Annotated in this window: 61 protein-coding genes and 1 pseudogene (2 of these 62 running past the window's edge); 42 read left to right on the top strand and 20 right to left on the bottom strand. The window is 49.6% G+C overall.

What is annotated here, in order from left to right:
* The 6 genes from DESRU_RS12105 to DESRU_RS12080 form a co-directional block, all read right to left on the bottom strand.
* Positions 1-102: the 5' end (the start) of an NADH-quinone oxidoreductase subunit NuoE family protein gene (locus DESRU_RS12105; protein ID WP_013842393.1), read on the bottom strand. 381 nt of this gene lie to the left of the window's left edge; 102 of the gene's 483 nt are visible here — the first part of the coding sequence; the start codon lies at positions 100-102; its stop codon lies beyond the left edge, outside the window.
* A gap of 276 nt (positions 103-378) precedes the next feature.
* Positions 379-582, bottom strand: coding sequence for a hypothetical protein (locus DESRU_RS12100; RefSeq protein ID WP_013842392.1), 204 nt, complete (start codon positions 580-582; stop codon positions 379-381).
* Between the two features lie 313 nt (positions 583-895).
* Positions 896-1,369, bottom strand: coding sequence for a phosphatase (locus tag DESRU_RS12095; protein ID WP_238446438.1), 474 nt, complete (start codon positions 1,367-1,369; stop codon positions 896-898).
* 73 nt (positions 1,370-1,442) lie between these two features.
* On the bottom strand, positions 1,443-3,416 hold the full coding sequence (locus DESRU_RS12090; RefSeq protein WP_013842391.1) for a [FeFe] hydrogenase, group A: 1,974 nt from the start codon (positions 3,414-3,416) through the stop codon (positions 1,443-1,445).
* 30 nt (positions 3,417-3,446) lie between these two features.
* On the bottom strand, positions 3,447-5,327 hold the full coding sequence (locus DESRU_RS12085; protein WP_013842390.1) for an NADH-quinone oxidoreductase subunit NuoF: 1,881 nt from the start codon (positions 5,325-5,327) through the stop codon (positions 3,447-3,449).
* A gap of 13 nt (positions 5,328-5,340) precedes the next feature.
* Complete coding sequence (locus DESRU_RS12080) at positions 5,341-5,829, bottom strand: NADH-quinone oxidoreductase subunit NuoE family protein (protein ID WP_013842389.1); 489 nt, start codon at positions 5,827-5,829, stop codon at positions 5,341-5,343.
* Positions 5,830-6,448: 619 nt separating this feature from the next.
* Here DESRU_RS12080 and nadE point away from each other — a divergent pair.
* From nadE to DESRU_RS11935, 29 genes are all read left to right on the top strand, one after another.
* Complete coding sequence (nadE, locus tag DESRU_RS12075) at positions 6,449-7,177, top strand: NAD(+) synthase (RefSeq protein ID WP_013842388.1); 729 nt, start codon at positions 6,449-6,451, stop codon at positions 7,175-7,177.
* Positions 7,178-7,291: 114 nt separating this feature from the next.
* A complete protein-coding gene (locus DESRU_RS12070) occupies positions 7,292-8,023 on the top strand; it encodes a YebC/PmpR family DNA-binding transcriptional regulator (protein ID WP_013842387.1) in 732 nt (243 codons plus the stop codon).
* Positions 8,024-8,264: 241 nt separating this feature from the next.
* Entirely contained in the window at positions 8,265-8,882 is a 618-nt protein-coding gene (locus tag DESRU_RS12065) for a hypothetical protein (RefSeq protein WP_013842386.1), read from the top strand.
* A 78-nt stretch (positions 8,883-8,960) separates the two neighbouring features.
* Positions 8,961-9,449 carry a crossover junction endodeoxyribonuclease RuvC gene (gene ruvC / locus DESRU_RS12060; RefSeq protein WP_013842385.1) on the top strand — a complete coding sequence of 163 codons (489 nt, stop codon included), beginning with the start codon at positions 8,961-8,963 and terminating at the stop codon, positions 9,447-9,449.
* The gene (gene ruvA, locus DESRU_RS12055) at positions 9,450-10,058 is read left to right on the top strand and encodes a Holliday junction branch migration protein RuvA (protein WP_013842384.1); all 609 of its coding nucleotides are present in this window, start codon (positions 9,450-9,452) and stop codon (positions 10,056-10,058) included.
* A gap of 12 nt (positions 10,059-10,070) precedes the next feature.
* Positions 10,071-11,102 carry a Holliday junction branch migration DNA helicase RuvB gene (gene ruvB / locus DESRU_RS12050; RefSeq protein ID WP_013842383.1) on the top strand — a complete coding sequence of 344 codons (1,032 nt, stop codon included), beginning with the start codon at positions 10,071-10,073 and terminating at the stop codon, positions 11,100-11,102.
* A gap of 57 nt (positions 11,103-11,159) precedes the next feature.
* Positions 11,160-11,660, top strand: a complete 501-nt coding sequence (locus DESRU_RS12045) for a hypothetical protein (protein WP_013842382.1) — start codon at positions 11,160-11,162, stop codon at positions 11,658-11,660.
* Between the two features lie 71 nt (positions 11,661-11,731).
* Positions 11,732-12,298, top strand: a complete 567-nt coding sequence (locus DESRU_RS12040) for an epoxyqueuosine reductase QueH (RefSeq protein WP_013842381.1) — start codon at positions 11,732-11,734, stop codon at positions 12,296-12,298.
* The gene (locus DESRU_RS12035; RefSeq protein WP_013842380.1) at positions 12,298-12,525 is read left to right on the top strand and encodes a DUF2905 domain-containing protein; all 228 of its coding nucleotides are present in this window, start codon (positions 12,298-12,300) and stop codon (positions 12,523-12,525) included. The genes DESRU_RS12040 and DESRU_RS12035 overlap by 1 nt, the downstream gene beginning before the upstream one ends.
* A gap of 102 nt (positions 12,526-12,627) precedes the next feature.
* Positions 12,628-13,653, top strand: coding sequence for a tRNA preQ1(34) S-adenosylmethionine ribosyltransferase-isomerase QueA (gene queA / locus DESRU_RS12030; RefSeq protein ID WP_013842379.1), 1,026 nt, complete (start codon positions 12,628-12,630; stop codon positions 13,651-13,653).
* A gap of 9 nt (positions 13,654-13,662) precedes the next feature.
* Positions 13,663-14,775: a tRNA guanosine(34) transglycosylase Tgt gene (tgt, locus tag DESRU_RS12025; protein ID WP_013842378.1), complete on the top strand. Its 1,113-nt coding sequence runs from the start codon at positions 13,663-13,665 to the stop codon at positions 14,773-14,775.
* Positions 14,776-14,847: 72 nt separating this feature from the next.
* Entirely contained in the window at positions 14,848-15,135 is a 288-nt protein-coding gene (gene yajC / locus DESRU_RS12020) for a preprotein translocase subunit YajC (RefSeq protein WP_013842377.1), read from the top strand.
* 210 nt (positions 15,136-15,345) lie between these two features.
* Entirely contained in the window at positions 15,346-16,008 is a 663-nt protein-coding gene (locus DESRU_RS12015) for an HD domain-containing protein (RefSeq protein WP_013842376.1), read from the top strand.
* 89 nt (positions 16,009-16,097) lie between these two features.
* Positions 16,098-17,330 carry a protein translocase subunit SecD gene (gene secD / locus DESRU_RS12010; RefSeq protein WP_013842375.1) on the top strand — a complete coding sequence of 411 codons (1,233 nt, stop codon included), beginning with the start codon at positions 16,098-16,100 and terminating at the stop codon, positions 17,328-17,330.
* 13 nt (positions 17,331-17,343) lie between these two features.
* A complete protein-coding gene (gene secF / locus DESRU_RS12005; protein ID WP_013842374.1) occupies positions 17,344-18,219 on the top strand; it encodes a protein translocase subunit SecF in 876 nt (291 codons plus the stop codon).
* Between the two features lie 131 nt (positions 18,220-18,350).
* Entirely contained in the window at positions 18,351-18,653 is a 303-nt protein-coding gene (locus tag DESRU_RS12000; RefSeq protein WP_013842373.1) for an ACT domain-containing protein, read from the top strand.
* A gap of 29 nt (positions 18,654-18,682) precedes the next feature.
* Positions 18,683-20,041, top strand: a complete 1,359-nt coding sequence (locus DESRU_RS11995) for a PFL family protein (protein ID WP_013842372.1) — start codon at positions 18,683-18,685, stop codon at positions 20,039-20,041.
* A 173-nt stretch (positions 20,042-20,214) separates the two neighbouring features.
* Complete coding sequence (locus tag DESRU_RS11990) at positions 20,215-21,144, top strand: RluA family pseudouridine synthase (protein ID WP_013842371.1); 930 nt, start codon at positions 20,215-20,217, stop codon at positions 21,142-21,144.
* Between the two features lie 383 nt (positions 21,145-21,527).
* Entirely contained in the window at positions 21,528-22,658 is a 1,131-nt protein-coding gene (locus DESRU_RS11985) for a hydrogenase small subunit (protein WP_013842370.1), read from the top strand.
* Positions 22,659-22,662: 4 nt separating this feature from the next.
* The gene (locus tag DESRU_RS11980) at positions 22,663-24,072 is read left to right on the top strand and encodes a nickel-dependent hydrogenase large subunit (protein WP_013842369.1); all 1,410 of its coding nucleotides are present in this window, start codon (positions 22,663-22,665) and stop codon (positions 24,070-24,072) included.
* 22 nt (positions 24,073-24,094) lie between these two features.
* The gene (locus DESRU_RS11975; RefSeq protein WP_013842368.1) at positions 24,095-24,679 is read left to right on the top strand and encodes a cytochrome b/b6 domain-containing protein; all 585 of its coding nucleotides are present in this window, start codon (positions 24,095-24,097) and stop codon (positions 24,677-24,679) included.
* 33 nt (positions 24,680-24,712) lie between these two features.
* Positions 24,713-25,213 carry a hydrogenase maturation protease gene (locus DESRU_RS19895; RefSeq protein WP_013842367.1) on the top strand — a complete coding sequence of 167 codons (501 nt, stop codon included), beginning with the start codon at positions 24,713-24,715 and terminating at the stop codon, positions 25,211-25,213.
* A 16-nt stretch (positions 25,214-25,229) separates the two neighbouring features.
* Positions 25,230-27,527, top strand: a complete 2,298-nt coding sequence (gene hypF, locus DESRU_RS11965; protein ID WP_187290568.1) for a carbamoyltransferase HypF — start codon at positions 25,230-25,232, stop codon at positions 27,525-27,527.
* Positions 27,506-27,742 (top strand): HypC/HybG/HupF family hydrogenase formation chaperone, encoded by a 237-nt coding sequence (locus tag DESRU_RS11960; protein WP_013842365.1) that lies wholly within the window; start codon positions 27,506-27,508, stop codon positions 27,740-27,742. Before hypF ends, DESRU_RS11960 begins: the two co-directional genes overlap by 22 nt.
* An 8-nt stretch (positions 27,743-27,750) precedes the next feature.
* Complete coding sequence (gene hypD, locus DESRU_RS11955; protein ID WP_013842364.1) at positions 27,751-28,842, top strand: hydrogenase formation protein HypD; 1,092 nt, start codon at positions 27,751-27,753, stop codon at positions 28,840-28,842.
* 31 nt (positions 28,843-28,873) lie between these two features.
* Positions 28,874-29,863, top strand: a complete 990-nt coding sequence (gene hypE, locus DESRU_RS11950) for a hydrogenase expression/formation protein HypE (RefSeq protein WP_238446284.1) — start codon at positions 28,874-28,876, stop codon at positions 29,861-29,863.
* A 29-nt stretch (positions 29,864-29,892) separates the two neighbouring features.
* Positions 29,893-30,303 (top strand): hydrogenase maturation nickel metallochaperone HypA/HybF, encoded by a 411-nt coding sequence (locus DESRU_RS11945; protein WP_013842362.1) that lies wholly within the window; start codon positions 29,893-29,895, stop codon positions 30,301-30,303.
* On the top strand, positions 30,263-30,931 hold the full coding sequence (hypB, locus tag DESRU_RS11940; RefSeq protein ID WP_013842361.1) for a hydrogenase nickel incorporation protein HypB: 669 nt from the start codon (positions 30,263-30,265) through the stop codon (positions 30,929-30,931). Before DESRU_RS11945 ends, hypB begins: the two co-directional genes overlap by 41 nt.
* Positions 30,932-31,213: 282 nt before the next feature.
* Positions 31,214-31,507 (top strand): DUF5665 domain-containing protein, encoded by a 294-nt coding sequence (locus tag DESRU_RS11935; protein ID WP_013842360.1) that lies wholly within the window; start codon positions 31,214-31,216, stop codon positions 31,505-31,507.
* On the opposite strand, the gene DESRU_RS11930 is transcribed toward DESRU_RS11935, so the two are convergent.
* Positions 31,504-31,959: a DUF441 domain-containing protein gene (locus DESRU_RS11930; RefSeq protein ID WP_013842359.1), complete on the bottom strand. Its 456-nt coding sequence runs from the start codon at positions 31,957-31,959 to the stop codon at positions 31,504-31,506. The genes DESRU_RS11935 and DESRU_RS11930 overlap by 4 nt on opposite strands.
* A 139-nt stretch (positions 31,960-32,098) precedes the next feature.
* Between DESRU_RS11930 and DESRU_RS11925 the strand changes: the two genes are divergently transcribed.
* The gene (locus tag DESRU_RS11925; RefSeq protein ID WP_013842358.1) at positions 32,099-33,520 is read left to right on the top strand and encodes an FMN-binding glutamate synthase family protein; all 1,422 of its coding nucleotides are present in this window, start codon (positions 32,099-32,101) and stop codon (positions 33,518-33,520) included.
* 10 nt (positions 33,521-33,530) lie between these two features.
* Here DESRU_RS11925 and DESRU_RS11920 read toward each other — a convergent pair whose 3' ends face one another.
* The 5 genes from DESRU_RS11920 to DESRU_RS11900 are packed head-to-tail and all read right to left on the bottom strand — an operon-like array spanning position 33,531 to position 38,824.
* Complete coding sequence (locus tag DESRU_RS11920; RefSeq protein ID WP_013842357.1) at positions 33,531-33,761, bottom strand: hypothetical protein; 231 nt, start codon at positions 33,759-33,761, stop codon at positions 33,531-33,533.
* A gap of 7 nt (positions 33,762-33,768) precedes the next feature.
* Entirely contained in the window at positions 33,769-34,977 is a 1,209-nt protein-coding gene (locus DESRU_RS11915) for a Ger(x)C family spore germination protein (protein ID WP_013842356.1), read from the bottom strand.
* Positions 34,974-36,614: a spore germination protein gene (locus tag DESRU_RS11910; protein ID WP_013842355.1), complete on the bottom strand. Its 1,641-nt coding sequence runs from the start codon at positions 36,612-36,614 to the stop codon at positions 34,974-34,976. The genes DESRU_RS11915 and DESRU_RS11910 overlap by 4 nt, the downstream gene beginning before the upstream one ends.
* A 4-nt stretch (positions 36,615-36,618) precedes the next feature.
* A complete protein-coding gene (locus tag DESRU_RS11905; protein WP_013842354.1) occupies positions 36,619-37,719 on the bottom strand; it encodes a GerAB/ArcD/ProY family transporter in 1,101 nt (366 codons plus the stop codon).
* A complete protein-coding gene (locus DESRU_RS11900) occupies positions 37,709-38,824 on the bottom strand; it encodes a GerAB/ArcD/ProY family transporter (protein ID WP_013842353.1) in 1,116 nt (371 codons plus the stop codon). The genes DESRU_RS11905 and DESRU_RS11900 overlap by 11 nt, the downstream gene beginning before the upstream one ends.
* Positions 38,825-39,118: 294 nt before the next feature.
* Between DESRU_RS11900 and DESRU_RS11895 the strand changes: the two genes are divergently transcribed.
* On the top strand, positions 39,119-40,018 hold the full coding sequence (locus tag DESRU_RS11895; protein ID WP_013842352.1) for a GGDEF domain-containing protein: 900 nt from the start codon (positions 39,119-39,121) through the stop codon (positions 40,016-40,018).
* 50 nt (positions 40,019-40,068) lie between these two features.
* Here DESRU_RS11895 and DESRU_RS11890 read toward each other — a convergent pair whose 3' ends face one another.
* Entirely contained in the window at positions 40,069-40,458 is a 390-nt protein-coding gene (locus tag DESRU_RS11890) for an iron chaperone (RefSeq protein WP_013842351.1), read from the bottom strand.
* Between the two features lie 75 nt (positions 40,459-40,533).
* Positions 40,534-40,722, bottom strand: a complete 189-nt coding sequence (locus tag DESRU_RS21650) for a hypothetical protein (RefSeq protein WP_337998892.1) — start codon at positions 40,720-40,722, stop codon at positions 40,534-40,536.
* Positions 40,723-40,873: 151 nt separating this feature from the next.
* On the opposite strand from DESRU_RS21650, the pseudogene DESRU_RS21125 reads away from it, so the two are divergent.
* From DESRU_RS21125 to DESRU_RS11880, 4 genes and pseudogenes are all read left to right on the top strand, one after another.
* A pseudogene (locus DESRU_RS21125) lies at positions 40,874-41,137 on the top strand (MFS transporter); the annotation flags it as partial.
* Positions 41,119-41,457 (top strand): MFS transporter, encoded by a 339-nt coding sequence (locus DESRU_RS21120; RefSeq protein ID WP_207635941.1) that lies wholly within the window; start codon positions 41,119-41,121, stop codon positions 41,455-41,457. The pseudogene DESRU_RS21125 and the gene DESRU_RS21120, both read left to right, overlap by 19 nt.
* Positions 41,458-41,674: 217 nt before the next feature.
* A complete protein-coding gene (locus DESRU_RS21285; RefSeq protein WP_081462011.1) occupies positions 41,675-41,779 on the top strand; it encodes a DUF4368 domain-containing protein in 105 nt (34 codons plus the stop codon).
* Positions 41,772-42,131 (top strand): cupin domain-containing protein, encoded by a 360-nt coding sequence (locus DESRU_RS11880; protein ID WP_013842350.1) that lies wholly within the window; start codon positions 41,772-41,774, stop codon positions 42,129-42,131. Before DESRU_RS21285 ends, DESRU_RS11880 begins: the two co-directional genes overlap by 8 nt.
* A gap of 118 nt (positions 42,132-42,249) precedes the next feature.
* Here DESRU_RS11880 and DESRU_RS11875 read toward each other — a convergent pair whose 3' ends face one another.
* Positions 42,250-42,783, bottom strand: a complete 534-nt coding sequence (locus tag DESRU_RS11875; protein WP_187290567.1) for a hypothetical protein — start codon at positions 42,781-42,783, stop codon at positions 42,250-42,252.
* A 129-nt stretch (positions 42,784-42,912) separates the two neighbouring features.
* Between DESRU_RS11875 and DESRU_RS11870 the strand changes: the two genes are divergently transcribed.
* Positions 42,913-43,164: a helix-turn-helix domain-containing protein gene (locus DESRU_RS11870; protein ID WP_013842348.1), complete on the top strand. Its 252-nt coding sequence runs from the start codon at positions 42,913-42,915 to the stop codon at positions 43,162-43,164.
* Between the two features lie 279 nt (positions 43,165-43,443).
* Here the strand turns inward: DESRU_RS11870 and DESRU_RS11865 are convergent, their stop codons facing one another.
* From DESRU_RS11865 to DESRU_RS11845, 5 genes are all read right to left on the bottom strand, one after another.
* Positions 43,444-45,177, bottom strand: a complete 1,734-nt coding sequence (locus DESRU_RS11865; protein WP_013842347.1) for an ABC transporter ATP-binding protein — start codon at positions 45,175-45,177, stop codon at positions 43,444-43,446.
* Between the two features lie 13 nt (positions 45,178-45,190).
* Positions 45,191-46,933: an ABC transporter ATP-binding protein gene (locus DESRU_RS11860; protein WP_013842346.1), complete on the bottom strand. Its 1,743-nt coding sequence runs from the start codon at positions 46,931-46,933 to the stop codon at positions 45,191-45,193.
* 53 nt (positions 46,934-46,986) lie between these two features.
* Complete coding sequence (locus tag DESRU_RS11855; RefSeq protein ID WP_013842345.1) at positions 46,987-47,607, bottom strand: TetR/AcrR family transcriptional regulator; 621 nt, start codon at positions 47,605-47,607, stop codon at positions 46,987-46,989.
* 280 nt (positions 47,608-47,887) lie between these two features.
* The gene (gene comA, locus DESRU_RS11850) at positions 47,888-48,697 is read right to left on the bottom strand and encodes a phosphosulfolactate synthase (protein WP_013842344.1); all 810 of its coding nucleotides are present in this window, start codon (positions 48,695-48,697) and stop codon (positions 47,888-47,890) included.
* 124 nt (positions 48,698-48,821) lie between these two features.
* Positions 48,822-50,273 (bottom strand): MFS transporter, encoded by a 1,452-nt coding sequence (locus DESRU_RS11845; protein ID WP_013842343.1) that lies wholly within the window; start codon positions 50,271-50,273, stop codon positions 48,822-48,824.
* 120 nt (positions 50,274-50,393) lie between these two features.
* Between DESRU_RS11845 and DESRU_RS11840 the strand changes: the two genes are divergently transcribed.
* From DESRU_RS11840 to carB, 6 genes are all read left to right on the top strand, one after another.
* Positions 50,394-50,669, top strand: a complete 276-nt coding sequence (locus DESRU_RS11840; protein ID WP_013842342.1) for a YqhV family protein — start codon at positions 50,394-50,396, stop codon at positions 50,667-50,669.
* A 417-nt stretch (positions 50,670-51,086) separates the two neighbouring features.
* Positions 51,087-51,641 (top strand): bifunctional pyr operon transcriptional regulator/uracil phosphoribosyltransferase PyrR, encoded by a 555-nt coding sequence (gene pyrR, locus DESRU_RS11835; RefSeq protein ID WP_013842341.1) that lies wholly within the window; start codon positions 51,087-51,089, stop codon positions 51,639-51,641.
* A 169-nt stretch (positions 51,642-51,810) separates the two neighbouring features.
* Positions 51,811-52,749: an aspartate carbamoyltransferase catalytic subunit gene (locus DESRU_RS11830; RefSeq protein ID WP_013842340.1), complete on the top strand. Its 939-nt coding sequence runs from the start codon at positions 51,811-51,813 to the stop codon at positions 52,747-52,749.
* Entirely contained in the window at positions 52,733-54,019 is a 1,287-nt protein-coding gene (locus DESRU_RS11825) for a dihydroorotase (protein ID WP_013842339.1), read from the top strand. Before DESRU_RS11830 ends, DESRU_RS11825 begins: the two co-directional genes overlap by 17 nt.
* A 77-nt stretch (positions 54,020-54,096) precedes the next feature.
* Complete coding sequence (carA, locus tag DESRU_RS11820) at positions 54,097-55,212, top strand: glutamine-hydrolyzing carbamoyl-phosphate synthase small subunit (protein WP_013842338.1); 1,116 nt, start codon at positions 54,097-54,099, stop codon at positions 55,210-55,212.
* Positions 55,190-57,671, top strand: the 5' portion of a protein-coding gene (gene carB / locus DESRU_RS11815; RefSeq protein WP_013842337.1) for a carbamoyl-phosphate synthase large subunit. The gene runs 764 nt beyond the window's last position; the window shows 2,482 of its 3,246 coding nt (coding positions 1-2,482); its start codon is at positions 55,190-55,192; the stop codon falls past the right edge of the window. The genes carA and carB overlap by 23 nt, the downstream gene beginning before the upstream one ends.

Below are 57,671 nucleotides of genomic sequence, written 5' to 3'. Positions count from 1 at the left end.
CATAACCACAATCAGGCCGTTAGGATTGCACCGGTATTGGGCGAAGATTTCGTCCAGTTTCTGAGTATTGGATTCGCAACTGCATTGACAATCTGCAGCCATGCAAGGGTTCCTCCTTTCGTCGGAAGCGCATTATTGAACATGCGTCTTGAAGATAGCGGTACTTCTTGTGTCTTGCAAACCAGTGGCATCTCTAAAAAAATTTTTTGCCACCATAATAAAACCCCTTTTTGTCTTAAGCAGTAAGCTTTTTTAGTACCACCACCTTTCATAAAAATAACTGATTTCCAGACCGTGTGAAGCAGAGGGTCTAAAGGGTTCAAACAAGAAACACTGGAAACCAGTGCTTGTGGCATGGAAATCCGTTATAAATGGGTTTTAAGATATGCAAATCAGTTGACCATAATGGTCAAAATAAGGATTTAATTGTTGGTAAGGCCGGGTTTCAATAAAAATAAGCTGCTCATAGCTGTCGATGCAGGGTTCGAATTTGGCTACAGAAGATTTTTCTAAAGGGAGGAGAGAGTATTTGGCAAGGGTTTTAATGGTCATTTTCCCGTTGACTAACTCTTGAATAATCAACCGTTACACCTCCATTTCATTTATTTTATGACTTTTCTTAACATAAAACCGTCCAGAATACGACAGAATTGCAATTATTGTATATTGAATTTGACTAATTAAAACATTATAAATATTCAAACAATTACAACTACATTAATTCTAACTTAGAACATTCGCGAGCGTCAAGTATTTTTGACCGGAATTTTCTATATAATATTTTGACCATATTTCGCTGTCATTAGAATATGAATAAATCCACTGGCGGGGAAGCGATAAGAAAGGATAATCGCCCCCAAAAGAACTGCAATGCGAAGAAAAAAGGTCATGGTGGTTAAAAATATTCCACCATGACCTTTTTTCCTTTTTCCTTGAGTAAATCCACAAGTTCCCGGGCGAAACGGCTCTTCACCACCGTCTTGGCCGGGAGGCTCAAACTTCGCTGTGATTTATTAACGGCCATGCCGATGAGAAAAGAGATGGATTCGGCTTCCAGTAAAGAAGAGGATAACATTTTCGCGTCCCAGGTGGCAGGGGGTTCCTGGGATTCATGGGTTCCTAAAAGAATCTCCAGCACCTGGCTCAGGATCAGTGTTCCGTCTGTAATCAGGCACAGACCCGGCACGGAGTCCGCATCGGGAGTTTCTTTCTGGAGAGAAAGGACGCTGGAAACCATATTCGCCGCACTGGAGCCGCAAATAATCTTTTTCCCCGGTTCTTCCAGGAACATGGATACCATCCGCCGGTCATCTTCCGGATACTTGGCGGGCCCAATTAACAAAGTAAGATGCTTTTCGCTCATATTCATCACCAAAATTATTTTATCATAAAAAAACAGGCGCTAGCCAGGCCAGCGCCTTAAATATATATTTTATTTTAAACTAGGAGCAACAACTGCACTGGCCGCCGCACTTGGATTTAACGGTGTCTAAAACATTATCGGCAGTGACATGCAGAATTTCACCATTCAATTGGATGGAGACTCCTTCGCCGCAGCCTTCCAGGAAAAATACGCCTTTTAATTTGACCGGCAGTTCAGCCAGTTTTTCAACCACAGCCAAGGCGCCGTTCTTCATGCAGCTTTCACGGAGGCAGACGGCAATTTCCGGGCCTTCGCTGTCTTTGATAACAATCTCATTTCCGGAAATACGTTTTTTAGCATGGTAATGGGTGTGGAGGTCGTGGTGCGTATCGTGGTTGCAGCACCCGCCCCAGTATTTCTGGAATATTTTATCCAGATCTTCGTTGTCCTGGGCTTTATGAAGAACCATCTTGGAGTCAATGTTGTAAATCTCATCGGACCTGCACTGACGGGCTTTCCGATCGTTTTGAGCAGGCTGTCCGCCGCCGCCCACACAACCGGCCGGGCAGGCCATCACTTCAACGGCATGAACTTCCAGTTCGCCGGATTGGATTTTCTTAATCAGTTCCTCCGCAGCGGCCAGACCGTTCACAATAGCCAGGGTTAACTTGGTATCGCCTACATTTAAGTCGGCAATCTTGGTATCGTCCAGGCCCCGGGTAAACTCAACGTCAATGCGTCCCTCGGCATTGAGCAGTTTTCCGGCCACATAACGGACAACCGATTCCATAACGCCACCGGTGGTTCCAAAGAGAACGCCGGAACCGGTGGTTTGTTCCATGGGCTGGTCAAAAATACCCTCTTCCAGGTTATCAAAGAGAATACCGGCTTCTTTAAAGAGCTGGGCGGCTTCTACGGTGGTTAAAACAGCATCCACATCATAAACGCCGTCGGTCATAAATTCCGGACGCTTGGCCTCGTACTTTTTGGCGGTACAGGGCATGATGGAGACCACAAACATCTCTTCCGGAGTAATCCCCAGGTCCTTGGCGTACTTCTTCTTCAGAACAGAGCCGAACATCTGCTGGGGAGAGCGGCAGGTGGACAAGTTCTCCAGCAGTTCCGGGTGGAATTCCTCGGCGTATTTTACCCAGCCGGGGCAGCAAGAGGTAAAGAGGGGCAATTTCCCGCCGCTGGTCAGGCGGCCCAAAAATTCGTTGGACTCTTCAACGGTAGTCATGTCTGCGGTAAATACTGTATCAAAGACTTTGTCAAAACCGGATTTCCGCAGGGCCGTAACAATCTTGCCGGTTACATCTACCGAGCCCAGGCCGAACATTTCGCCCAGAGCGGCCCGGGGAGCCGGTGCGATCTGGCAAACAACGGTTTTCTTAGGATCCCGGATGGCAGCCCAGACTTCTGCTATCGAGCTGTTGCTGGACAGGGCGCCACAAGGGCAAACAGCAATACACTGACCGCAGTTAATGCAGGCGGAATCCGCCAGAGACTGGTCCATGGCGGCAATGATCTGCGTACGGGAACCACGGTTTTTAAAGTCCCACACGCCAATTCCCTGTTTTTCCTTACAAACCCGTACGCATAAACCGCACAGAATACATTTGTTGGGGTCCCGAACCACGGATAAGCTGGAGGTGTCCAAGGGAACCTGTTCCGTACGGCTGGGATAACGCAGTCTTTTAATATTATAATCATTGGAGTAGGTTTGCAGCTTGCAGGAACCGCTGGCATCGCAGGTGGTGCACTCGCGGTCGTGATTGGCCAGCAGCAGTTCCAGAACCATTTTGCGCACTTTGTTTACCCGCTCGGAGTGGGTAAATACAACCATACCGTCCGCAGGGGCGGTAGAGCAGGAGGCCTGAATGCCCATGCGTTCAATTTCCACAACGCATAGCCTACAGGCACCAACGACCGTTAATTCAGGATGATAGCACAGGGTAGGAATATCAAAACCGGCTTTACGGGCAACTTCAAGAATATTTTTTTCATCAGTAAATTCCAATATCTGTCCGTTAATGGTTATTTTTCCACTCATCTTGTCACTCCCTTTCTCCATAATGGGCTACTACCGGACACCGATGGAGCCAAACTTGCACTTCTCTGCACAGGTACCGCACTTGATGCAAAGCTCCACATTAATCACATGGGGTTGTTTCTTTTCACCGGTAATGGCACCGGTGGGGCAAACCCTGGAGCAGAGAGTACAGCCTTTGCATTTTTCAGGATCGATGTAGTATTCTTTCAATGCTTGACAAGCACCGGCAGGACACTTCTTATCCCGAACATGGGCTACATATTCATCCCGGAAGTAACGTAGAGTGGTAAGAACCGGGTTAGGAGCAGTCTTACCAAGACCACAGAGTGAGCCGTCCTTCACATTCTGGGCCAATTCCTCCAGGAGCACGAGGTCTTGTTCAGTGCCCTTTCCTTCTGTAATCTTGGTTAGCATGGCCAGCATTTGTTTGGTACCTTCGCGGCAGGGAACACACTTGCCGCAGGATTCGTTTTGCACAAAGCCCATAAAGAATTTGGCGGTTTCCACCATACAGGTATCATCGCCCATAACAACCAGACCGCCGGAGCCAATCATGGCGCCAACCTTTAGGAGCTCGTCATAATCCAGGGGTAAATCCAGTTTTTCTTCCGTGAGACAGCCACCGGAAGGACCGCCGATTTGTACCGATTTATATTTTTTGCCTTCCCGCAAGCCGCCGCCGATATCAAATACGATTTCCCGCAGGGTCATGCCCATGGGAACCTCCACCAGACCGGTATTTTCAACTTGACCGGCCAGGGCAAAGGTTTTAGTGCCGGCACTGGTAGCGGTGCCGAATCCTTTAAACCAGGTGGCGCCGTTCAGAATAATAGCAGGAAGGTTGGCGAGGGTTTCCACGTTATTAATTACGGTGGGGCATGCCCAGAGACCCTTTACCGCCGGGAAAGGAGGACGGGGACGAGGCATACCGCGCTCACCTTCGATGGAAGCAATCAAGGCCGTTTCCTCGCCGCACACAAAAGCGCCGGCGCCTTCTTTAACGTTAATCTTAAAATTAAAGTCAGTGCCCAAAATATTTTTGCCTAAAACCCCAAGGGCCTCGGCATCCACAATGGCTTTGCGTATCCGTTTGATGGCCAGAGGATACTCGGCACGGGCATAAATATAACCTTCATCGGCGCCAATGGCGAAACCGGCAATCATCATGCCTTCCAGGACGGAGTGAGGATTGCCTTCCATGACGGAGCGATCCATAAAGGCGCCCGGGTCACCTTCGTCGCCGTTACAGATGATGTATTTCTTAGGACCGGGCTGGACTGCGGCAAAGGACCATTTACGTCCGGTGGGGAAACCGCCGCCGCCACGACCGCGCAAGCCGGAATCCAGTACTTCCTTAATAACCTCTTCATTGGTCATACCGGTTAAAATTTTGGCAATGGCCTGATAACCGCCATGAGCAATATAGTCGTTTATATCATCGGGATTAATCCGGCCGCAGTCCTTCAGGGTTACGCGAACCTGACGCTTATAGAACGGATTTTCATCTTGGGTTTTTACTTTTTCGCCGGTATTGGGGTCGGAATACAATAGGCGTTCAATAATGGTATTGGCGGCCACGGTGGACTCAACAATTTCTTCGCAATCGGTTTCTTTTACTTTAACATAAAGGAGTCCGGAAGGTTCAAAGCGAACCAGAGGACCCATCTGGCAGAAACCATGACAGCCGCTGATGTTGACGCCAATGCCTTCGTGAGAGACTTCTTTGACTAAATCAATTTCGGCCAGTAAACCCTTTTCGGCAATGAGCTTCTTTAAACTTTCATAAACCTTTAACGAACCGTTGGCCACGCAACCGGTACCCGCACAGACCAAGATGCGCATTTTTTGATCAGCCAGGGCGGTTTTCGCTTTTTGCTGCAGGTTCAAAAGATCTTTACGTGATTTTAGCATCTGTGGTCCCCCCTTAGTTCTCACTGGCAGTGGGTGCCAATTTTTTAATTACTTCTAAAATTGCATCCGGAGTCATTTGACCGTGTACTTCTTCGTCAGCCACAACCACCGGAGCCAAACCACATGCCCCTAAGCAGGAGACGGTTTCTATTGTAAAAGTTAAATCATCGGTTGTCGGTTTGTCAGGGGTAAGGCACAATTCTTTGCGTACAGCCATCATGATGGGTTCTGAGCCCCGTACGTGACAGGCCGTGCCGTCACAGACACGGATAACATATTTTCCTTTGGGAATGAGGGAGAATTGAGCATAAAAGGTAGCCACACCCAACACGGTGGCAGGGGAGATCCCCATGGCTGAAGCAATATAGGTTAAGATTTCTTTGGGCAGGTAACCGTATTCTGTCTGAGTTTCCTGCAAAATAGCGATAAGATGAGACACTTTTCCTTCATGGGAATCAATAATTTGTTGTAACTTTAAAAATTTTATATCTCTGTTTTCCATCATAAACCCCCCTTTGGTGTGGGAAAAGCCCACTAAAAAACGTGGTTCAACCAATTGTCTAATTAAATATCCTCACCTGTTGTCTTTATAGAAAAATCAAACCACCACCTCTTTAATTTTTTATAAGGTAAGGACAAACGGTTTCATCAAATGTTGAATTAAATCAGCTTAGATATGTAAATTTTGTGATGAAAAAGTATTACAAAAAATTGAACATTTATTGTACAATAAAGATGCGCTGAGTTAAAACTTCCTTAAATTAAGCCATTCCTGGGGTGATGTTTATAAAACCAAATAAAATAAGGGCTTGCAACAATTTCGAAAGCCAAGTTTGACATAATTTTTTATATAAGTGAAACATTCTGAATATATTATAGGCATGGTGATGTTTGGTTGTCAATTAAAGAATGTCATTTAACAAAACAAACCCGTCTAATAAGTTAAACAAATAGATTGAACAATCTAATAATAATAACAAGAAATAATACAGAAACAATTCAGTCAATATTGAAAATTTTGAAATAAAAGATGCGTCAGGATCATTCTTTTTAATGGTTTGCGCCTTAAGATTCGGTATGTTATGATGAATTTATCAAAAATCCGGGGGGGTTTGTCTATTGTGATGGACTACTTAGCAGACAAACTGACACAGTGGATAAAGGCTGAAATCCAAAAGGCCGGTGCCCTTGGGGCTGTGGTTGGCTTAAGTGGAGGAATTGATTCCGCTGTGACTGCTGCATTATGCAAAAGAGCTTTTCCTGATCATGTCCTGGGTGTAATCATGCCCTGTTTTAGCAATCCTCAGGATGCCAAAGACGCCAGACTGGTTGCCGAAACACTGGGTGTCCCGATAGAAACCGTCAACCTGGATGAACCCTTTAAATGGTTTGTTCATCGTTTTACAGGTCAAGATTACGATGTACACTGTTGTGATATGTCCATTGTCAATATAAAGCCAAGGCTAAGAATGATAACACTTTACCATTTGGCGGCTAGACACAATTATCTGGTTGTGGGAACCGGCAACAGAGCCGAACTGGTAGTGGGTCATTTTACGAAATACGGCGATGGAGGCGTTGATCTTCTGCCCATTGCCAACCTGGTTAAATGCCAGGTGAAAGAACTGGCGGAGGAACTGGGGATTCCCCGACGCATTATTGATAAAGCCCCTTCGGCGGGACTGTGGTTTGATCACTGTGACGAGAAAGAAATGGGTGTAACCTATAAGGATCTGGATCATTACATTTTAACCGAGGAAGGTCCCGAGGAGGTTAAAGAAATTATTCAGAACCTGGAAAGGAAAAGGGAGCACAAAAAATTCCTTCCCCCCATTCCCCCGGTTTTTTAAAAGGGATCGCTTGTCTTTAGAAAAGCTGGTACACTGCCGTGTAACCAAGCTTTTTTTCGGCAGTTAAAAATTAATTTATTAGCAAGTTTCTTTTAAGGAGAGAGATCATACAGTATGTCCGGACATTCCAAATGGTCAACCATTAAACGTAAAAAAGCGAAAATAGATGCCCAAAGGGGTAAGCTTTTTACCCGGCTTTCCAAGGAGATTATTATTGCCGCCAGAAACGGCGGGCCGGACCCTGCGGGGAACAGGAGACTGAAAACCGCTGTGGAGAAGGCCAGAGAAGCCAATATTCCCAACGACAACATTCAGCGGGCCATCCAAAAGGGCGCCGGAGGAGGCGAAGGGGCTAATTTCGAGGAATTTGCCTATGAGGGATATGGTCCCGGAGGCGTGGCGGTCTTAATTTATGTCGCAACCGACAATCGAAACCGCACGGCCGCAGAGGTTCGGCATATCCTTTCCAAACAGGGGGGCAACCTTGGGGAGTCCGGTTGTGTCAACTGGATGTTTAAGGAAAAAGGAATTCTGATTTTGGATCGTTCTCAAATCAAGATGAGCGAAGACGATCTGATGCTGGCAGCTTTGGAGGCCGGTGCCGAAGATATTAAAACCGAAGAGGACAGTTTTGAGATCACCACTGCACCGGAGGATTTTGAAAAAGTTTGTGAGGCTTTGAAACAGCAGGGGATCCCCCTGGCCGACGCGGAATTATCCATGGTTGCTCAAACCATGGTCAAGCTGCAGGGCGACGAGGCGGAAAAAATGGTCAAAATCATTGATCTGCTGGAAGACAACGACGATGTCCAGGCGGTATATACTAATTTTGAGATGGAAGAATAACTTTTAAAGCCGGGTTTCCGGCTTTTACCTTTTTATAATACAATAGAACAGGAGCTTTACAGATTCCACGATTTTTAAATCTTTATATACCCTCTAAATCTCCGTGTAAATCCGTAGAATCCGTTAAATCGGTGTTCTATTGCTTAAATTAGGATAGGACTCAAGGTAAGTTTTCTTTTCCGGGAATGTATAGGGAATGGGAGCAAGTGGCAATACTAACCAACTAGGAGGGGTGGTTGGTATGCTGAAAAAAATACTCTGGATGGGTTTGGGGGCTTTGCTGGTTGTAGCCCTGGTGACTGTGTTTATGGTTGGCGGCAAGATGGATGCCAAGGATGCGCAGGCCCGCTGGGCCATATTAGAGGTATTTGCTCAGCAGGCAGGGCCGGCCCTTTCTCCAAACATCATCATCCGTGAAGAAAATGTTTATCTCTGCGGCGATATTGAAGAGGTGGGAAGGAAAACCGCCGGGATGGCGAAATTAACAACGGAGAAAGAGTTAAAGGAATATTACGGCTCCAGGGATTTTACCCTGCAGATAAATAAGGATGAAATTGTAGCCCAGAAAAGAGTGAAAGATTTTTGTACTTATCATAAAAACTTCAGGCATTTCGGTGCCTATCAGGATAAACTGGCCGTTTATCAAGGACCTTTGGGGTATAATCAGAAATTACTAAAGGTAGAAGAGTCCTTTCCTTTGAACAGTCTGTCAGAAGATTTTCAAGTAAAACTCCAGCAGTCCATGGATTTTTGGCATATGACGCCCAAAACCCAGACCAATCTAAGAGATGAATTGGAATTTGCCAGTGAGGATGCCATGAATGCCGTGCTGGAAAACTTGGATGAAATGCAGGAGTAATTGAATTATTTTTAAAAGCACAAACAACAGAACAGAGGTTTGTAGTATAATATTCCCAGTATGATGATGGAGGTAACGATGATTATACTGGGTATTGACCCGGGTACGGCCATTACCGGCGTTGGTTTGGTGGAGTACAAGGGCAACCGTTATACACCGGTTGCTTGTGAATGTCTGCGGACAAGTCCCCAACTGACGCTGGATTTGCGCTTAAAAAGATTGTATACGGAAATAACCCGCATTATTGAGCAATATCAGCCCCGGTATATGGCTGTGGAAGAATTGTTTTTTAATAAAAATGCGAAAACCGCCCTTGCCGTTGGACATGCCCGGGGCATTGCCCTGTTGGCCGGAGCCAATTACGGCCTGCCTGTGGCGGAGTATACGCCGCTGCAGGTTAAGCAAGCGGTTACCGGATATGGTAAAGCAGATAAACAGCAGGTGCAATTTATGGTCAAAACCCTTCTTTCTTTAAAGGAAGTTCCCAAACCGGATGATGTGGCCGACGCCCTGGCAGTGGCTATCTGTCACGCTCATTGGAGTTCAGCCCCGGGAGGTCTTAGGTAAATGCTTGCATATATTCGCGGAAAACTGGCGACCGTGGCCATGGGATGGGTGGTGGTGGAAGTGCAGGGGATCGGTTACCGCCTACATATTCCAGCCATGACCCCCTTGCCGGGAATCGGTCAGGAGGTAAAATTTCATACCCATATGGTGGTGCGGGAGGATGGCCTGCAAGTTTATGGATTCTCCCGGGAGGACCAGATGGAATGTTTTTTAGCCCTCCTGGATGTGGCCGGAGTGGGTCCCAAGGTAGCTCTGGCCGTGGTTTCTTTTCTTCAACCGGAGGCTTTACGATTAGCTGTGGCCGGCGGCGATGTTAATCCGTTAGTTAAAGTACCGGGGGTTGGCAAAAAGACCGCCCAGCGCATTCTGCTGGAGTTGAAGGATAAGCTGAAAGGTCCTTTTGAAGGAAACGATCTTTCGGAATCCGCTGGACCGGTCTCCGGGCAGACGGCAGCAGCGGAAGAGGATGCGGTGGCAGCCCTTTTATCCCTGGGTTACGGTCAGGCGGAAGCCAGGCAGGCGGTGGATAAGGCCTGTAAAAAAACTGCCCCTGGGGATGTTTCCCATATTATTAAATACGCCCTTAAAGAACTGGCCCCGGCCAAGTAACCGGAGGTAAGCATGACGGAAAGAATCATATCCCCCGGGATGCAAATGGAAGACAATGAACTGGAAGCGGGATTACGTCCCAGAAAATTAAATGAATATATCGGTCAGCAGAAAGCCAAAGAGACCATTTCGCTTTTTGTGGAAGCAGCCAGGCAACGGGGAGAAGCCCTGGACCACGTGCTGTTGTTCGGCCCTCCGGGACTGGGAAAGACCACCCTCAGCAATATCATTGCCAACGAGATGGGAGTGAGCATCCGCACCACATCGGGCCCTGCCATTGAAAGGCAAGGGGACCTGGCGGCCATACTCACCAATTTAGCCCAGGGAGATGTTCTTTTTATTGATGAAATCCATCGTCTCAGCCGGGCGGTGGAAGAAATTTTATATCCGGCCATGGAAGATTTTGCCCTGGATATTGTACTGGGCAAGGGGCCCGGCGCCCGTTCCATCCGGCTGGACCTGCCCAAATTTACCCTGATTGGCGCCACCACCCGGGCAGGGATGCTGGCTTCACCTCTCCGGGACCGCTTTGGTATTATCAGCCGCCTGGAGTTTTATACGGTGGAGGAACTCACCGTCATTGTGCAAAGGGCGGCCCGGATCTTAAACGTAGCCATTGACCAGGCAGGAGCAGAGGAAATTGCCCGCCGTTCCCGGGGTACGCCCAGGGTGGCCAACCGTCTGTTAAAGCGGGTTCGTGACTACGCCCAGGTAAAGGCTCAGGGAGATATAACCTGGGAAGCTGCTGCCCAGGCCCTGGAGTTTTTTGAAGTGGACCCCCTGGGACTAGACCAAACGGACAGACACTTGCTAAGAACCATGATTGAGAAGTTTAACGGGGGACCGGTGGGTTTGGATACCATTGCCGCCGCCACCAGCGAGGAAGCGGATACCGTCGAGGATGTTCTGGAACCTTATTTAATGCAGTTAGGCTTTATTACCAGAACTCCCCGGGGGAGAATGGTGACCCCCCAGGCCTATAAACATCTGGGGCTGCCGGTTAAAAAAGACGAAAACGGCAAGGTTCAGGGGAGTTTATTTTAGCGCCGGTATGTTAAAATAAGGAATAAAAATTCACTGGAAAGGGGGGCGCTTAAGGGGATGAGTGAGGAACGGCTGGAACGGATGGAAAATTTACTGTTGGATTTAGTGAAAATGGTTGGAGCCAATAACACCGCAGTCAAAGATTTAAAAGGGGATATGGACGGGGTTAAGTCGGAGGTAGCCGGTTTAAAAACTGAGGTGGCAGGTTTAAAGCTGGATGTAACGGAATTAAAGTCGGATGTATCGGTGTTAAAAACCGATGTGGCGGAATTAAAAACCGATGTGACAGGGTTAAAGTTGGATGTGGCGGAATTAAAATCGGATGTATCGGCGTTAAAACGCGACGTATCGGAGTTAAAAATCGATGTTAGGGAATTAATAAGAAACCAGGAAATTTTTAGAGAAGAACTGTTTACTCAATCCGCCCGGCTGGATGAATATTTTAAGGACTTATCAGAAAAACTCTCGGATGTAGCCTTAAATGCCAATTACGCCGTTAGTATGGTGGTCAAGCATGATAAAGAGATCTTTGCCATTAAAGAAAGACTTTCACTGTAAAAATTTTCTCATGAGAAGGTTGGATCATTTTAGGGGTCTGAAATGTTGAAGAATAGGATAAGGATCGGTTTATGAAAAAATTGCTTTTGCACGCCTGCTGCGCCCCCTGCTCCATACACCCGCTGCAAACCCTGCGGGAAAAGAACTTTGACGTATACGGACTTTTTTATAATCCCAATATTCATCCCTATATGGAATTTAAAAAGCGCAAGGATCAGTTGGCGGACTATGCCGGACAACAGAACTGGAAAGTTATTTTTGAACATCAATACCTGCTGGAAGAGTATTTGCGGGAAGTGGTTCACCGGGAAGCCCGGCGCTGTCAGGTATGTTATCATATGCGGCTGGAAAAGACCGCCCAGATCGCTAAAAAAGGCAACTTTGACGCCTTTTCCACCACCCTTCTGGTCAGTCCCTTTCAAAAACATGATTTAATTCGAGAAATGGGTGAAAATCTGGGTGAGCAGTACGGCATCCCCTTTTATTATCAGGATTTTCGCCCGGGTTTTAAAGAAGCCACTCTGCAGTCTAAGGAGATGGGAATGTACCGGCAGTCCTACTGCGGCTGTATTTACAGTGAAAAGGAACGGTATTACCGTCCTGAAAAGAATCCGGACCGAAGCAAGGGGGATCAATGATGGGCCCGTCCTTAGCGCCTTTGGCAAAAATGCTGATTTTTTTTGGGCTTATGCTGGTCATCCTGGGGGGCATCCTGCTGCTGGCGGGAAAAATACCCGGCCTTGGCAGGCTGCCTGGAGATATCTTTGTGCAAAAGGGAAACTTCACCTTTTATTTTCCCCTGGTTACATCCATTCTGCTGAGCCTGCTTCTGACCGTGATTTTAAACCTTTTCTTGCGGCGCTAGGGTTAGTGGGCGGAGTAAAGCCGGCTGATGACCGGAGCCTTATAGCCAACGGCAAATAATGGAATACTATTTTACAGATATAAGTTAGAAGGAGACAGAAGTTTGCAGTTAACGGACTTTGATTATGAACTACCGGACGAGCTGATTGCTCAGGAGCCCGCTGCCAAACGGGACCAGTCCCGGTTAATGGTTGTACATAAAAAAGATAAGAACATTGAGCATCAACAATTTACAGATCTTCTGAAATATCTGCGGTCGGGGGATGTGCTGGTAATGAACGATACCAAAGTCATCCCGGCCCGCATTTACGGTATCAAGATTTCCACCGGGGCCAAAATTGAAGTGCTTTTACTGAGGCAAGTAGCGGAGAACTGCTGGGAAGTGCTGGTTAAACCCGGGAAAAAAGCCCGGGTGGGGGAACGATTGGACTTCGGTGCAGGACAAATGCAGGGAAAAATATTGGATTACACCGATGCCGGCGGGCGTGTGATCGAATTTAGCTGCCGGGAACCCTTTCTGCAAGTGCTGGAACGGATCGGAGCGATGCCGTTACCGCCTTACATTAAAAAACCACTGGTGGATCAGCAGCGTTACCAGACGGTTTACGCCCGGCAGGAGGGGTCGGCAGCAGCGCCCACCGCCGGGCTTCATTTTACCCCGGAGCTTTTGGCGGAAGTAAAGTCTTTGGGTGTAAAGATTGCCTATGTCCTGCTTCATGTGGGCCTAGGCACCTTTCGTCCGGTTCAGGTGGAGGATGTGACCCGGCATACCATGCACCAGGAATATTACGAGATTACCGACCGGTCCGCCGAAGAAATTAACCGGGCCAAGGCCTCCGGCGGCAGGGTGATTGCGGTGGGCACCACCAGCGTTCGCTGTTTGGAGACTTCTTCCAATGAACAGGGACAGGTTCTAGCCGGTTCGGGCATGACGGAAATCTTTATTTATCCCGGGTATTCTTTTAAAGTGATCGACGGACTGATCACCAACTTTCACCTGCCTAAATCCACCCTGCTGATGCTGGTTAGCGCCCTGGCGGGGCGGGAAAAAGTCCTGGAGGCTTATCACCGGGCGGTGGAAGAAAAGTATCGCTTTTTTAGTTTTGGCGATGCCATGTTAATCATTTAGGAGGCGGAGATGGCAGTTAAAATAATCATTGATAAGGAAGAAAAACATACCCGGGCCCGACTTGGGAGGTTATCCACTCCTCACGGGGAGGTGGAAACCCCTATTTTTATGCCGGTGGGCACCCAGGCCACGGTGAAAACCATGACTCCCGAAGAAGTTAAAGACACCGGGGGAAGATTAATTCTAAGCAATACCTACCACCTGTATTTGCGGCCCGGGCATGAACTGGTTAAGGAAGCCGGAGGACTGCACCGCTTTATGAATTGGAATGGCCCCATCCTGACCGACAGCGGCGGTTTTCAGGTTTTTAGCCTGGGACCTCTGAGGACCATCACCGAAGAGGGTGTTACCTTTCGTTCCCATATTGACGGTTCTAAGCATTTGTTTACACCGGAAAAGGTGATGGAGATTGAACAGGCACTGGGAGCGGATATTGCCATGGCCTTTGACGAATGCGCGCCCTATCCCTGCGACAAGGAATACGCGGTGGCCGCCCTGGAAAGGACCACCCGCTGGGCGGAGCGGTGTAAGGCCTCCCACCAAAGGAAAGATCAGGCTTTGTTTGGTATTATTCAGGGAGGGGTTTTTAAAGATCTCCGGGAGCGCAGCGCCCGGGAACTCATGGAGATGGACTTTCCGGGTTACGGCATTGGCGGGCTTTCGGTGGGCGAACCCAAGGAAATCATGTATGAAGTGCTGGATCATTTAGTCCCCCTCATGCCGCGGGATAAGCCGCGTTACTTGATGGGTGTGGGTTCGCCGGATTGTTTGATTGAAGGCGTCATCCGCGGAGTGGACATGTTTGATTGCGTGTTGCCTACCCGGATTGCCCGAAACGGCGCGGTCTTCACCCACAGGGGCAGGCTGACGGTGCGCAACGCCGAGTTCGCCAGGGATTTCCGCCCTATGGACGAGCAGTGTGACTGCTATGCCTGCCGTAATTATTCCAGGGCTTATATCCGGCATCTGATTAAAAGTGAAGAAATCTTAGGAATACGCTTAACCACCATTCATAATTTGCATTTCATCCAAAATTTGATGAAAAAAATAAAAGAAGCCATCCGAGAGGACAAATTATTGGAATATCGGGATGAATTTTACAAACAATATAATGAAGGTTAATTTTTCCTGCAAAGCAGGGAATTTAAGCCAGCAGGGAGAATTTTAAACTATTCCAAAAAAGGAGGTATCGTGTTGAATTTTTTTAATTCACAAACTGCAGGTTCCATTATTTATATTGTCGCTTTATTTGCCGTTCTTTATTTTTTAATGATCCGGCCCCAGCAAAAGCGTCAAAAGCAGCACACCAGCATGATTAAGGCTCTTAAGGTGGGCGACCAGATCATTACCGTGGGCGGTATGGTGGGTTCTGTGATTAAGATTAAGGATAATACGGTGATGGTGAGGGTTGCCGATAAAGTGCATATTGAACTGCTCAAGACGGCCATCTCCCAGGTCACCGAAAAGTCCCCGGAAGAATAAACGTTAAAAAGAGTTTTTTCGACTGAGACCTTATATAAATCAGCAGAAACAAAATGATCTTTTTTTCGTCTTTTTTGATGAAGACTGCAAAGTCTGACAGTCGAACCCAATAAACCGGTGGATTGATAAGGAAGAGAAACAGAGTAGGCTTAGTCCTACTCTTTTTATCATAGGCCTTGAGACTGTATCCTTACTTTGGGAGTGAAGCATTTGGGTATCATGCTTGAAGATGTTAAAGCCAACCCCGTGGTGGATGCCTGTATCCGCAAGGGCAACGAGTATCTAGGTGTAATGGGTTTTACAGAACACAGCTACCGCCATATCAATTTGGTTTCCAGTATCGCCCGGAATATTTTAGAGAAGCTGGGGCGTCCTCAAAGAGAGTGTGAATTGGCAGCCATCGCAGGCTATCTTCACGATATCGGCAATGTGGTCAGCCGGAACGATCATGGCATTTCAGGAGCCAATATTGCCTTTCCCCTCTTATTAAATATGGGTATGCCCCCGGAAGAAGTTTGCACGGTGGTTTCCGCCATTGCCAATCATGAGGAGCAATACGGTTATCCGGTCAATCCCGTGGCTGCCGCTTTGATTGTGGCCGATAAATCCGATGTGCACCGCTCCAGGGTGCGGAACCAGGATTTTGCCACTTTTGACATTCATGACCGGGTAAACTATGCGGCTTCTCATGCTTTTGTGTTTGTCAATGAGGATCAAAAGACCATCACCATGGAATTAAACATTGATATTGAGATTTGTCCGGTCATGGAGTATTTTGAAATCTTCCTGGCCAGAATGATGCTGTGCCGCAGGGCAGCCAATTATCTCGGCTGCAATTTTGAGCTGGTTATCAATGGCGCAAAACTGCTGTAAAGTGAAGAAATCGCTTCATTGACAGGGGAATTTTGCAGGTATATAATTAATTTTGTTTACCTGCAGTATAAAAAGGGGGAAATATGGAGATGAAATGGGGCAGTGTTCTTAGACTGTTCGCAGTTATCGTTGCCGTTGCTGTCATCGCGGTATTTAGCGTACAGCCCATCTTTCCGAATGTGAAATGGTTGCCAGTGGTTAATTCAATCCCGCTGGGGCTTGACTTACAGGGCGGTGTGCACGTAACCGTGCAGGCCCATGATACGGATGAGGCGAAGGTCACCCAGGATGGGATGAACCAATTGATTGAAGCCATTGAACGCCGTGTAAATGCTTTCGGCGTATCCGAGCCGATTATTCAACAGGAAGGCAAGGATCGTATCATCGTTGAATTAGCAGGCATCCAGGACCCGGATCAGGCGGTCCGGGATATTGTGAAAACAGCCTTTCTTGAATTTAAAGATGAAAACGGCAATACCATTTTAACCGGTGCGGATCTAAAGAACGCTACCGAAGGAAAGGACCCCACCAGCGGCCAGATACAGGTATCCCTGGAGTTTAACCAGGCAGGCACCAAGAAATTTGCCGATGCCACCGCCGCCAATGTGGGTAAAAAGATTGCCATCCTGTTGGATGGACAAGTCCTGCAAAACCCCACCGTGGAGGAACCTATCACCGGAGGTCAGGCCCGCATTACCGGGTATGCCGATTTAAATGAAGCCCATACCATTGCAGTTCTGTTAAAATCCGGCTCCCTGCCCCTGAAGACCGAAGTGATTGAGAAGCGGACCGTGGGTCCCACCCTGGGAGCGGATTCTTTGAATAAATCGGTGAAGGCCGGTATTATCGGTTTGGCTGCTATTTTATTTTTCATGCTGGCTTACTACCGCCTGCCCGGTTTAGTGGCAAACTTTGCTCTGATCGTTTACGCTTTAGCGGTGCTGGCCATCTTTGCGGCCATGCATGTAGTGTTAACTTTGCCGGGAATTGCCGCCTTTGTACTCTCCATGGGTATGGCGGTGGACACCAATATTATTATCTTTGAGCGTTTAAAGGAAGAACTGCGCAGCGGTAAACCCTTGAGATCCGCCATTGATGACGGTTTTAAACGAGGCATCACCGCCGTCATTGACTCCAACTGCACCACGTTGATTTCCACGGCCGTATTGTTTTATTTTGGCACCGGTCTGGTCAAAAGTTTTGCCGTTTCCCTGGCCATCGGTGTTCTGGTTAGCTTAATCACCGCGATTTCCTTTACCCGGTGGATGCTGCACACCACAGCCGACACCGGACTTAAGGGTCGGAAATTCTACGGGGCGTAAGGGAGGTTAAACAATGTTTCATATTATTAAACTACGTAAGATTTGGTATGCCATCTCCCTGATACTTGTGGTTATTAGTGTGGTTTCCTTGTCTACTCAGGGACTGAATTTAGGCATTGATTTTACCGGTGGCAACATCGTGGAACTAAAGTTTAAGAATCCCACTACCACCGAAGATGTTCGCAACATCCTTGCGGAATATAAGCTGGAAGACAGCCAGATTCAAAGCGGCGGGGAAAATGACTTCTTTATTCGCACCCGGGTACTGTCCCAGGAAGAAAGCGACAAGGCTTTTAGCAATATTGGTGAAAAGCTGGGCGGAGCCACCATCCTGCGCAATGAATTGGTGGGACCGGTGGTGGGGAAGGAACTGACCCAAAAAGCGCTGCTGGCTTTGGCGGTTGCTTCCGTTTTGATTTTGATCTATATTTCCTGGCGTTTTGAATTTTGGCAGGGTGTGTCAGCTTTTATTGGACTGCTGCACGATGCCCTGATTATGGTCGGTCTGGCCTCGGTATTCCAGATTGAAATTGACAGTTCCTTTGTGGCGGCGGTGTTAACAGTGATTGGTTATTCCATTCACGACTCCATCATTATCTTTGACCGGATCCGTGAGAACCTGCGCATTAATCGGAAGGAAGAACTGACCACCTTGATCAATAAATCTTTGTGGCAGACCATGGCCCGTTCCATTAACACCGTATTGACCGTTGTGTTTGTGCTGTTGTCGTTATTCCTTCTCGGAGGCAGCACCATTCACAGCTTTGTAGCGTTGCTGCTAATTGGTATTGTTTGCGGGGCTTATTCCTCAATCTTCACCGCAGGCCCCCTGTGGTATGATTTAAGGCAGTTGCAAAACCGCAAAAAGGCTGCCAAGGCTCAAGCATAATACAGGATACAATAGCAGCGCGGGGAATTCCTCGCGCTGCTTTATTCCACTGTTGCAAACATGTGGCGGCTGTCTGTCTGTGGGTTGGCGCCTGCCCTGTTTCTTTCATTTTTTAAGGAGGTAAAAGTGTGATGTTGGATCAAATTGTAAAGGAAAAGCCGGGCAACCGTGTTATCATTACCGTGATCGGTCAGGACCGGGTTGGCATCATTGCCGGTGTTTCCGGCGTTCTGGCAGAAAACAAGGTAAACATTCTTGACATTAGTCAGACCATTTTGCAGGGTTTTTTTTCCATGGTGCTGGTGGCGGATATTGAAAAAAGTACCAGCGAACTGAGCAAGCTAAAGGAAAAACTGAACCAACTGGGTCAAGAACTGGGCGTTAAGATTGATGCCCAGCACGAGGATGTTTTCCGCTATATGCACCGTATTTAAGTTTGAATAAGCAATCGGGAGGTTTAAGGGTGTACAGTTTAAGTGAAGTTTTGGAAACGATCCGCATGGTGCAGGAGGAAAACCTGGACATTCGTACCATTACCATGGGTATCAGCTTACGGGATTGTGCGGATGCGGACTATAAAAAATCCTGCCAAAAGATTTATGATAAAATTACCTCCCTAGCCGGAAATCTGGTAAAAAGCGGGGAGGAAATTGAACGGGAATACGGCATTCCCATTATTAATAAGCGTATTTCGGTTACTCCCATGTCCCTGGTGGCTGAAAGCAGTAATGCCGAGAACTATACGGCTTTTGCCATGGCCATGGACCGGGCGGCGAAAGAGGTGGGAGTCAATTTTATCGGCGGCTTTACGGCTCTGGTACATAAGGGATTTACCAAAGGCGATCGCATTTTGATAGATTCCATCCCCGAGGCCTTATCCACCACCGAAAGGGTCTGTTCCTCAGTAAACGTAGGCAGCACCAAGGATGGCATCAACATGGATGCAGTCTACCGTATGGGAAAAATTGTTAAGGAATGCGCCGAACGAACCGCCGATCAGGACGGTCTGGCCTGCGCCAAACTGGTTGTCTTTTGTAATGTTCCGGAGGATAATCCCTTTATGGCAGGGGCCTTCCACGGCATTGGCGAACCGGAGTGTGTGATTAATGTTGGGGTTAGCGGACCCGGCGTGGTAAAAAATGCGGTACAGAAGGTAAAGGGCAGTGATTTTGGAACCCTGGCGGAAACCGTAAAAAAGACCGCCTTTAAGATTACCCGCATGGGTGAACTGGTGGGACGGGCGGCAGCCGGAAAACTGGGGGTTCCCTTTGGAATCGTGGATCTTTCCCTGGCACCCACTCCGGCGGTGGGCGACAGTGTGGCCGAGGTGCTGGAAGCCATGGGTCTGGAATGTTGCGGCACCCACGGCACCACGGCGGCCCTGGCCTTGCTGAACGATGCTGTGAAGAAGGGCGGAGCTATGGCTTCCTCTTATGTTGGCGGTCTTTCCGGGGCCTTTATTCCCTTAAGTGAAGATGCCGGAATGATCCGGGCCGCTGAACGGGGCATACTAACCCTGGAAAAATTAGAAGCCATGACTTGCGTCTGTTCCGTGGGCTTGGATATGATTGCCATTCCCGGCTCTACTTCCGCGGAAACCATTGCCGCCATTATCGCGGACGAAATGGCCATCGGCATGGTAAACTTTAAAACCACCGCGGTAAGAATTATTCCGGCACCGGGCAAAGAAGTGGGGGACAGTGTGGAGTTTGGCGGTTTATTAGGTCACGCCCCCATTATTCCGGTAAAAGGGGCCGCGGCGGCGGAATTTGTTGCCCGGGGAGGACGCATTCCCGCGCCCATTCAAAGCTTAAAAAACTAAAAAATTATAGAACACGGATTTTACGGATTTCCACGGATTCACACGGATTTTTAAATTCTAAATAAAATCCGTGTGAATCCGCATCATTCGTTAATCTGTGTTTTATTCTTTTCTAGGGTAATCCTTTTGCTACGTGCACCAAGGAGTGAATTCATTTAGACGGGGTGTGACAGGTGAACCGTTATTCCTTTATTGTCGATGGGGAAAGGGCAAAGTGCAGGCTGGATATTTTTATTACCGGTCAATGTGCGGAACTGAGCCGGTCCTATGTGCAAAAACTCATTGAAGAGGGCCGGGTGACCGTCAACGACAATCCAAGCAAGGCCAATTATAAGCTCCGGGCCGGGGACCGGGTACAACTGGAGGTTCCCCCTGCGGAGGAATTGCGGGTAGAGCCGGAAAAAATACCCCTGGATATTTATTACGAGGATGCCGATGTGGTGGTGGTTAATAAAGTCCGGGGCATGGTGGTGCACCCGGCGGAAGGAAATCACTCGGGAACGCTGGTGAACGCCTTGCTCTATCACTGCCGGGATTTATCCGGAATCAACGGGATCCTGCGGCCGGGCATTGTGCACCGGCTGGATAAGGATACCTCGGGCCTGATCATGGTGGCCAAGAATGATCATGCCCATCAGTGTCTGACCCAGCAGTTGAAGGACAGGACGGTGACCCGCAGGTATACCGCTCTCGCCCACGGGGTAATCAAGGAAGAAAAGGGAACCATTGATGCGCCCATTGGCAGAGACCCCCGGGAAAGGCAGCGCATGGCGGTGGTTGAAAAAAACTCGAAGTCCGCGGTAACGCACTACCGTGTCCTGGAACGCTTTCAGTACTATACGCTGGCGGAATGTCGCCTGGAGACCGGGCGGACTCATCAGATCCGAGTGCATATGGCCTACATCAAGCACCCGCTGGTGGGCGATCCCAAGTATGGTCCCGCTAAGGCCCATTTTGGCCTGGACGGTCAGTTGCTGCATGCGGGTGTTCTGGGGTTTACTCATCCTTCCACCGGCGCCTATCTTTCCTTTTCAGCCCCGTTGCCCGACGTGTTTGAAAAAATTCTGGAACAGTTAAGAACCCAGGAATCCCTTGATTTTTAAAGGGAACTTTATTATAGTGCGCCAAAAAACAGGCGAGATAACACAACGAACAACCGGTTAAAGATAATGGAACGCGGATTTCCACGGATTCTCACGGATTTTTAAATTTTTTTATAAAATCCGTGGAAATCCGTTCAATCCGCGTTCCATTCTTTTTATTAATAAGGGGTGCGCATTTGGAACTGTCCGGGTTGTTTTTGCATCAACCCCTTTTTTGTTTGCAACACTATAAATCCATGAGATCACAGCGAAGGATGAAAAAGATTGCCGAGGGTTTTACATAGACTGGCAAATGATGGGGAAAATAGGGATTATAGGTCCTTTGGATAAGCGGAGGCAAATATTTCAGAGGGAAAAATTGTGATAATCAGAGGAGAAGCAGGATGAGTCATTTTTTCACCGGAAAAAGCCGCTTTTCAAGGGACCAGTTTGTAAAATGGTGCCGGGATAAAAGGCAAAGAGAAGATTTTACTCCACAACTGCTTTCCCGGTTAACTAAGACTAAAAACAATTTCAAACCTCCGGTCATTTGGCTGGGAACCAATACCTGTTCCGGGGATCACCTCTCTTTATTAAATTCCCTGGATCCCGGTTATCAGAAAATGATCGAGGATTTAATTGATTTCCGCTTCTCTTATTTGCTGATGGCTGCGGAGGGAGAGCGGGCAACCCGGTGTCTGTACCAGGTGATGGATGAGGCCCCGGGTCAGTACATTTTAATCGTTGAAGGAAGTATTGCCACCCGCTCCAATGGTTTATATTCCGTCATGGGCAGGAAGAAAAACGGCCAACCCCTCACCTCTTTACAGACCGTGCAAGAATTGGGAGCAAAGGCAAAATACGTGGTGGCTGCGGGGACCTGCGCTTCTTTTGGCGGACCCTATTCCGCCGCGCCCAATCCGTCGCAAAGCAAACCGGTTCAGGCCATTCTGGAGAGGCCGGTCATTAATGTACCCGGCTGCCCGATCCATCCGGACTGGTTAATGGGTACCCTGGCTCATCTGGTTTGGTATGGCATACCGGAGCTGGACGCTTATCATCGTCCTACCATGTTTTACGGGCAAACCATTCACGAACTTTGTGAAAGACGGCCTTATTTTGAAGAGGGAGTCTTCTCCAAGCAGTTGGGGGAGCCTTGGTGCATGTATAAGCTGGGGTGCAAAGGCCCGGTCACCTATGCCGATTGTCCCCGCCGCCAGTGGAGCGGCGACCCGATAAGCTGGCCGGTAAAGGCAAACACACCCTGCATCGGATGTACCAGTCCGGAATTTCCGGATGATGATATGCCTTTCTTTGAGCACTTACCGGATTTTCAATGGCCGGGAATCCGGTTATCCGCCAAGGAATTGGGCCGGGCCGCCGGTCTGATAAGCGCCCTGGGCATCGGGACGCACCTGGCCGGCAACATTGTTACCGGCAGACTTTCCCGGAACCTACGAAAGGGTTTTAAGGATCAGAAGCACGGTACTTTAATGCGGTTGCAAGGCCTTTTAAAGAATAAAAGGAAGGGATGATGGCTTGAAAAAAATCACCGTCAGCCCGCTGCAAAGGGTTCACTCACCCACCTCTGTGGAAGTGATGGTAGAAAATAAAAAGGTTGTTGACGCCCGGATCATCGGAGATTCTTTCAGGGGCTTTGAGTTCATTCTCCGGGGCAGGGATCCCCGGGATGCTCCTTATCTTACCGGGCGGATTTGCGGTATTTGCTCTTCAGCCCATAGTGTTGCATCCTCCATGGCCCTGGAGCAAGCCGCCGGTGTAAAGCCGCCCCGTAACGGGATTATTTTAAGAAATTTAATTTTTGGCGCCGATATACTGCAAAACCATATCCGGCAAATCTACCTTTTTTCTATGCCGGATTATGTTCGGATGCCCAATTTAGGGCCGTTGACCAACGGGTTTAATCAGGATTTGCGGTTGTCCCGCAAAGTTAATCAAGCCATGGTGAAGCATTATTTTATGGCGGTGGAATTTAGCCGGCTGGCCAATGAATTAATCATATTGCTGGGCGGCAAAACCCCCTTTAATCATGGTGTTTTGGCCGGCGGCGGTACCGTCCCTCCGTCCCCGGAGATCATCGGGGATTTTAAGGTCAAATTGGAGAAAATCAATCATTTTATCACCCAGGTCATGATCCCGGATGTTTATACCCTGGCTAAGGTCTATGAGGACTACTATCACATGGGGGTAAGAAAAATTAATTTTTTGTCTTTCGGCTTATTTCCGGTGGATGAAGACGATCAAGAACGGTATTTTCCTAAAGGAGTTCTCATAGACGGGCAGGCCCGGAATTTCCATGCTTCTTTTATTCGTGAGGACGTCAGTCGTTCCTGGTATGCTCAGGATGGGGAGGGAGTAAAAAGCCCCGGACAAATACCCGGCGAACCGGACCGGGAAAAGAAAGGGGCCTATTCCTGGATTAAGGCTCCCCGCTATCAGGGACAGGCCCTGGAGGGAGGACCTTTGGCCCGGATGTGGATCAAAGGAGACTGCCGGGGCATCTCCACCATGGATCGTTTGCTGGCCAGGGCATTGGAGGCCCAAGAAATCGGCCTCTTGATGCTGGGGTGGCTGCGGGAGCTTAAATTCACCGAGCCGATATATTTTCCTTACCAGGCACCCCGCAAAGGGGTAGGGGCAGGGCTTACGGACGCCATGCGAGGTCCTTTGGGGCACTGGGTACGGATTGAAAAAGGGAGAATCGTCAATTACGATATTGTAACGCCCACTGCCTGGAACTTTTCTCCCAAGGACAACCGGGGACAACCGGGGCCGGTGGAAGAGTCCTTGCTGGGCGTCCAGGTGGAGAACGAGCAGGAACCGGTGGAAATCTGCCGGGTGATTCGTGCCTTTGACCTTTGTTCCTCCTGCTCCGCCCATGTGATGGTAGCGGGAAAACCGGTAAAAAAAATGATGATCATGCCATAACTGTTACGGAGGGCAGCACCGAATGATTTTTAAAAATAGGTCCAAACCGCGTCATTCCCTGCCAAACAGGCTGTTTCACTGGAGCTATGCGTCGGCGGTACTGGCTTGCATCTTCAGCGGCTTTTATATCAACGATCCGAATCGTAAGCTCGGATTTAAAGATATGCGTTCAGCCCAGAAAACCCATTTCGTGGCCCAACAGATTTTTTTGGCCTCCTTTTTAGGCCGCCTTTGTTACGGTTACAAAAGCAAAAATTATAAAGATTTCAGCCTGCAAAGGAAAGATATCCACAGCTTGCCTAAATACTTAAAATATCAATTGTTTTTAACCCCAAATAAACCGCAATATAAAAAGTATAATCCCATCCAGAAAATTTTATTTACCGGGCTGGGCGTTTTGCTCACCGCTCAAATCGCCACCGGGCTGCCTCTTTATGCCTCCGGCCGGTGGATGAAGACTCGAAAGATCTTTGGCGGCCTGAATCCCATCCGCAAATTGCATTATTTCATCGCCTTGTTAACTACTTCCATGATTTCCGGACATATTTATTTTGCACTGACGGATAATTTGAGAAAACTCAAGTCGATCTTTACCGGCAAAAAGTGATCCAAAAAAGTAGATGGAAGGGAGGGGCTTAATCTGCCGGAAATCACCATCCTGGGCATTGGCAATCCCTTATGGAAAGATGACGGCATTGGCCCCCGGATTGTTGAGGAACTTCTGAAAAGCGGACTGCCAGCCGGTGTGGAGGCTTATAACGCAGGGGGTTCCTTTTATCATTACTGGGACGCCTTTGCTGCTTGCCGGCATATTATTGCGCTGGACGCCCTGCAGGGGGGGCATGCTCCGGGCACCCTTTATTTGCTTAAACCGGAGGAGATGCTGCCAAGGGCCCCGGTCCTGTTAAAACATGAAGACGACTTTTTAAGCGTGGTTGAGATTATGAAATTTTTTGGTCTATCGCCGGCAGTTACCATTCTGGGTGTTGAACCAAAGGAGATTACTTTAGGCTATGGGCTATCTCCTGAAATTTTAAGCATCCTTCCCCGGGTGATTCAAAAGATAAGGGATCTTTGTGATCAGTTGCTATATCCGGATAAACTGAATAAAAATTTGTCAAAACTGGAAAACTTATCATAGATTTTATTGCCGGGAAGTGACGGATGCATTGCGCTGGGAAATAAGAGTCGGGGGTATTGTGCAGGGAGTGGGCTTCCGGCCCTATCTTTTTAGACTGGCTAAAGGATGTGGGTTAAGCGGTTTTGTTCTGAATGATCCCGGTGGGGTGTTGGCGGAAGTGGAAGGAGCGCCGGAAAAGTTAAAGAGCTTTTTAACCCAGTTGCCCCTTCAGGCACCCCCCAGGGCTTTGGTTAAAGAGGTATCCTGCCGGGAAATTCCAAGCAAGAGGGATAAAAACTTTATTATTTTATCTAGTCAGGGAATGGGTGAACCTCTTCCTTATATTTGCCCGGATCTGGCCACTTGTCCAGACTGCCTGCAGGAATTAATGGACCCGGACAACCCTCGTTACCGCTACCCCCTGATTAACTGCACCCACTGCGGTCCCCGCTTTACCCTGGTGGAGGGCCTGCCCTACGACCGGGACAAAACCACCATGAAGGCCTTTGCCATGTGTGATCACTGCCTGCATGAATATGAGAATCCATTGGACCGAAGGTTTCATGCCCAGCCCAATGCCTGTTGCCGTTGCGGTCCGGAGATGCAACTCCGGGACCGTAAAGGAAGGCGGATTTCCTGTGAAGATGAGGTCCGGGAGGCTGCCGGTTTACTGCGAGAGGGGAAGATTTTAGCCATTAAAGGGATTGGCGGTTATCATCTGGTTTGCAACGCGGCGGATGATTTAGCTGTAAGCCGTTTGCGCCAACAAAAAAACAGACCGGATAAACCCTTTGCCCTGATGGCGGAAGATCAGAAAGCGGTGGCAGCTTTTTGCCGGCTGGACAAAGGGACAGAAAAATACCTCTGTGATTACAGGCGGCCCATTGTGCTGCTGGAGAAACGGCAACCTAACAGGATATCCTCCGGCGTAGCCCCGGGGCAACGATATTTTGGCGTGATGCTTCCCTACACGCCCATCCATCATTTATTGCTTAAAGACTCCGGACTGGTATTGGTGGCTACCAGCGGAAATCTCTCTGAGGAACCCATTGTTTTCCAGGATTCTTTGGCCCTGGAGAGTTTGTCCGGGGCGGCGGATTATTTTTTGGTCCATAACCGGCCCATTCACATCCGTTGTGATGATTCGGTGGTTAAACTATACCGGGATCAGGAGTATGTCCTCCGCCGGGCCCGGGGTTATGTTCCCCGGCCCATTTCATTGGCTTATAAACTGGAGAAGCATATCCTGGCCTGCGGCGCGCAACAAAAATGTGTTTTTGCCCTGGCCAGGGACGACAGGGTTTTTTTAAGCCAGCACATTGGAGACCTGGATCATGCGGATGTGATGGATTTTTTTGAAAAAACCATTCTTCATTTTCAGCGGCTTTTTTCCATCCAGCCGGAACTGGTGGCTCATGACCTGCATCCCGAATATCTTTCCACCCGCTATGCCTTATCGCTGCCCCGGGTGAAAACCCTGGGAGTACAGCATCACCACGCTCATGTGGCCAGTTGCATGGTTGAAAACCGTTTGAGCAGCCCGGTGATCGGTGTGGTTTTTGACGGCACCGGATATGGCGAGGACGGCAAGCTGTGGGGCGGGGAATTCTTTCTGGCGGACTTGGCCGGTTATCAGCGGTTGGCCCATTTTCCCTATCTCTTTTTGCCCGGGGGGGAACAGGCCCTGCGGGAACCCTGGCGGATTGCCGCGGCCTGTCTGAAGCAAATGTATGGTAAAAATTTCGGAGGCTTAAAGATTCCCTTGATAGAGGGTTTAAATGGAAAGGAATGGGCCCTGCTGGAGGCCCTGCTGCAGACCGGGATCAACTGTCCTGAGGCCTGTGGGGTGGGCCGCTACTTTGATCTGGTTGCCGCCCTGCTGGGCCTGCGCATGAAAGTAACCTATGAAGGACAGGCGGCCCTTGAATTGGAAGCCATTGCGGATAAGAACTGCGGCCAAAGATACGATTTCTCCCTTCAGAGGCTGAAGTCTTTGAAATTTGACTTGGCCCCTGTGCTTGACGGGATTGTCAAGGATGTGGAGACAGGCATTCCCTTACCCATCATCGCGGCCAAGTTCCATAACAGTCTGGTGGAAGTAATCGGGAGCACCTGTGAAGAGATACGGGCTCGCCAGGGAATCAATTCCGTGGTACTTACCGGGGGGGTTTTTCAAAATCTCTATCTTCTGGAACGATCCCATGGAGTCCTGGCCAAGAGAGGATTTTCCGTTTATACCCATAAAGAAATTCCTGCCAACGATGGCGGCATTGCTCTGGGCCAGGTGGCCATTGCCAATGAGAGGTGGAAAAAATGTGCCTTGCAGTGCCCATGAAAATAACGGAGATCACCGGCCAGTGGGGCATCGCTGAATTGGCGGGGGTTCGCCAGCGGGTGAATCTGCAGTTGTTGGAACAGGCTTCCCTCAATAGCTATGTTTTAATTCATGCCGGTTTTGCCATTCAGGAAATGAAAGAGACGGAAGCGTTGGAAATTTTGGAGATGTTGTCAGGCATCGACGCTGCTGAAGCAGATACCGCAAAGGGGTGAGTTGGTGCATGGGGCAAAGGGCTGAATACCGGGAACGGGAAAAAATAGATCAACTGGTCAAGCTGATTGAAAAAATTTCCGGGGGCAGGTCCCTTACCGTGATGGAGGTTTGCGGCACCCATGCCGTTGCTGTTTTCCGGCACGGGTTAAAAAGCATCCTCCCTCCCAACATCCGGCTGGTTTCCGGGCCCGGCTGTCCCGTGTGCGTGACACCGGTTTCCGCCATTGACCAAGCTGTTGTTTATGCCCGGCAGCCCGACACCATTCTGGCAACTTACGGCGATATGATGAAAATCCCCGGTTCCCAATCCAGTCTGCTGGAGGAAAAGGCCAAGGGATGTGATGTACGCATAGTCCTTTCCGCCATGGACCCATTGCAACTGGCGGCGGATCATCCACAGAAACGGGTCATCTTTTGGGCAGCAGGTTTCGAAACCACCGCCCCTACGGTGGCAGCAGCCATACTTATGGCCGAAAAAATGCGGCTGAAGAATTTTTACCTGTACAGTCTTTGTAAACAAATGCCTCCGGTGCTGCACGCCCTGGTGGCAGGCGGAGAAGTCAATATCGACGGCATCCTTTGTCCAGGGCATGTCAGTGCGGTTGCCGGAACAGAAATATACCAATTTTTGCCCCGGGATTTTGCCCTTCCCTGTGTGGTGGCAGGCTTTGAAGCGGCGGATATACTGGAATCCATTGCTCTTCTGGCAGCACAGATTATAAGGAAGAAACCGCGGGTGATCAATCAATACCTTAGAGCGGTCCGGCCAGAGGGAAACCCCAAGGCTTTAAAGACCCTGTACAGTGTTTTTGAACCGGCGGATACGGAATGGCGCGGTTTGGGAACCATTCCCCGCAGCGGGCTCAAGCTCAGAGAAAAATACCGGTTCTACGATGCCCAGGCCGCTTTTCCCATGGCAGCCGTTTCTTCCCGGGAAAGGCCCGGGTGTCTTTGCGGCAGGATTTTGCGGGGACTCAATACACCCGGCGATTGTTCTTTATTTGCTGTATCCTGCACTCCGGATAACCCGGCGGGTCCCTGCATGGTTTCTTCCGAGGGAACCTGCGCAACCCATTTAAAATACCGAGGGGTGATCTGACATTTCTGAGCAAAAGACCGAAACAATCCTGTTGGCTCATGGCAGCGGCGGAAGGCTGACCTCCGGTTTAATTGACCGCCTGCTGCTGCCCCGTTTTAACAATCCCAGGCTGGCGCCTTTAGCGGATGCGGCGGTGGTTGACCTGAAGGAAGCATCATGGGCCTTTACCACTGATGCCTATGTCATAAAACCCCTTTTCTTTCCCGGGGGAGACATCGGAAAGCTGGCGGTCTGCGGGACGATCAATGATCTGGCGGTAATGGGGGCGGCACCGATGTATCTTTCCTGCGGGCTGATCATGGAGGAGGGGCTGACCATGGATACGCTGGAAAGGGTTGTTTGCTCCATGGGTCAAACGGCCCGGCTGGCAGGGGTTGAAGTGGTGACAGGAGATACCAAAGTGGTGGGCCGAGGCGAGGCGGACGGGTTGTTTATTCATATGTCCGGGCTGGGAATGGTCAAGGAGGGGATTTCTTTGGGCCAGGAGAAAATTCGCGTGGGAGACAAGGTGTTGATTAACGGAACCATTGGGGATCATGGTATAGCGGTTCTTTCCGCCCGGGAGAAACTTCATTTTGAAACAGCCATACAAAGTGACGCGGCCCCGCTGCACTCCTTGATTGCCGGGATGCTGGAAGTGTCGGATCAAATTAAAATCATGCGTGATCCCACCCGGGGCGGACTGGCCACCACACTGAATGAACTGGTTCGGGGCATGAATTTTGGTTTGACCCTGGAGGAAGAAGCCCTGCCTGTAAGCAAAGAAATCCTTACTCTGTGCCGGCTGATTGGTTTTGATCCCCTGTATGTGGCCAATGAAGGCAAAGTGGTGGTGATTGCAGCCCGGGAGGATGCGGATCTTTTACTGAAGACCATGCGCAGCCACCCCCAGGGCAGGGAAAGCCGGATCATCGGCGAGGTAACCTCAGGGCCTGCCGGCAGGGTTTTGCTGCACACCGCGACGGGGGGAAAGCGTCTGGTAGACACCCTGGCGGCAGACCAACTGCCGAGGATTTGTTGAATCAATGTTAGTATAAAGGAGCCGTCATCTTGCATGAATTATCCATGGCCCAGGATTTGTTAAAAATCCTTGGTGAATACCAAGAGGAGCTGGGAAGCGGTCGGCAGATCAAAGAGGTCCATCTTAAAGTCGGTAAATTTACATCGGTTGTTCCGGAAACACTGGGTTTCTGTTATGAGTTGCTGGTGCAAAATACCTCATTCGCGGGAACCAGGCTAATAATTGAGGAAATACCGCTGGTGATCCGCTGCCGCCGTTGTCTGAGGCAAAAAAACCTGGAAACGCCCCGGTTTCATTGCCCCGATTGTTCCAGTGAAGATGTGGAAATGGTGGCAGGGGGAGAAATGATCATTGATTTCATCCAGGTGGAAGAGGCAGAAAAGGAGGGAATGACGCAAGATGAAGATAACTCTTTTAAAACAGCTCTTGGAGGCCAATGAGAATATGGCCGAAGAGAACCGGCAGCTTTTTGAGGAGCACGGCATCCGCGCGGTGAATCTGATGGGTTCTCCCGGCTGTGGAAAGACGGCTTTGTTGGAGAAAACCCTGGAACTGTTGGCCGGAGACTTGCAAACCGCGGTAATTGAAGGAGATGTTGCCAGCACCTATGATGCTGAGCGGCTGGCCAAGTTTGGCATTCAGGCGGTGCAAATTGCTACCGAAACCTTTGGCGGCAGTTGTCACCTAAACGCCAGGATGATTGCCAGTGCCCTGACCCATATCCATTTAAAGGGTCTGGATTTACTATTTATTGAAAACATTGGCAATCTCATCTGCCCGGCAGCTTTTAACCTGGGAGAACATCAACGGGTGGTGGTTACCAGCCTGACAGAAGGACCGGAAAAGCCCTTGAAATATCCGGTAATGTTCCGGGGGGCGGATCTGGTGGTCATTAATAAAATGGATCTCAAAAATAGGCTGCAGGCAGATACCCAACAGCTCATAGACAATATTAAAAAGATTCATCCGGCGGTTCCGGTTTTGGAGCTTTCGGCTGTTACAGGAGAAGGCTGCCTTTCCTGGATAGAATGGCTGAGAGGGAAAAATACCGTGGAAAAACCGGCCTAGAATTTAATAGATATAGAGGGAGCTGAGGCAAAAAGAACCTGACAAGGTTAATGCGCAGCTCCTTCTTTTTTAAAAAGCAATAGAACGCGGATTGAACGGATTTTACGGATTTGCGCGGATTTTAAAATATTGGATGATTAATCCGTGGTCTATTCTAATTGGCCCGTTTAGAGCAGCTCCAGATCGTTTTCAATTTCTCCAAAGTCAGTACCAGCAAATGGCTTTAATTCTTGCGAGATAAAAAGGCCTTCTCTGGAAAAAATAGCGGCAGGAGGAATGGTGATGGAACAGGTTAAAAAAGGAGTCACTTCCTTACAAGGAAGGATTGACCGGCTGGCTGAAAATATGGAAAAAATGAAACTGGCGGAATACGTAGAGCTTCTAGGCGATACCCGCCGGTTGTTATGGGTCAATTTCATTTCCGGAATTGCCAGAGGACTGGGCATTGCCGTGGGTTTTACCATTTTGGGCGCAGTGCTGCTTTACCTGTTAAGAAAGCTGGTGGTGCTTAATCTACCGGTTATTGGAGGTTTTATTGCCCAGGTGGTGCAGATGGTGCAAATTAAGATGTATTAGCTAAACCAGCTTAAAACCTCCAGAAAGAGGGAGGCAACGCCTGCGGCCATAAGGGGGCCCACCGGTTGTCCGTTAAAAAAAAGAATGCCAATAACGGAACCTACAATGAGACCAAAAATAATGCCGGGATCAATTTGCATTAATTTTAATCCCTCGCTGTTAAGGTGCGTGGCCATGACTCCGCCGACAATGGCCAAAATACCGGGCAGCGAGGTGACATTGTAAAGCAGGTCCCGGCCGGTAACCCTTTCAGTGGCGATGGGAACCAGGATGGACAGCAATAAAAACAACAGGCCCAGCTCCAGTCCGTGAGTTTCTAAATAAGGGAAGAGAAAATCCAGTTTACTGAACTGAAGGAAGAGCAAAATGCAGGCACAGACGGAAATAAGATTGGAACGGGCTACCAAACCAATAATTAATAAAATAACCATGATGATTTCCCCGGAGTGCATGGCCAGAACCCCTTTACAATGGATGTTGATAAAATATATGCCTTCGTGGAACAAGCTAGCACGAAAACCGGACAACCCTTTAAAAACGAATGTGAAATTGCAATCTACAGGAATCCGTTAACAGCGGGAGGATGATGCAGTGTCAGAAAGAAAGATGTCTCTGATTAAAAGGCTTGGGGCGGCTGGTTTGCTGACCTTCGGAGGAATCCTGGCCACCCGCAAGATTGTGGATTATATCGCCGATTGGATTACCTATCCGCTTATTCAGGATCAACATGAAAAGAACCTGTGGATGCTGGCCACCTCCATCCAGCGCTACGATGTCAATAAACTTATTCAGACGGAACTGCGGGCAGGTACCGACAGTTTCATTGAAAGACCCATTGGAGGTCCGCGTACTTTCAATTATTTGGATAAAATCCTGTTTAACATTGCCCAGCTTCATAAGCTGCCCACTAAAAGGGAGACCAATATCGATACCGGCGTAACCATTGGCCCCCAAGCAAGAAAACCCTTACGGTTAAAAATTCCCCTGTTAGTGGCAGGGATGGCTTACGGTCTGGCCCTTTCCGAGGCATATAAAATTGCCTTTGCCAAGGGCTCGGCCAGGGCCGGAACCGCCACCAACACCGGTCTGGGACCTTGGCTGGAGGCAGAAAGAAAAGCGGCCCGACACCTCATTCTGCAGTTTTCGCGCATATCCTGGAACCGGGATGAGAAATACCTGAAACAAAGTGACGCCATTGAGATTCAATTTGGCCACGGAGCCAATGCCGGAACGGGAAAAACACTGAAGGCCGAGCATATGAGCGGGTTGCTTAGAAAACGGCTGGGTCTCCGCAGGGGACAGGATGCGGTCATCCATAACCGGCTGGAAGGTGTGGCCAGCCAGGAGGATTTAAAGGAGCTGATTGAATATCTGCGCAAGGTGACCGGTGGAGTCCCGGTAGGGGTCAAAATCGGGGCGGGCAAGGATCTGGAAGAGGACTTAAAGATCATTGTGGGGGCCGGAGCGGATTTTGTCAGTGTTGATGGGGCTGAGGGGGGCACCCATGGCTCTCTGCCCCTATTGGAGGATGACTTTGGCGTACCTACCTTTATTGCCGCTGCCAGAGCCGCCAAGTTTTGGGAGAAACATCATTTGCGGGGAAAAGTGAGCCTGCTGGTAGGCGGTGGACTTTCCACTCCCGGTGACTGCCTGAAGATGCTGGCTCTGGGAGCCGACGCCGTATACCTGGGTACGGCGGTACTCTTTGCCACAACCCATACCCAGGTTTTAAAAGTGGTTCCCTTTGAGCCTCCCACGCAATTGGCCTGGGAAAATGGCAAATATAAAAACAAATTTAAGGTGGAGGAGGGGGCTAAAAGCCTGGCCCGGTTCCTGCACGCCACGGTTTACGAAATGGAAGAAGGGGTTAAGGCCCTTGGCAAAACCTCCATCCGGGAGGTTTCCAAGGAAGACCTCTTTGCCATTGACAAAGAGGTGGCGGAGATTGCGGGCATCCAGTTAGGTTATCATGAACCGAAAAGAAAAGTTAGAAAATACTACCCTAAATTTTAAACAGGGTTCTTTACACCAGCAGATGGTCCAAAAACTTCGTTATGGGTCGAAATACCGCATCAACGGCATGGGTGGGATTGGGCAGTTTAATATCCCAAAGATAAGCGTAACTATAGACCATACCCATTATCATCATCAGAGAATAGGCAATGATTTCCCGGAAGTTTTTTCTTTTGATTAAAGAAGGCAGTTGTATCCATAAAACCACCGCAAAAAAGCAGGTTAACAGCACCGCAGGCATGACCTTCTCACTCCTCTTTTCCGTCGGATTTTCTGGCGGTTTTAGAGATAATCCCAATACGGCTGATTTCCGAATCAACGGTAATATTTAAGGCGATATTGGGATAGTATTCATACCATTGTTCCTTGATTTGATTCCATTGCTGCGGGAAGCTGGCATAGAAGTGTCGACCAAATCCGAAGGGGTCGCTTTCCAATTCCTTGGATTTGTTAAAAGCCATGACAATTTCTTTTTTCACCTCTTGAGACTGCAATTTTTGAATTTCTTCAATCACTTTGGTTTGGCTGAAGTCTAAATCAGTTTGACTTTCTCCAATATTGGACTTTACCTTGATATGAATATTGAATTGAATTTTTCCATCCACAATGACCGGCTTCACCTGGGCCTGGGAGGATAAAATTTCCAAGGCAATTTGCTGATCCTTCCAGGGGGCGTTGATCACCCCGCCCCGTACCTGTCCCTTGACCCACAACAATCCCCGGCTCTCCCTGTCATTAAACCAGCCAACCATTTTATCGTTTTTAAAAATAGCGGTATCCAGAACAGCTAAATCAGCGGTTTGGGGTTTGGAGGGATTACCGGTAGAGGCAGGATTCTCTTCGGAGGGGACGGAGGTTACAATGACTCCGGCGGTATAGGTTTCATGACCCTGCTCCGTAAAAAATTCTACAAAATCCCCCAGCCGGTTGGGCGCATAAAAGGAACTTCTTTCCCGGTGTTTAATGATGCCTGCCAAAAACTGGCCTTTACTGTCCTTGATCGGCATATCTGAGGTAAGCACCTTGGTCAGTTGCCCCTTTTTGGCGATCAGCAGCCAAGTGCCCCGCCGCATTTCGGGATCCCGTTCAAAAAAATCAATAACCGGTCGAATACCCCGGGTGGTTGCCAGTTCTTCGGAAAGAATGATGGCTTGAATATGTCCGAAAAACAACCGGTAGGCGGCTTCCCTGGACATTCTTCGAATGGCGTCAAAAATGGTGATGCCGGTGCCGGAGTGAATATGGAAGGGGGGTTCAACGGTAGCGCCGTTGCTTCCCATACCCCCGCCGGCTACCGCACGCACATTTACTTCGGCGCAAATCAGCTCAATTTGATTGTTCTCGGCCAGGTCCACTCCCAGGGCCATAACCAGACCCAGTTTTTCTGGTTCCGTTAAATCCCAGCAGCCGGGAAGAAAAAGACAAATCACCAGCAGAATGATGACTTTCTTCATCATGAGGGATCACTTCCTTTTTTAGGAGGATGGGGTATCTGACCGGGAGTCATTCTGAGGGAAGCATCGGCGGTTTCCGAGGGGCGGCGGGTTAAGGTCCACCAGGGAGCCCGCACAGCCACATCCTTCAAATCCCCGGGTTTAAAGGGAGACAGCGGGGAAAGGTAAGGAACCCCAAAGCTTCTTAAAGAAAACATGTGCAGCAATAGAAGTAGCACGCCGGTCATTACACCGTACAGACCCAGAAAGGCGGCTAAAAGCATTAAGGGAAAGCGCAGGGTTCGTATGGCCACGGAAATATTGAACTGGGGAATGGTGAAATTGGCAATCCCAGTTACAGCCACCACAATTACCATCAAAGGGGATACCAGGGAAGCCTGCACCGCAGCCTGTCCGATCACCAGAGCGCCTACAATGCTGACGGCCTGGCCCACCGGTCTGGGCAGTCGGACTCCGGCTTCCCGCAGCAGTTCAAAGGAAAATTCCATCAGCAGAGCTTCCAAAAAGGCCGGAAAGGGAACCCCCAGCCGGGCGGCCATGATGCTGACCAGCAGTTGGGTGGGGATCATCTCCTGGTGATAAGTGGTGATGGCAATGTAAGCGGCAGGCAGCAGCAGAGCCATGATAAAGGCGGTATAGCGAAAGAAGCGGATTAAAGTTGAAAAAATATAGCGGTTGTAATAATCTTCCGCCGCCTGCATTAAAGAAAAAAACTCCCCCGGTGCCAACAGGGCCATGGGCGTATTGTCCGTAAGAATGACCACACGTCCCTCTAAAAGGCCGGCTGCGGCACGGTCCGGGCGCTCGGTGACACCCACCTGGGGAAAGGGCGAATAAGGGTGATCCTGGATTAATTCTTCCAGGTAACCGCTTTCCAGCACGCCGTCGATATGAATTCTTTTTAAACGGGTGCGGACTTCACGGACCAAATCCGGGGAACAAACCCCCCGCAGATAAGCCATGGAAACCTTCGTTTTGGTAATATAGCCAAGGGTTATGGGTTCAAAGACCAGGTTGGGACTCTGCAATCTTCTGCGAATTAAGGAGATGTTGGTGCTCAGGGTTTCCACAAAGGAATCCCTGGGCCCTCGGACCACCGGTTCCGAATCGGGTTCCGCCACATTTCTGGATTTATAGCCTTTAATGCTGATGGACACAGCGTAGGGGAACCCGTCAATAAGGAGCGCCACTTCACCGATCAGCAAACCGTCCAGCAGGGCGTCAAAGTTTTCCACCTTTTTTAACTCGGCCCGGGTGATCAGGTTGCCGGCTTCCAATTGATCAATGATTTCCGGACCGGTGCGCAGGCCGGTGGCATAGACTTCTAAAACCAGAGGGCGCAAAACATGCTGATCCAGCAGGGAGGAGTCCGTAAGGTTGTCAAAATAGAGCAGGGCGGCAGGTCTAATCTCGCTGCGGCCAATCTGAATATCCCGGATAACCAGATCCACATTGGCGCCCAACATTTCTTTAAGAAAATCCAGATTTTTTTTCAAAGACGGGAGAATGAGGGTGTTTCTTAGTTCTTTTCCGGTATAAATCTTAGGGTTATCCTCTGCGGAGAGACCGGCGGATTTCTCTGATTTAAACTTATTTTTATTTTGGCGAACCCGGGTCATTTTTTTTAGAAATTTAATCATTCTTTCATTGGCCCCCTGGTGATGGTTCTTTAAATGAAATTAAGTAAAGTAAAAAAGTAAGAAAAAAGTTAACAAAGGAAACGGAAGGTGGGAACACCTGGGCGGAAAACTCCATCAATTCCGCAATATTGGTCCAGGAGTTCAAAGATAAAACCGTTAACAGGATTCCTCCGGGAATGATCAACGGCCGGTAGGATTTAAGTCCAAATAACTGGGCAAAGGCCAGGGTACCGGCATAAAAAAAGGTGGTTAATTTAAAGGCCATACCGGCTACCCAGACGGCCATAAACAAAACATCCACACGATCCAGGGACATAAAGGTTTCGATCATGGTGTAGCGGGCCAGGGAGAAAGTAGGGAACACCAGCCTGGAAGTGGTCTCGGGTCCGAAAAGTCCTACGGCGCCGATGGTGACCAAAACCATGCTGAAAAAAACGATAAGGACAGCCCCGAAGGTAATCCGGGCAATCTTTTTTTTATCCGCCAGAAAAGGCGCCAGCATCAAAATGACCGCACACTCCCCGAACCAACTGCCTGGAGAGAGCGCTCCAAAGAGGATTTTACCCGGAGGAGTGGCCAATAACGGTGTAAAATTTTCCAGCCGAATGTGTTTTAGGATGAGTAAAAATATGACCACGATACTGATCAGAAAAAAACAGGTAATCACGGTATTGGTACGGGCCAGCGGTTCCATGCCCAGGTACAGGGCGTAACAGGCAATAAGCGTTAACAAGCCGATATTGACTAAAACCGGCGTATTGAATAAATAGGTAGTGGACATTAGTTCCGTGAACTGCCTCTGTACAAAGTAGGCCACGTAATAAAAGTAACAGGCGAAGATCAAACCCACCAGCTTACCCAGATATCGGCCCAGCAGCCTGGGTGCGTATTCCACCGGTGTTTCCTGGGGAAAGCGGGAGGCCAGGGCCGAGGCGATTCCTGCTACCAGAAGTCCGAAAACCAAGGCCGCCAGCAGGGACAGCCAAGCATCCGGACCGGCTGAGGCGGCAGTAGTGGCTGGGACAAATAAAATGGCGGTGGGAAGGATCAGGATCACGATATAGGCGGTTGCCTGCCAAGAGGAAATTTGAGCTTCAGCTTTCATTTTGCGACCCACCCCGGTTGTTCTTTTTTTTCAGAAGGCCAATCATCAGCAATAGGGCCGGAAGCAGCAATTCAAAGGTCAGGGCCAGGCCCGGCCAGGTATTTTTAAGAATAAGCAGGGTTTTGCTCACTTCCGAAGATAAAAATAGCGGCAGAATGGTAACCAACAGAATCAGGGGCAACAGTAAAGTGCGGGTGGCTTCAGCCCGGGTGATTTTCTGCAGGGTTGTAAACAGGATAATCATTAAAATGGATACTTTGAAAAAGGTCGCCGAATACCAGAAAACCATTAGGATGGCCTCAAAACCACGACTCCCGCCAAACTCTAAAATACGAATGATTTCAAAAAGTGAAAAAGTAATATCTGCAGCCTGCTGGGAACCGAACAAGCCAACGGATAAGGAACTCAGCAGGAGCAAAAAGGCAACCGTCCAAATGGCCGCTAACATGGACTTTTTGTAGGCTGCCGGGGATTTAATAAATTGTGCCAGGAACAATAAAATGACCCCTTCGCCCAGCCATGCGGTAATGCGCATGGAAGACTGGAGAACCGGACCGACGCCATGCTCCAGAACCGGCATAAACCGGATCATTTCCAGGTCGCTCAGTGCAAAAGCCACAATCAGTATGCGTATCAAGAGGCCCAGGGGAAAGACAAACTCAATCACCCGGGCCACCACTTCAAGCCCCAGTAGTGCTGCGTAGCCTGCCGCAAGAGTAAGCAATAAGACAATGAGTATATTGGGTGTATTGCTAAAAAAAATAGAGTTGGTTATCTGTACCAGTTCCCCGATGACCACAGCGGTAAGATAGAATAGAAAGAACAGGTAGCAGAAAATGAACAAAGCTCCCCCCAGCGGCCCCAGCAATTTACCGGCATAAGCACTAGGGGGCTGGCCCGGAAACCTTTGCGCCAGTTCGGCCTGGATCAAGACAATGCCACTGGCGATGAAGGCTGCAACCATTACCGCAAGCCAGGTATCCCGTCCGGCCAACTGGACGGAGATGGAAGGAAGAAAAACATCCGCCGTGGAAGTTATAAAAAGAATCAATATAAAGGTAAATTGCCGGTTGGAGATCATAGCTGCATCAACGTCCTTGGCCATTATTCTTCCACTTTTTTGCAGGATTATCCATATTACCCATGGAATGTGTATGCCGTCCTTTACGCTTATCTTGAGCAAGTAAAGTAAACCATGGAACGAAGCAGCCCATGGTTTTTTTGCTGTTGATCCTATTTTATTTAGAGTGAATGGAGGCTGTTATTGGGAACAAAAAACTAAGTATCGAGGACGAACGACATCATGGAAGGCCATTAGGCAAATAAAATATCAATAGACCCAAGGTATAACCGGGCCATTTTGTAGTGATAATTGGAAGAACAAAGGTGGAGGAACCCGATGATGAAATTTGCCAGCATGGATGACGCTGCAGAGAAAATAAAGATGTTGAAGAATTTATATATCGGTATACGCATTGTTGATCCTAAAAGTAAAGCGGCGGTAGATGTGCTGCACCAATCGCCAACAGCGAAGCTTCCCTTATGCTATCAATTTTGGGATACCGGGAGAATTTGTGAAAACTGCATTTCCATGCGTGCGCTAAATGGCAATGGCACGGCCATTAAAATTGCCGGCAAGAGCAGAGGGATCTATGCAGTGACCGCAGTACCTGTGCTTATCGCTGACAGAAGATTGGTAATGGAACTTATCCAAGATGTAACAGGCAATTTGTGTTTTGAAACGGGAGAAACTTGCAACGATCCTAATTTGCTGATGACGTCTATCTCCAAGCATATCGAATACCTGCTTACCAGAGATGAATTAACGGGCTTATATAACCGTCGTTTTATTGATGAAAGACTCCCTGGTGCATTGGAGGAAATGCACAAATCCGGCGAGCCTTTGTCGGTAATTTATGCCGATCTGGATTTTTTTAAAAGCGTCAATGATGCTTACGGGCATGTGGTGGGAGACCAGGTATTATGCGGTGTTGGAAAAGTATTTCAGGAGAATGTGCGCAGCGAAGAGAGTTGGGTGGCCAGATACGGTGGGGAAGAATTCCTTATATGCCTTCCTGGAATCGATTGTAAAACCGCCCTGCAAATAGCGGAACGCCTGAGGAAAGCCATTATGCAAGAGGAGTTTCAAATTGGCGAGAAAGTCCTGCATATCACTTGCAGCTTTGGTGTTGAGACCCTATGTGGTAAAAAACATAAAATAACCGCCCGTGAAGTGGTTGAACTTGCGGATAAAAAATTATATAAAGCAAAATACAATGGTAGAAATAAGGTTGTTTAGTATGTGATCGGCGTTATGGGCAGAAAGGAGCCACAGGCAGGAATTTGCCATCACTTTTTCTTTTTTGCTTTCTGCCGAGCGTTTTCAATGTTTTCAGCAACTCTGAACTGTACAATCCGCCGAATCAAGTCAAAAGGCAATGGCTGAGACAGGGGCAATTGTATCCCGCCCTTTGAAGTTTTGTAGTTTGTCAGTTCATCCTGAAAAGCTGCCACTCCGCTGGCGCCGGGATAAAATCCGATGTGGTGCTTATGAGCAAAAAAATGAACCAGGTTTCCATGCAGATAAAAAGTTGGCATTTGCCAGCTCATTTTTTCTTGTGCTTCGGGAACTTCTTTTTTAATCAGAGTTCTTAACCCATGGAGTTTTTCCTGAATCTCAGGAGGGGTACTGGCAATGTAATCGTCAATGGTTTTGAACTCCGTCTTATTCGTCTCCATGGTAGCTCTCCTTGGTGTTATTTTGCTTCTCATTATACACAAAGAAGCAGACTTTTATAAATCATCCTGCCAAAATCACTTCCGGTTGTCCCCCAAAGAACACTTATTTAAGCACGCCGATGCCCATAAGCTTGTAGGTTTATCCGTCGGTAATCCCCGCCAGGCCAGCAATAATGCCACCATACAAATGGGAATATTGACATAAAAAGTCCAACGCCTGTTTAAGCCGTTTACAATAATGCCACCCAGCATGGGGCCAAGAATCGGCCCCAGTGATGGTTCCGCTGGGGATCGGCTTGCTCCTGGCGGTAGCCTTTATTGTCTACGTCTTACGAACAAAAAATGCGCCGGTGATTGACTTGCATTTGTTTCAATCCCGTAATTTTTCTGCTTCAATTATTTTGCTTTTCCTGCCGGCATCGTCACTTCTGGAGCCATGCTTCTTCTACCATTATACTACCAGCAGGTCCAGGGTGAAAACGTTCTGGTTACCGGCCTTTTGTTGATTCCACAAGGGGTGGGCATGTTATTGACCAGAAGCTGGTTCGGAAGCCTAACCGACCGCATAGGTCCCCGTATAATCGTTGTGGTCAGCCTTATGGTTACGCTAGTTGGTTCGTTACCCTTTGCTTTTGCCGGTTCCGATACCAATCACCTTTTATGGCAGCGGCACTGCTGATACGGGGAGCGGGTCTCGGTGGAGTGACCATTCCCATCATGGCTTCCGTATATGAAGGATTAAGCAGAGAGCAAGTTCCTCATGCCAGTATTGCCAGCAGGATTTTACAGCAGATTGGCGGAGCATTCGGAACGGCCATACTGGCAACCATCGTCCAGCATCAGCTTTCCAGTGGTTCCGCAGCCAATATTCAAACGGTTGCAAGCGCATACAATACTGCCTTTTGGTGGTCCATTGGCTTTGGCACTATTGCACTCATTCCAGCACTGTCCATGGGAAAAAATGAATCCGCAGATATACAATTGTCTTCTAACAAATGAGCTTACTAAATTTCAACTTCAATCATCGTATAGCGGTTGTCGCAAAGAATATAAAAACAGAAAAAACGGTTTTAAAAGCCTTCCGCGGGTATGAGCGGGAGTAGAAGGAATTAGAGCAAGCCACAGCGAATGTACAGCTTCGAGAAATACAGCGTGGGTCTGATAAATTTTTGGAATTGGTAGAAAGGTATACGGATTTCAACGGCTTAACACACCCATGCTTAATGAGTTTGTAGAGAAAATCGTTGTCCATGAACCTGAACAGAGAAGGACGCGGCGGGTAGATAAATCTAAGCAATTTTGGAGGAATAGCCATGGATAAAGTTAATATTTATGAAAAGCTGAATGATTTTAATGAGTACTGGAGCCCCAAAATAGTAGATGAAGTTAATGAATCCTATGTGAAAGTAGTTAAACTAAAGGGTGAATTTTTATGGCATAGCCATAAAGATGAAGATGAAATGTTTTTTGTTATAAAAGGTCGGCTGACAATTCGATTCCGGGACAGGGATATCTTTTTAAATGAAGGAGAATTTTTGATTATTCCAAAAGGAATTGAACATATGCCGGTGGCTGAAGTTGAAACACATGTGATGCTAATTGAGGCAAAGACAACGTTAAATACCGGGGATGTTATCAATGAAAGAACCGTCAAAGAGCCTGAAAAAATTTAACAGCAACACAAGAGGGGACAGGCATTCTGTTTTAAAAGGTAATACGTTGAAAAAACACATGCCTATCCCCTTGTTTTATCCTGTTTAAAAATGACTCCCTTTTCCGAAACAGCTTAATTCACGGTAAAAAATTTAAAAATAACTTTAAAAATTTACTGAAAAAGCCAGGCCATGGATTACCTGGCTTTTTGTTTTTTAAAGAAGTGGTCATTTTTTTTTGTGTTTTTAAATCACGTTGATATTTATAATTCTTATATTTTTCCAGGTAATCAATAAATTCTGCTTTTGGCAAGGTGCGGTCAAAACGTAACGAGATATTATATTGTTCGCACAGATCAAAAATTAAGGAATCAAGCATGGCATAATGGACCGGAGTATAATTCTTATTCTGCTCGTAAAGCTCTTGAACCACGCCATAGCTTTTTTCATCTCTTAGATAACCCACAATAATTAGAAAATCAACAAAGTGATTTTTTGCAAGCTGCATAACTTCCTGGCTGTTTGCAGCAATACCAAGTACATTCATATTATCGGCACAGGAGTAGATGAAAGATGATAGTTTCTTCGCCTCACCCATGAGGCGGTCCGAAAGAATAATTACATTTGTCATTACTCTTTGTTGTTTATTATTGGACATTGCTTGACCTTTCATCTGGTAATTAAAAAATAATATTGTTGTTATACAACAATATTATACCTTTTTACAACGTATATTTGCAATTGTATATTATATAAAATTATACTACATACTTTGCTTTACATAAATGGAGGAAAAAATGCTATGCCCCCAATTAACAAAAAATCTTACACAAAGGAGGAAAAGCAGTTTCTTAAGAATATAGGATTTAAGATTCAATTTTTTCGGAAGCAGCGAGGTCTCAGCCAAAATGAGCTTGCCGAAAAAGCAGATTTAAGTTATACAACCATCAGCCACCTGGAAAGCACGTCTGTCTATGGTTTATCGGTCATTGCCCTTTACAGAATTGCTAAAGCTCTTGATGTTGATCCTAGCCAATTGCTGGTGTTTAAGTAAACCAATATTTTAATCAGCTAATTAACTGAAAAAAATAAACAAAAAGGCTTCCGTTCTCTTTCCCTACCGTATTGCATCAAAGGAGAGCAAGAGTGTCGGCAGCCTCACTTTTTTGTGTCAGATTTTAAACGGAGATTTAAAGAAAGGGCAGGCCATGAGAGGCCTGTCCTTTCTTGGTTTAGCCGTCAACAGTATACTCCTGCTTTATTTTTGCCTACTCCCTTGACATCTAGAAAATAGCGGAGCGTTTTTCTATGCCTTAGGTCTGATTTGGAGGGGCTAGCCCAGCTTCCAGCCGATGGCCGCCTGCCGCATGCCGACGAAGTCGGCATACAGGCCTCCTTGGGACAATAGCTGCTGGTGGTTGCCTCGCTGAATGATCTTTCCTCCGTCCAGAACTAAGATCTGGTCGGCGCTGCGCACGGTTTTCAACCGGTGGGCGATCATGATAATGGTCTTATTGCGGGTCATTTCTTCAATGGCTTCCAGCAGATGGCTTTCGTTTTCAGGATCCACGTTGGCGGTGGCCTCGTCCAGAATGACAATGGGCGCATCCTTCAGTATGGCCCGGGCAATGGCGATGCGCTGGCGTTCGCCGCCTGAAAGGGTGGCGCCCCCTTCGCCGATGATAGTGTCATAGCCTTGGGGCAGCGCCATGATAAAGTCGTCGCAGCGGGCCTTTTGCGCGGCGGCACGCACCTCTTCCAGACTTGCCTCCGGTTTTCCAAATTTAATATTGTTGAAGAGGGTATCGTTAAACAGGTACACGCTCTGAAACACCATGCTGAAATTGGCCAGCAGACTGTCCAGGGTATATTCCCGTACATCTACGCCGCCCAGCGTAATGGAGCCGCTGTCCACGTCCCAGAACCGGGTGATCAGATTGCACAGCGTGGTTTTCCCGCCGCCGGAAGGGCCCACGATGGCGGTGGTGCTGCCGGCGGGGATGGTAAAGGAAACATTGTCCAGGATTTTCCGTTGGTCATAGGAGAAACTTACCTGACGGCCTTCAATGGTATAATTTTGCGGGCGGATGTCCCGGCCCTGTTCATCCATGACCGGGGTATGATGGATGGCCGCCACCCGGTCGATGGACACGTCGATGGACCGCAGCAGGGCGGACATGCTACCCGCGGTTTCCAACTGACTAAAAATGATGAAAGCGGAAATGAGCATCAGCAGGCAAGTGGTCAGCGTCATGGTGCCGCCAAGGAAAAAGGCAATGGAGGCGAGGATTATCAGAACGCTGGTAAATTTAAGAATCAGGGTTTGCACAAGCATAAAGGGGAGAAAAGCCATTTCCAGTTTAATGTTGTTTTTTTCACATTCAGCAATGGCTCGGTCAAGGGTATTGCCGGCTGCTCTCTCCAGATTGAATGCGCGCACCACACTGATTCCCTGCACATATTCCAGCACCGCACCCACCAGAGAAGTCTGGGCCGCCACCCGTGCCGGAGAAATTTGGCGGGATTTTTGCTGCATCAGTGAATTCGCGGCCATAAATAGAAGGATTCCTGCCATAATGATCAACCCGATGCGCCAGTCAAAAATCAGCAGCATCAGGGTGATCACCCCTGCGTGAACATAACCGTGAATGATTTTATCCATCACCCGGGGAGCAATGTCCTGTACATCCTCCATGGTAGTGGTAATGGCGGCGGTGATGGCTCCCAGACTGTTGTCATTGAAATAGCCCATGGGCATATATTTCATACGGTCGCCGATTTCGGTACGCTTGTCGGCGCACATCATGAAGCTTCCCTCGGCTTGGGCCATGGTGGCCCGTTGCCGGGTGAGGATAGCGCCCAGCATACTGACAAACATAATACCGAAGGAGGTCCAGGCGGTTTCAGCCGTCACATTTCCATCCACCATGGCCTGCAGCACCACTGCCAGCGCCAAAATCTGCAGGGCCTGAAAAATGGAATTAATCAGGGTGATGATGATGCCCTTTTTCATGAGGCGACCATGCCTTCCCGCAAAGGCGAAAAACTTGCGAATGGTTTCCAGCATAGGATTTCCTCCTTTAGGCGGCGTCTTTGGCGCTGATATGCGCCTGCCATAATTCTTTGTACAGCGGGCTGTTGTCCAAAAGCTCACTGTGGGTGCCGACGGCCGCCACACGTCCCTTGGCGATAAGGGCAATTTGATCGGAATCAATGATGGTGGAAAGGCGGTGGGCAATTACAATGAGGGTTTTTCCCTTCACCAGCTTGGCCACGGCACTCTGGATTACCGCCTCGTTTTCCGGGTCGGTATAGGCGGTGGCTTCATCCAGAATCACAATGGGCGCATCTTTGAGCATGGCCCGGGCAATGGTGATGCGCTGCCGCTCCCCGCCGGAGAGATGTCCGCCGGCTCCACCGGCCACAGTATCGTACCCTTTTTCCAGCCCCATGATAAATTCATGGCAACCGGCTGCCTGGGCCGCTGCTTTGACCTCCTGATCGGTGGCGGAGGGGCGGCCCAGGCGGATGTTTTCCAATATGCTCTGATCAAACAGATAATTGTCCTGTGCCACATAGGCAATGGTATCCATTAGCTGATGGGCCGGGATCTTTCGCACATCCACGCCGCCGATGGACACCGAACCGCCGGATACGTCCCAAAAAGAAGCGATGAGTTTGGCGATGGTGGACTTGCCGCTGCCGGAGGGTCCCACCAGTGCGGTGAGCGAACCCGCCGGGATGTTCAGGTCGACGCCATGCAGGACTTCGCTTTCACCGTAGCCAAAGGTGACGCCGCGCAGCTCGATGTCCGTACTGCTAAGCTGGGCCGGCTGGGTGGGGCGTATCTGTTCCGGTTCATCAAGAATAGCCCCGATTTCACCCACAATAATCCTTATCTTGGCCAAGTCATCGGTGTAATACATGGCCGAGAGCAGCGGCGCCATGATCCCCAGCGCTAGAATCATAATGGTGATAAAGTCGGCGCCGGTCAGGGAGCCGTTTCCATAGAAGATGCAACCAACGGGCAGCACGCCGATGAGGACGGCGGGCCAGATGCCGATGCCCATGGAAAAGTACAACTGAACATCCCGCATCCAATCCAGGCCGTAGGTGGCATTGCGATGCACCGCATCGGAAAATTTTTGGTATGAGGTAGCGGACTGACCGAAGGCCTTGATGACCTCAATGCCCTTGGTATATTCCACCGCCGTGGCGTTCATGTGCCGGCTCACCCCCACATACTCGGCATAGCGGCGCTCGTAGTCCTTCATCATGCCCATATAGCAGAGAGCGCCGATGGGCAGCGTGATGAGGGAAACCAGCGCCATACGCCAGTCCAAAATAAAGAGATAGGCGATGATGGCCAGGGGCACCAGCAGGTTGGAGGTCATTTCCGGCAGCACATGGGCCAGGGTGGGCTCGATGCTGTCAACCTTCTCCACCATGGTGTTTTTAAATTTGCCCGAGGGAGTATTCAGCACATAGCCCATGGGAACGCGGGTCAGCTTTTGGGCAATGCGGCGCCGGACTTCGGAAATAACGGCAAAGGTTGCTTTGTGGGACAGGCTGGTGGACAGATTGTGCAGCATACTCCTGCCCAGAAAACCTGCGGCGGCAACCGCGCACCAGCTCAAATACCAAGTAAAATCCCGCCCGCCTTCAATCAGCCGCAGAATCATCTGGGAGACCGCGAAATAGGGAACCATACTGCACAGCACCCCCAGCACCGCCAACAATACCGAGAGCAGATAGTTCTTCCGGTGGGGACCCGCAAATTCTTTAAGCCGGGTGATGGTCCCCGTTTTTTTGGATTGCTCCATCATGACACCTCCTTGGTAGTTGGATACTGCTAACTTGTGTAAAAATTTGGGGACTAACTAAGCCCCAAGAGGTTTTTCCAACCGGCGCTAAAAAAATCCGTAAGCTGTCGGACATATTCCTGTGCCTCTTTTTTTGGCATGTCATGGGCCACAATTTCAAAAAAGCCCGACAGGTAAGCGCTGGCCAGCATATGGTTGAGATCCTTTGAAATGAAAGGGACAGTGTGTCCCGTCTCTTCCATACAGCCGAAAAAAGAATAGGAGCTTTTTTCTTCAATCTCCGCCAGGCGATGCAGATAATGCTCGTAAGATGTGCCTTCGGCATGGCAGATAAGCAGCTTGAAGATGTCAAAATGTACATAAATATACTCAAAGCACGCCCATACGCCCGCCTGAGCAGACTGTACCATCTCTGAAACCTGCCGCTCAGGCGGCAGCGCTTCAAATTCCTCGTGGGCCCGCAGGTATATTTCGTACAGTGTTTCCGCAGCCTCCCGCACCAGGGCGTCAAAGAGCGCGTTTTTGTCGGAATAATAGCCGTACAAAGCCCCGGTTGTCACACCGGCCGCCTTCACAATGGAGCGCAGGGAAGCCCCCTGGAAGCCCAAGCGCAGAAATTCCTCTTTGGCAGCCTGTAAAATGCGCTGCTGCGTTGTTTGTTCCTCCTGGTTCATACAGAATCCTCCAATTCGATATAACAGAGTTATATAACACTGTTATATTAATTCCCTTTTGAAAAATTGTCAAGCATTTGTAAAAAACTTGGACAGTTGCAATGGATATTATTAAAATGTATCCCGGCATCATTAAATGGCAGCCGGATAAACGCCTCTGCCATCCCTTGTCCCAAGGGTTGGCAAAGGCCAATGGAATTTTTCTATATAAAAAAGATACAGGATCCGGTTAATAAAAAACTCCTTGCCGGAAGGAAGGTTCCAGCCAAGGAGCGGGACTTTAGTTTTGTCTTTGTAGGACTGCCTTTAAAGTGTCGGCCCTTAAGCCAACCCGTAAGGCCTCCAGAGCCAGGATTTCATGAGCATTCACGTTGCCAATGCTGACATTGGGGCCAAAACGCAAAATCAATTCCTGTTGCTGTTCCTTCAAAGGTGCTTCCCATATGAGCTTATCGGGTTGTTCCAAGCCGTGAACCAGTTCCTCCAAATCCGATACAATCAGGTTTCCGTCTTGATCATAAAGCCCCACTGCTTTACCGGATTCCCGACCTTCCACAATAACGTGGGCAGCGCCGTTGGCAATATCCCTGCTAACCAACTGAATAATTTGCTTAATTTCAAACTCATCCTGAGGGTCTTTTTTGCCCACCTCGGTCAAAACCTTAAAACCCATCTCAGCAGCAAGAGTAATGGCCCGGGTACGGATTTCCGGATCCAAATCAATGGTTCCGTCGGAAACTTCAACAGCGGAAAAACCAAAATCTCGAGCCATTACCAGATATTCCCTGAGCTTGTCCTGAAGAATCGCTACTTCCAGAAAAGTGCCTCCGGGGTAAATATCCACCCCGTGGGAACGTACCAGATGAATCTTCTCTTCCAATACCTCATTGTAATAAAGAGCGGACGTTCCAAAGCCAAGTTTTAAGAAGTCAATATAATCTCCGGCCAGATTGAGCAGATCTTTGGTTTGGCCTAACCCCAGGCCTTTATCAATAATCATGGTTAGACCGGTGTTCCGGGGTTTCTGGCAGCGATCGCCCAGAGGGAAACGCAGCAGTTCCTGCCACGTTTTTTTACTGCTGTTATTCATAAAACTGACATCTCCTTTCACGGGTCCCGGTGGAAAAACGGGTTCCGTCTGACACCTCCGTCCATTTCCCGTGTTTGGATTGCTGCGTTCCATGAGTTAACATATGCGATAAGGAAAAAGGTGGTCACCGGTTTTGCTGATCACCATTATTTACCTGTCCTTCCTGCTTGGCCCGATGAACCCCCGGCATGGGCTTGCGGGCTGCCGGAATCACCTGTCCCGTGGGGCGCCAGGCCAGACTTTTGTAAAAGAAAGCCGGTTGACCGGCGGCTTGGATAACCACCTGGGACGGCTGCTTTTTGTCCCCGGTAGAAGGTTCCCCCTGGGGAGCCTCCTGCTGGGATGACTGGATGGCTTTGACTTTAATAAAGATAAAGGCCAGGACCGCCGCCACCGCCGCCAGCCCTGCCGAGGCCCAGAACATGGCGTCCGGGCCAATACCCACCAGCCAGCCAAAGAGGGGAGGACCGGCTGCTACCCCGAGGAAGCGTACACTTCCGTACAGGGAAGTAACCAAACCCCGTTCGTCTTTATCCGTAGCACCGGTAATCAAGGTATTCAGGCAGGGAAGCACCAGACCGGTGCCAATTCCCGCCACGGAAATGCCGGCAAAAAAAATGTACACGTTATTAAACAAGGGCAGGGTGACCAGTGAAATGGCAATTAATGCATGACCTATAACCACCAGCCATTTCATTAATTTCACTTTTTTCTTGATCAGCGCTCCGGTGATATAAGAAGTGGTGCTCATAAAGAGTACCGGAATGGCCAGGGCGGCGCCTTTTAAAACGCCATCCAGGCCATATTTTTTTTCCAGGAAGTCGGATAAATAGAAGAGCACGCCAAACAAAATGAGCAGGGCGGCAGAACCGGCAAAAAAACTGGTAAGCAGCAGCGGCGCCTTTTTCTTGAATACTTTTTTTATGGACCCTACATATTCGCTGACTTTTTGAGTTTTTTTCTGAGTTTCGGGTTCTTTGGTGAGAAACCAGACTGCCAGGATAACCAGGGTAATGACAATAGGAAAAAAGAAAAAAATGGCCCACCAAGCAATCAGACCCACCAGCGCTCCCAGAATGGGGCTGCTGACTTTGCCCATGCCGTTGGAAGCTTCAATGACACCCAAAGATTTGGCCCTTTCCTTGCCTTTCCAGAGGTCGCCGCAGAAGGCCATGGCAATGGGCGCGGTACCGGCGGCCCCGATGCCCTGCAGCACTCGGCTGCCCAAAATCCAGGGAAAGGCATTTTCTTTAAAAAAGAGTGCTGCCACGCCGGCCAAAAGACCTCCCAGGCCATAAAGGAAAAGGCCGGGCAAAATAATCTTTTTTCGTCCAAAGCGGTCGGAAAGGAACCCCGCAAAGGGAATCACCAATCCGGCCGGAACGGAAAACAGGGTAATAATTAAGCTGATTTGCATTTGAGAAACCTGTAAAGACTTGGCCATTTGCGGCAGAACAGGAATCAGCATGGAGTTCCCCAGCACCATAATCAGGGGCACACCGGCGAGTGCGGCCAGGGTAAATTTGTTCACCTTATTTTCATTGTTGCCTGCTGGGGCTGCTTGCGACAAGATCATCACGTCCTTATCATTGATAGGTTCGGCAAAATGTATTTTCTCTCGGTAGACCTTCCGGTATGCATTTAATTCTTTAATCCGGCATATTTAAAGATTAGGAACTGGAAGCGGAGGGAGAATATGTTTTTTGTTACGGATAAAATTGTCTTTGCCATGGCCATGCTTCGCTGTGTATCCGCCAGCATCGAGCTTACGGCAGCCTTTTTAATGCTAAAATTTGGCAGAGTGGAAACCGCTCTGAAAATAAATGCCGTTCTGGCCTTGGTGGGGCCTTCAGTGATGATTCTGGTGACCGTCCTGGGCTTGGCAGGTTTAGCGGGAAAAGTTTCCATCAGCAAAATTGCGATTATTTTTTCCGGGGTGGTCCTGATTTTTTATGGCGTTAATAAATCCTGACTAAACCATAAAACGAATAAAAATAAATAGAACACGGATTTTACGGATTAGGCGGATTAACGCGGATTTATGGGCGTTATAAAAAAGGAACAGCATGACTTTACGAAAATAACCCATACAGGAAAGCAGCTTAACTGAATTATATTTACAAATAAAAATCCGTGAAGATCCGCGTAAATCCGCAAAATCCGCGTTCCATTATATTTTTTTAGCATCCGCTGAGTAAATCAACGCCGAGTCGATCGGGGTTGACAAGTCCAAGGGGCCGATGGTAAACTTGTACAGGAAAACCTTTAATTTGGTCCTGGGAGGCCGGTAAGGGACATAGAACCGCTTTATATGGGTTAAACTATGCCTGCTTACCGAATAGGGTAAGCATTTTTTAGTGTCCTTAGGTATTTTGGAGGTGAGCTGCCAGTGGATGAAAAAGATTTGCATGAAAAAGCCCAGATACTGGATGATAAAGGAATGAGAAGGGCGATGGTGCGCATTGCCCACGAAATTATTGAACGGAATAAGGGCGTAGAAAACCTGGCCCTGATTGGCGTGCGCAGGCGGGGTGTGCCCCTGGCCCAGCGTTTGGCCAAATATATTTCAGATATTGAGGGAACCACCGTGCCGGTGGGAATTCTGGATATAACCCTGTACCGGGACGACTTGACCACTTTGGCCAATCAGCCCCAGGTACATCAAACGGAGGTACCCTTCCCGGTAGCCGGTAAAAAGCTGGTGCTGGTCGACGATGTGCTTTACACCGGGCGTACCGTCAGGGCGGCCCTGGATGCCATCATGGATCTGGGCAGGCCGGAAGTGGTGCAACTGGCGGTATTGATCGACCGGGGGCACCGGGAGATTCCAATCCGGGCCGACTATGTGGGGAAAAATGTTCCCACTTCCCGGAAGGAAGTCATTTCCGTAAGATTGTCGGAAATCGACGGCGAAGAAAGAGTTGTGATCCTGGAGGGGAATTAAATAGGTTCCTGAACGACACCTTTAAAAGCGGTCCAGAGAGGCCGGCAAGGTTATCCCGAAAGGGATTCAGGCGCAAGGAAGGTCCGTTTCAGGGCCCCATTGCAAAATTGCCGGCCTCAGCCGGGCATCCCTGCCCGGTTGAGGTTTTATTATTTTAAGGGGGGATTGGATGGGCTGGCAAAGAAAAGATCTTCTGGGTCTCAGGGATCTGACAGCGGAAGAAATAAGCCTGATATTGGATACTGCGGTGCCCATGAAAGGAATTATCGGCAGAAAAATCAAGAAAACACCGACTCTAAGAGGCCGGAGTGTGGTTACACTCTTTTATGAGAACAGTACCCGGACCCGATCCTCCTTTGACCTGGCAGCCAAGTTTTTAAGCGCGGACACCGTGGGGCTCAGCGCTTCCAGCAGTTCCGTGGCCAAGGGCGAAAGCCTCCGGGACACCGGCTTAACCTTAAATGCCATGGGTGTGGATGTTGTGGTGATCCGCCATCCGGCCAGCGGGGCGGCCGAATACCTGGCCCGGTGCATTCCGGCTGCGGTCATCAATGCCGGGGACGGGACCCATGAGCACCCCACCCAGGCCCTGCTGGACCTGTTTACCATCCGGGAGAAAAAGGGAACCCTGACCGGACTGAAGGTAGCCATTGTGGGCGATATTCTCCATAGCCGGGTGGCCAGGTCCAACATCTGGGGCTTGACCAAAATGGGGGCGGAGGTACGGGTAAGCGGCCCGTCCACCCTGATGCCCCCGGACATTGAACAAATGGGCGTTAAAGTTTATTCAGAATTGGATGCCGCCCTGGAAGGGGCGGATGTGGTAAACATGCTGCGCATACAGTTGGAAAGACAGCAGCAGGGATTATTCCCTTCTATCCGGGAATACAGCCGGCTCTTTGGGATGAATCAAAGACGGCTGGAACTTACCGCCCCGGATGCCCTGGTGCTGCACCCGGGACCCATTAACCGGGGGGTGGAGATCAGCGCCGAGGTGGCCTACGGCAGTCGGTCGGTGATTTTAGACCAGGTAACCAACGGGGTGGCCGTAAGAATGGCGCTTTTATACCTGTTAACCGGAGGTGAAGTCAATGCAATTGCTCATTAAGGGCGGCGAACTGGTGGATCCCGTGGCGGAAACCCTTGATCAGGTCGATATATTGGTGCAGGGAGGCAGGATTGTTGACCTGGGGAAAGGTTTGCAGGCCCCGGGAGCGGAAATTGTTGAGGCCTCCGGCTGCTATGTATGCCCGGGACTGGTGGACATGCATGTTCACCTGCGGGAGCCGGGCTTTGAATACAAAGAGGATATTATCAGCGGCACCCGGGCCGCCGCCATGGGCGGGTTTACGGCGGTGGCCTCCATGCCCAACAGCGACCCGGTGGCGGATAATGCGACGGTCATCCGTTATATCCTGGAAAAGGCCCGGGAGGGGGCGGCCAAGGTCTATCCCATCGGCGCCCTGACCAAGGGCTCCAAAGGCCGGGAGTTGACCGAAATGGCGGACTTAAAGAAGGCCGGCGCCGTGGCCCTTTCCGATGACGGCATGCCGGTCATGGATGCGGGGATGATGCGCCGGGTTATGCAGTACGCAGCCATGCTGGGATTAACGGTAATCTCCCACTGCGAGGATTTAACTCTGGCTGCCGGCGGGCAAATGCATGAGGGAGCGGTTTCCTCCATGCTTGGTCTGCAAGGAATTCCTGCCGCGGCCGAAGAGGTCATGGTGGCCCGGGATATCCTGCTGGCGGAGTCTACCGGATGTAAGCTGCATCTGGCCCATATCAGCACCCGGGGTTCGGTGCGGCTGCTCCGGCAGGCCAAAGAACGCGGCGTTAAGGTGACGGCGGAGGCCACCCCCCATCATTTTACCTTGACCGAAGAGGCAGTGCTGGGTTTTAATACCAACGCCAAAGTAAACCCGCCCCTGCGCAGCCGGGAAGACGTGGAGGCCATAAAGGAAGGTTTAAAGGACGGCACCATTGATGTCATTGCCACCGACCACGCGCCCCATGCCTTTCATGAGAAGGATGTGGAGTTCCAACTGGCCCCCAACGGCCTGGTGGGCCTGGAAACCGCCTTGGGCCTGGTGTTCACCGAATTGGTGCACCCGGGAATATTAACCGTACCCCAGGCGGTGGCCAAACTAAGCCGCCACCCCAGACAGGTGCTGGGACTGGCCGGAGGCAGACTGGAAAAAGGAGCCCCGGCGGATATTACCCTGATTGATCCTCAACTGAGCGAGGTTGTGGACCCGGCAAACTGGGCCGGCAAGAGCAGGAATACTCCCTTCGGGGGCCGGAAACTAACCGGACTGCCGGTGATGACCCTGGTGGAAGGAAGAATTGTGATGCAAAACAGACGGCTCCGGGAATAAAAAGAGGTTAAATAATTATGCGAACTGTTGTATAATTATACAGTGTGGCAAACAATTGACGGAGGTGTCTTAACATAATGCAAGCACGATTGGTACTGGAAGATGGAACCATTTTTAGCGGCAGGGCCTTTGGGGCCACCGGCGAACAATGGGGAGAAGTGGTTTTTAATACCGGCATGACCGGTTATCAAGAGGTTCTGACGGACCCGTCCTACTGCGGCCAGATCGTGGTCATGACCTACCCGCTGATTGGCAACTACGGCATCAATAAAGAAGATTTTGAAGCCAAGAGTTCCTTTGTGCGGGGTTTTGTGGTCAAAGAAGAGTGTGATCGTCCCAGCAACTGGCGGGTTAGCAATAAAATTGATGAATTTTTGGCCCGGGAGGGCGTCATCGGCATTGCCGGCATCGACACCCGGGCCTTGACCCGGAAGATTCGCAGCCATGGTACTCTGCGGGGAATTATCAGCACCGAGGTGTCGGACCCCGCGGAACTGGTGGCCAAAGCCAAGAACTGCCCCCAAATTTCCGGCCAGGAGCTGGTGCCCACCGTGGCCACCCGGGAAATTTATACCGTTCCCGGAAACGGACACCGGGTGGTGCTGATGGATTTTGGGGCCAAAGCCAACATCGTCCGCTGCCTGAATAACCGGGACTGCGAAGTGGTGGTGGTGCCGCCGGATACCGCTGCCGAAGAAATTTTGGCCCTGCAGCCCAAGGGCATTATGCTTTCCAACGGCCCCGGAGATCCCACCGATGTGCCCAAAGCGGTGGAAACCGTGCGCCGGCTGATCGGCCAATTACCCATTTTCGGTATTTGCCTGGGCCACCAAATTATCGGGTTGGCCATGGGAGGCAGGACGTATAAACTGAAGTTCGGTCACCGGGGGGCCAATCATCCGGTGAAGGATCTGCGCACCGGCAGGGTTTATATTACCTCCCAGAACCACGGTTTCACGGTGGATCAGGATTCCCTGCCCCCGGAAATGGAAGTGTCCCATATCAATTTAAATGATCATACGGTGGAAGGGCTGCAGCATAAAACCCTGCCCATCTTTTCGGTGCAGTATCATCCGGAAGCGGCCCCGGGTCCCATGGATTCCGAGTATCTCTTTGATCATTTCCTGAATCATATTCATGATTTTTCAGCGAAACGAGGGGAGGGTACCCATGCCCAAAAAGCGGGAAATTAAAAAAGTTCTGGTCATTGGTTCCGGTCCCATTGTCATCGGACAGGCGGCGGAGTTTGATTACGCCGGCACCCAGGCCTGCCGGGCCCTGAAGGAAGAGGGCCTGGAGGTGGTGCTGGTGAACTCCAACCCCGCCACTATTATGACCGATGCCCATATGGCCGATAAAGTCTATATAGAGCCCTTAACACCGAAATTTGTAACCCGGGTCATCCGGCAGGAAAAGCCCGACGGCCTGCTGCCGACCCTTGGCGGCCAGGTGGGGCTGAATATAGCCCTCCAACTGGCGGAGAAAGGAGTCTTGGATGAGGAAGGGGTTACCCTGCTGGGAACCCCCCTGGATGCCATCCGTAAGGCCGAAGACCGGGAAATGTTTAAGTTAATGATGGAACAAATTGACGAGCCGGTACCGGAAAGCGCCATTGTTTGTTCCGTGCGGGAAGCCCTGGAGTTTGCCGAGGCCATTGATTACCCGGTGATTGTCCGCCCGGCCTATACCCTGGGCGGCACCGGCGGGGGCATTGCCCAAAACCGTTGGGAACTGGAGGCGGTGGCCACCCGGGGTCTGAAGCACAGTTTAATCGGACAGATTCTGGTGGAGCGCAGTGTGGCGGGCTGGAAAGAAATTGAATATGAGGTCATGCGGGACAGCGCCGACAACTGCATTACCGTGTGCAATATGGAAAACCTGGACGCCGTTGGTGTTCATACCGGGGACAGCATTGTGGTGGCCCCGTCCCAGACCCTCAGCGACCGGGAGTACCAGATGCTGCGCAGCGCCTCCCTGAAAATCATCCGGGCTCTGGGCATCGAAGGCGGCTGCAATGTGCAGTACGCTCTGGACCCCTATAGCTTTCGATATTATGTGATTGAAGTGAATCCCCGGGTTTCCCGTTCTTCAGCCCTGGCTTCCAAAGCCACCGGCTACCCCATTGCCAAGGTGGCGGCCAAGATTGCCATTGGACTGACCCTGGATGAAATCCGCAACTCGGTGACCGGGAAAACCTACGCCTGCTTTGAACCAACCCTGGATTATGTGGTGGTTAAATTTCCCCGCTGGCCCTTTGATAAATTTACCGGGGCCGACCGGACCCTGGGAACCCAGATGAAAGCCACCGGCGAAGTGATGGCCATTGACCGGACCTTTGAAGCCGCCCTGATGAAAGCCATCCGCTCTTTGGAAGTGGGACTTTACGGCCTGCGGATGCCGGAGATGACGGAGCTTTCCTTGGAGGAACTAGAGGATAAGCTGATTAAAGTGGAAGATCAGAGGCTTTTTGCCGTGGCCGAGTTTTTCCGCCGGGGAGGAACGGTGGAGCGGGCCGCGGAATTAAGCGCCATGGACCTCTTCTTTCTGCATAAGCTTAAAGAATTAGTTTCCTTTGAGGAAAACCTGTGCCGGGAAGCAGCGGCAGGAGCCTTGACGGAACAAACCCTGGGCCGGGCCAAAAAATACGGTTTAGCCGACCGCTACCTGGCATGGCTAACGGGTCTAACGGAAAAGGCCATCAGGCAAACCAGAAAGTCTGCGGGCATTGCTCCGGTGTACAAGATGGTGGATACCTGTGCCGCGGAATTTGAGGCCCTTACGCCATATTATTACTCCTGTTATGAAACCGAGGACGAGGCCGGGGCAACCGACCGCACCAAGGTGGTGGTGCTGGGTTCCGGTCCCATCCGCATCGGCCAGGGCATTGAGTTTGACTACTGTTCGGTCCATTCGGTCTGGGCCCTGCGGGAAGAGGGCCTGGAGGCCATTACCATTAATAATAACCCGGAGACGGTCAGCACCGATTTCGATACGGCGGACCGGCTTTATTTTGAGCCCCTGGTAGCGGAAGACGTGTTAAACATCCTGGAGCAGGAAAAGCCCCAAGGCGTTATTGTCCAATTTGGAGGTCAAACGGCCATCCAATTGGCCAAGCCCCTGGAAGAGGCGGGGATACCAATCCTGGGCACTTCAGTAGATGCCATTGACGCGGCTGAAGACCGGGAACGTTTTGACCGGCTGCTCATTGAACTGGATATTCCCAAACCGCCGGGCCGCACGGCCTTCTCTGTGGAAGAAGCGGCTGCCATCGCCGGGGAAATCGGTTTCCCGGTACTGGTTCGCCCCTCTTATGTTTTAGGAGGCCGGGCCATGGAGATTGTTTATTCCCAGGAGGAACTTTTTTCCTACATGGAGAGGGCGGTGAAGATCACGCCCGAGCACCCGGTGCTGGTGGACCGCTATCTGGTGGGACGGGAGTTTGAGGTGGATGCCATTTGCGACGGCGCTGCCGTGCTCATCCCGGGCATTATGGAACACATTGAGCGGGCCGGCGTCCATTCCGGCGACAGCATTGCGGTATACCCGGCCCAGACCCTGACCCGGGAGCAGACGCAGCAAATGGTGGACTATACCTGCCGGCTGTCCCTGGCCCTGGGAATTAAGGGACTGGTCAATATTCAATATGTCCTGC

This window comes from Desulforamulus ruminis DSM 2154 (genome assembly GCF_000215085.1).
In the GTDB taxonomy this organism is placed as follows: Bacteria; Bacillota; Desulfotomaculia; order Desulfotomaculales; family Desulfotomaculaceae; genus Desulfotomaculum; species Desulfotomaculum ruminis.
This window is presented reverse-complemented; position numbering and strand designations above follow the sequence as displayed.

Bases quoted from the DNA above. Each gene is read 5' to 3' on its own strand.
- DESRU_RS11840 (WP_013842342.1), top strand. From the start codon at position 50,394: ATGTTTTTTGTTACGGATAAAATTGTCTTTGCCATGGCCATGCTTCGC.
- DESRU_RS11985 (WP_013842370.1), top strand. From the start codon at position 21,528: ATGAGTCATTTTTTCACCGGAAAAAGCCGCTTTTCAAGGGACCAGTTT.
- secF (WP_013842374.1), top strand. From the start codon at position 17,344: ATGTTTCATATTATTAAACTACGTAAGATTTGGTATGCCATCTCCCTG.
- DESRU_RS12070 (WP_013842387.1), top strand. From the start codon at position 7,292: ATGTCCGGACATTCCAAATGGTCAACCATTAAACGTAAAAAAGCGAAA.
- DESRU_RS11860 (WP_013842346.1), bottom strand. From the start codon at position 46,933: ATGGAGCAATCCAAAAAAACGGGGACCATCACCCGGCTTAAAGAATTT.
- DESRU_RS11975 (WP_013842368.1), top strand. From the start codon at position 24,095: ATGATTTTTAAAAATAGGTCCAAACCGCGTCATTCCCTGCCAAACAGG.
- DESRU_RS12045 (WP_013842382.1), top strand. From the start codon at position 11,160: ATGAGTGAGGAACGGCTGGAACGGATGGAAAATTTACTGTTGGATTTA.
- DESRU_RS12080 (WP_013842389.1), bottom strand. From the start codon at position 5,829: ATGGAAAACAGAGATATAAAATTTTTAAAGTTACAACAAATTATTGAT.
- DESRU_RS11825 (WP_013842339.1), top strand. From the start codon at position 52,733: ATGCAATTGCTCATTAAGGGCGGCGAACTGGTGGATCCCGTGGCGGAA.
- DESRU_RS11845 (WP_013842343.1), bottom strand. From the start codon at position 50,273: ATGATCTTGTCGCAAGCAGCCCCAGCAGGCAACAATGAAAATAAGGTG.
- DESRU_RS11920 (WP_013842357.1), bottom strand. From the start codon at position 33,761: ATGCCTGCGGTGCTGTTAACCTGCTTTTTTGCGGTGGTTTTATGGATA.
- comA (WP_013842344.1), bottom strand. From the start codon at position 48,697: ATGAATAACAGCAGTAAAAAAACGTGGCAGGAACTGCTGCGTTTCCCT.
- DESRU_RS12040 (WP_013842381.1), top strand. From the start codon at position 11,732: ATGAAAAAATTGCTTTTGCACGCCTGCTGCGCCCCCTGCTCCATACAC.
- DESRU_RS11895 (WP_013842352.1), top strand. From the start codon at position 39,119: ATGATGAAATTTGCCAGCATGGATGACGCTGCAGAGAAAATAAAGATG.
- DESRU_RS12000 (WP_013842373.1), top strand. From the start codon at position 18,351: ATGTTGGATCAAATTGTAAAGGAAAAGCCGGGCAACCGTGTTATCATT.
- DESRU_RS12035 (WP_013842380.1), top strand. From the start codon at position 12,298: ATGGGCCCGTCCTTAGCGCCTTTGGCAAAAATGCTGATTTTTTTTGGG.
- ruvA (WP_013842384.1), top strand. From the start codon at position 9,450: ATGCTTGCATATATTCGCGGAAAACTGGCGACCGTGGCCATGGGATGG.
- DESRU_RS11865 (WP_013842347.1), bottom strand. From the start codon at position 45,177: ATGCTGGAAACCATTCGCAAGTTTTTCGCCTTTGCGGGAAGGCATGGT.
- DESRU_RS11890 (WP_013842351.1), bottom strand. From the start codon at position 40,458: ATGGAGACGAATAAGACGGAGTTCAAAACCATTGACGATTACATTGCC.
- ruvC (WP_013842385.1), top strand. From the start codon at position 8,961: ATGATTATACTGGGTATTGACCCGGGTACGGCCATTACCGGCGTTGGT.
- secD (WP_013842375.1), top strand. From the start codon at position 16,098: ATGAAATGGGGCAGTGTTCTTAGACTGTTCGCAGTTATCGTTGCCGTT.
- DESRU_RS12085 (WP_013842390.1), bottom strand. From the start codon at position 5,327: ATGCTAAAATCACGTAAAGATCTTTTGAACCTGCAGCAAAAAGCGAAA.
- ruvB (WP_013842383.1), top strand. From the start codon at position 10,071: ATGACGGAAAGAATCATATCCCCCGGGATGCAAATGGAAGACAATGAA.
- DESRU_RS11915 (WP_013842356.1), bottom strand. From the start codon at position 34,977: ATGATGAAGAAAGTCATCATTCTGCTGGTGATTTGTCTTTTTCTTCCC.
- DESRU_RS11900 (WP_013842353.1), bottom strand. From the start codon at position 38,824: ATGGCCAAGGACGTTGATGCAGCTATGATCTCCAACCGGCAATTTACC.
- carA (WP_013842338.1), top strand. From the start codon at position 54,097: ATGCAAGCACGATTGGTACTGGAAGATGGAACCATTTTTAGCGGCAGG.
- DESRU_RS12065 (WP_013842386.1), top strand. From the start codon at position 8,265: ATGCTGAAAAAAATACTCTGGATGGGTTTGGGGGCTTTGCTGGTTGTA.
- DESRU_RS12095 (WP_238446438.1), bottom strand. From the start codon at position 1,369: ATGAATATGAGCGAAAAGCATCTTACTTTGTTAATTGGGCCCGCCAAG.
- DESRU_RS11960 (WP_013842365.1), top strand. From the start codon at position 27,506: ATGTGCCTTGCAGTGCCCATGAAAATAACGGAGATCACCGGCCAGTGG.
- DESRU_RS12090 (WP_013842391.1), bottom strand. From the start codon at position 3,416: ATGAGTGGAAAAATAACCATTAACGGACAGATATTGGAATTTACTGAT.
- tgt (WP_013842378.1), top strand. From the start codon at position 13,663: ATGGCAGTTAAAATAATCATTGATAAGGAAGAAAAACATACCCGGGCC.
- DESRU_RS11930 (WP_013842359.1), bottom strand. From the start codon at position 31,959: ATGCACTCCGGGGAAATCATCATGGTTATTTTATTAATTATTGGTTTG.
- DESRU_RS11905 (WP_013842354.1), bottom strand. From the start codon at position 37,719: ATGAAAGCTGAAGCTCAAATTTCCTCTTGGCAGGCAACCGCCTATATC.
- DESRU_RS11830 (WP_013842340.1), top strand. From the start codon at position 51,811: ATGGGCTGGCAAAGAAAAGATCTTCTGGGTCTCAGGGATCTGACAGCG.
- DESRU_RS21285 (WP_081462011.1), top strand. From the start codon at position 41,675: ATGCTTAATGAGTTTGTAGAGAAAATCGTTGTCCATGAACCTGAACAG.
- DESRU_RS11870 (WP_013842348.1), top strand. From the start codon at position 42,913: ATGCCCCCAATTAACAAAAAATCTTACACAAAGGAGGAAAAGCAGTTT.
- DESRU_RS21120 (WP_207635941.1), top strand. From the start codon at position 41,119: ATGGCAGCGGCACTGCTGATACGGGGAGCGGGTCTCGGTGGAGTGACC.
- DESRU_RS11855 (WP_013842345.1), bottom strand. From the start codon at position 47,607: ATGAACCAGGAGGAACAAACAACGCAGCAGCGCATTTTACAGGCTGCC.
- DESRU_RS11875 (WP_187290567.1), bottom strand. From the start codon at position 42,783: ATGAAAGGTCAAGCAATGTCCAATAATAAACAACAAAGAGTAATGACA.
- DESRU_RS11880 (WP_013842350.1), top strand. From the start codon at position 41,772: ATGGATAAAGTTAATATTTATGAAAAGCTGAATGATTTTAATGAGTAC.
- DESRU_RS11935 (WP_013842360.1), top strand. From the start codon at position 31,214: ATGGAACAGGTTAAAAAAGGAGTCACTTCCTTACAAGGAAGGATTGAC.
- hypB (WP_013842361.1), top strand. From the start codon at position 30,263: ATGAAGATAACTCTTTTAAAACAGCTCTTGGAGGCCAATGAGAATATG.
- DESRU_RS11910 (WP_013842355.1), bottom strand. From the start codon at position 36,614: ATGATTAAATTTCTAAAAAAAATGACCCGGGTTCGCCAAAATAAAAAT.
- hypD (WP_013842364.1), top strand. From the start codon at position 27,751: ATGGGGCAAAGGGCTGAATACCGGGAACGGGAAAAAATAGATCAACTG.